The organism is Dyella nitratireducens, assembly GCF_014642835.1.
Taxonomy (GTDB): domain Bacteria; phylum Pseudomonadota; class Gammaproteobacteria; order Xanthomonadales; family Rhodanobacteraceae; genus Dyella_B; species Dyella_B nitratireducens.
The window spans coordinates 131025-188695 of record NZ_BMJA01000003.1 but is presented as its reverse complement, the minus strand read 5'-3'; the positions used below and the strand labels follow the sequence as shown (position 1 = coordinate 188695).

General features: G+C 61.8%; 18 protein-coding genes (1 of these 18 only partly in view). 6 read left to right on the top strand and 12 right to left on the bottom strand.

Annotation, left to right across the window (positions count from 1 at the left end; genetic code table 11):
- The first annotated feature begins 12 nt into the window (after positions 1-12).
- Complete coding sequence (locus tag IEX75_RS16915) at positions 13-1836, top strand: beta-1,3-glucanase family protein (RefSeq protein WP_229720917.1); 1824 nt, start codon at positions 13-15, stop codon at positions 1834-1836.
- Between the two features lie 68 nt (positions 1837-1904).
- Here the strand turns inward: IEX75_RS16915 and IEX75_RS16910 are convergent, their stop codons facing one another.
- The 7 genes from IEX75_RS16910 to IEX75_RS16880 form a co-directional block, all read right to left on the bottom strand.
- A complete protein-coding gene (locus IEX75_RS16910; RefSeq protein ID WP_188795926.1) occupies positions 1905-3668 on the bottom strand; it encodes a hypothetical protein in 1764 nt (587 codons plus the stop codon).
- Positions 3658-8157, bottom strand: a complete 4500-nt coding sequence (locus tag IEX75_RS16905) for a hypothetical protein (protein ID WP_188795924.1) — start codon at positions 8155-8157, stop codon at positions 3658-3660. The genes IEX75_RS16910 and IEX75_RS16905 overlap by 11 nt, the downstream gene beginning before the upstream one ends.
- Positions 8154-11420 (bottom strand): hypothetical protein, encoded by a 3267-nt coding sequence (locus IEX75_RS16900; RefSeq protein ID WP_188795922.1) that lies wholly within the window; start codon positions 11418-11420, stop codon positions 8154-8156. Before IEX75_RS16900 ends, IEX75_RS16905 begins: the two co-directional genes overlap by 4 nt.
- A complete protein-coding gene (locus tag IEX75_RS16895; RefSeq protein WP_188795920.1) occupies positions 11417-14863 on the bottom strand; it encodes a DUF6603 domain-containing protein in 3447 nt (1148 codons plus the stop codon). Before IEX75_RS16895 ends, IEX75_RS16900 begins: the two co-directional genes overlap by 4 nt.
- The gene (locus tag IEX75_RS16890) at positions 14860-16293 is read right to left on the bottom strand and encodes a chymotrypsin family serine protease (RefSeq protein ID WP_188795918.1); all 1434 of its coding nucleotides are present in this window, start codon (positions 16291-16293) and stop codon (positions 14860-14862) included. Before IEX75_RS16890 ends, IEX75_RS16895 begins: the two co-directional genes overlap by 4 nt.
- 393 nt (positions 16294-16686) lie before the next feature.
- Positions 16687-19122 carry a glycosyl hydrolase family 95 catalytic domain-containing protein gene (locus IEX75_RS16885; RefSeq protein ID WP_229720916.1) on the bottom strand — a complete coding sequence of 812 codons (2436 nt, stop codon included), beginning with the start codon at positions 19120-19122 and terminating at the stop codon, positions 16687-16689.
- 508 nt (positions 19123-19630) lie between these two features.
- On the bottom strand, positions 19631-19981 hold the full coding sequence (locus tag IEX75_RS16880) for a hypothetical protein (RefSeq protein WP_188795916.1): 351 nt from the start codon (positions 19979-19981) through the stop codon (positions 19631-19633).
- 48 nt (positions 19982-20029) lie between these two features.
- Here IEX75_RS16880 and IEX75_RS16875 point away from each other — a divergent pair, with 48 nt between their 5' ends.
- Positions 20030-22192 (top strand): alpha-galactosidase D, encoded by a 2163-nt coding sequence (locus tag IEX75_RS16875; protein ID WP_188795914.1) that lies wholly within the window; start codon positions 20030-20032, stop codon positions 22190-22192.
- Positions 22193-22398: 206 nt separating this feature from the next.
- Here the strand turns inward: IEX75_RS16875 and IEX75_RS16870 are convergent, their stop codons facing one another.
- The 3 genes from IEX75_RS16870 to IEX75_RS16860 are packed head-to-tail and all read right to left on the bottom strand — an operon-like array spanning position 22399 to position 26343.
- Positions 22399-23175 carry an SDR family oxidoreductase gene (locus IEX75_RS16870; protein WP_188795912.1) on the bottom strand — a complete coding sequence of 259 codons (777 nt, stop codon included), beginning with the start codon at positions 23173-23175 and terminating at the stop codon, positions 22399-22401.
- Positions 23159-24097 carry an aldose 1-epimerase gene (locus tag IEX75_RS16865; RefSeq protein ID WP_188795910.1) on the bottom strand — a complete coding sequence of 313 codons (939 nt, stop codon included), beginning with the start codon at positions 24095-24097 and terminating at the stop codon, positions 23159-23161. Before IEX75_RS16865 ends, IEX75_RS16870 begins: the two co-directional genes overlap by 17 nt.
- A 5-nt stretch (positions 24098-24102) precedes the next feature.
- Entirely contained in the window at positions 24103-26343 is a 2241-nt protein-coding gene (locus tag IEX75_RS16860) for an alpha-galactosidase (protein ID WP_188795908.1), read from the bottom strand.
- A gap of 240 nt (positions 26344-26583) precedes the next feature.
- Between IEX75_RS16860 and IEX75_RS16855 the strand changes: the two genes are divergently transcribed.
- Complete coding sequence (locus tag IEX75_RS16855; protein ID WP_188795906.1) at positions 26584-27006, top strand: YciI family protein; 423 nt, start codon at positions 26584-26586, stop codon at positions 27004-27006.
- Positions 27007-27068: 62 nt separating this feature from the next.
- On the top strand, positions 27069-27725 hold the full coding sequence (locus IEX75_RS16850) for a dihydrofolate reductase family protein (protein WP_229720915.1): 657 nt from the start codon (positions 27069-27071) through the stop codon (positions 27723-27725).
- 35 nt (positions 27726-27760) lie between these two features.
- Here the strand turns inward: IEX75_RS16850 and IEX75_RS16845 are convergent, their stop codons facing one another.
- Positions 27761-29524: a peptide-N4-asparagine amidase gene (locus tag IEX75_RS16845; protein ID WP_188795904.1), complete on the bottom strand. Its 1764-nt coding sequence runs from the start codon at positions 29522-29524 to the stop codon at positions 27761-27763.
- A gap of 56 nt (positions 29525-29580) precedes the next feature.
- Positions 29581-30048: a hypothetical protein gene (locus IEX75_RS16840; RefSeq protein ID WP_188795902.1), complete on the bottom strand. Its 468-nt coding sequence runs from the start codon at positions 30046-30048 to the stop codon at positions 29581-29583.
- A 924-nt stretch (positions 30049-30972) separates the two neighbouring features.
- Here IEX75_RS16840 and IEX75_RS16835 point away from each other — a divergent pair.
- Together IEX75_RS16835 and IEX75_RS16830 are read left to right on the top strand one after the other, a co-directional pair.
- Positions 30973-56730, top strand: coding sequence for a non-ribosomal peptide synthase/polyketide synthase (locus IEX75_RS16835; RefSeq protein ID WP_188795900.1), 25758 nt, complete (start codon positions 30973-30975; stop codon positions 56728-56730).
- On the top strand, positions 56723-57671 hold the 5' end (the start) of the coding sequence (locus tag IEX75_RS16830) for a non-ribosomal peptide synthetase (RefSeq protein ID WP_188795898.1). 13721 nt of this gene lie beyond the right edge of the window; 949 of the gene's 14670 nt are visible here — the first part of the coding sequence; it begins with the start codon at positions 56723-56725; its stop codon lies beyond the right edge, outside the window. The genes IEX75_RS16835 and IEX75_RS16830 overlap by 8 nt, the downstream gene beginning before the upstream one ends.

Sequence of the window (57671 nt, the reverse complement as noted above, 5' to 3'; positions counted from 1 at the left end):
AAGGAGACAGTCATGCAAAAGAGCAATGAATCGACGGCGTGGCCCACGCTGGCACTGAGTTCGCTGGGCAGTACGATCTGCGCTGCGCTCTCCACGACCGCGCTGACGGCCATGCCGATACAGTCGGTGCATGCACAGACAACCTGTGCGGCCGCCTGGAGCGCCTCGGCCGTGTATACACAAGGCCAAGTCGCAAGCGAGAGCGGCGTCAATTACGTCGCCAACTGGTGGACGCAAGGCAATGACCCGGCCACCAACAATGGTGGTGCCGGCAGCGGCCAGCCGTGGACGTCGCAGGGTAGTTGCGGCAGCTCGCCAGCGCCTACACCGACGCCCACTCCTACTCCCACGCCGACACCAACTCCCACACCGACGCCCACTCCTACTCCCACGCCGACACCAACTCCCACACCTTCGGCGAGTTACGGCGCCACCGCCGAGCCGGGTGGGGTGGAGCAGTTCTATGCCGACGGTGGCACGTGGGCCGATCTCCATTACACCCCTGCCGGCGGCAGCCAGCTCAATGTCCGTATGAGCAACAGCGGCACCGATAACAGTTACCAGGTGTCCGGCCTCACCAATGGCGAACAGGTGAGTTACTGGTTCACGATTGGCCAGAGCGACGGATCGGCGGTGAACACGCCCTCACAGACGTTGACGTATGCAGCGCCGACACCCACTCCAACGCCGACGCCTACACCTTCGCCATCAGGCCCGGTATTTCCAACGGCAGGCACCACCTTCAACCTGGTCAACGGCACCAACGGCACGTATGCGGACAGCCAGATCTACTGGACCATGGTCGGCCAGGATCCGGCGCACCCAGGCACCTTCGTGCACGTCGATTGCGCGGGCGACCTCATTCCCATGGCGCCAGGCGACAACGGCGCATTGAGCAAGAACGGCCAGAGCTACGCCGATTATTCGATCCCGTTTTCGCAGTGCAAATCGTTCACCGTGCCGCAGATCCTTTCCGCGCGCATCTACCTGAGCGTCGCCAGCCCGATGTACATCCAGGCGGTCGGCAATCCGGTATACGGCTACACCGGTCCGAACATCGACAACCCTAGCGATCCGAACATCAACGTGACCTTCGACTTCGTGGAAGTGAACATCAACGCCACGAACTTCTACGGCAACACCACACGCGTCGACCAATTCGGCATGCCGATTCGCCTGGAACTGCAAGACCCCAGCGGCTACGACCAGACCGTAGGCGAAACGGAAACCCGCGCCGCGCTGTTCCAGGAGTTCGTAGCGCAGGTGCCGCAGCCGTTCCAGTCGCTGGCCCAGGTACAAGCACCGTACCGCATCGTGGCGCCGGCGCATGGCAGCTTTGGCGCTGGCGGCGCACAGGCCACTTATCTGGACAGCTACATCCAGTCCATCTGGAACCAATATCGCAGCCAGTCGCTGGTATTCACCGATGCGCAAGGCACCTTCACCGGCAACGTCGTCGGCAACCAGTTCGTATTCACCGACGGGCAGGGCACGTACTACATCAACAACGTACCGACCACACAGGAGGTGCTGCTGGGCAATGGTGTGTTCAACGACGCCACCAACGCCGCCGCAGGCGTTCCGACGGCCAAGCAATTGCAAATCCAGGCGCAGTTAGATGCCGCATTGAATCGGCATGTGGCCGAAAACGCTGCCGAGTGGGATACGTCGGCGAACTTCTACAACAGCGCGCCGACCAACTCCTACGCTGCGTTCTGGCATGCGCACAGCATCAACGGGCTCACTTATGGGTTTCCGTATGACGACGTGCGTGGTTTCAGTTCTTCGCTGATCGGCACCAATCCTACGGTGGCTACTATCACGGTAGGCTGGTAAGGGTGCATGGAAAGGCCCCGCTTGGCGGGGCCTTTCCAATGTGACTTATAGGAACGCCATGCACTTCTTCATGGACTCGGTGCCGGCGTTTCCTGGCGCACGACGTCGAAACGCAATCCCGACCAGCCCGGACCTTTGCCTGGACCTGATTTGCGAGCAAGCCACACGAGCGTATTTCCGCTGGCCGATCGTGCGCGGCGAAAATAACGATCGGCGAGTACGCCCGATCGCGGCACCACATGATCGAGCAGGAAGAACGGCTGGCCGGGATCGAGCAACTCCGCGCGCCCGGTGACGGTGTACGGTCCGCTGGTGGTGGGAATGACCATCGTGCCGCGGCGCAGGTACAAAGCACCATTGGGGCCTTGCTCGGGCACCATCGGAATCCAATTGTTCGGTGCGGGGATTTCCAGCGTGTAGTAGATCTGCGGACCATCTGCCGTTGCCTGCGGCGGCGGGGGCACGGGATTGGACTGCAGCCATCGCACATAAGCCTCCTGGCCATCGACTGCTGCATCGAGATCGCCTTGCAGCTGATTTTCGACCGCCCACGCCATCGCTGCCATGTCGTCGCGCAGGAATTGCACTTCCTCGATCGCGTCGGCTTCCTCGACGACGCCAAGCGTGGAAGCGAGCACGATGAAATCGGATCGCACGCCGTTGCCGGATAGCTTGAACATCGACCACGGCGCTTCGCCGGCATTGACGGTGGTGTCTTCCGAAGGACGAATCAGCGTGCGTATGCCGAACGTATCGGTCACCACCAAGGTCGCGATGCGGCTCAAGTCGCCTTGCCCGGCAGGTACCGGCACGGAGAACCAATCGTTGCCGTAAATCAGCGCGAACTCCATCACCAGCAGCTTGGCCAGGTCGACCTGTTCGGCATTGAGCTGGCCGAAATCCGTCACGCTATCTTCGAACGTCCACCAGCGCGGGTCGTGCACGCCGCGGAACGTCACGTGGTTGGGGAGGAAATTCAACGTAAACGGCGTGATCTGCGCGGGGTTGGAAGACGCCAGCGGATTATTCGCGTCGGGTATCAGCGCGAACGAATACCAGTCCAGATGGCCGCCTGGAAAAGCGGGGGCATTCAACAGCAGGCTGCGGCCCGGCGCCGGCGATCCCAGCGCAAAGCTGTAATCCAGTTGCGTGTCTTGCCATGCCGCATCCGATTGGGGTTCGGAGAACAAGCTCTGGCGATACGCCACGAAGCTCGCGAGCACCGCGGGCATCCCCGGATCGCTGGCCGCTGCGGGGAGAGGAATGGCCGGCGTCTGGCCGGCGGCCACGGCGAGCGCCGACGCGTATAGCGCTTCGCCGTCGGTGACGCGGCCCGCCATCAAGGCGCGAAAACGTACGGCGTCGACCGGCGCATAAGTCGGGTCGGGTACGTTCGGTGAAATGGGAAACGCTAGTCGAAACGCCGCAATGATCGCGTCGGCGCCGACGATGCCGCTCTGCTGCACCAGCGATTCGAAATAAAACCCGAGTTGCACCGACCCACGCAATTTCAGCGCCACGCTTTCGCGTTCCACATGCACTTCCAGCGGCAGGCTGGCATCCAGCGCCATCGTCGTGCTCGCGTTCGAACCGGGCTGATACGTGGTGACGGTCTGCGTCTCGCCCGCCATGGTGGCTTGCACGGGCGAGCCGGCGTCGGCGCCGAGAAATTCGCCGACTTGCCACTGGCGCGCCAACATCCACAGCGGATCGCGCACTTGCGCCTGCAGGCTGCGCGTCATCGATGCATCGCGTGGCTGGGGTTCCAGCCGCGTCCACGTCGTGACGGATGGCTTTGCCATCATTCGCCGGATCGCTGCGTCAAGCTGCATGGATAGGCACCTCGATCGGCACGAAGCGAGTTGAAATGGTGGCGCCCTGCAAATTCAATGCGAAATACAGGGCAGGCAGAATTTGCCCAGCGGTGGTGACGCTGGCGAGATCGACCGTGCGAATCTTCGCCAGTTGCAAGGTTTCAGACAGCACTGCCTGCAGCATGGCGTCGTCCCAGTTTTCCTGCTGGGTGGGGCAGAGCGCGAGCAGAATGGCGTTGGGCGCTCGCGCGACCGGTTCTTCGAAATGGAAGGCGACGTAAGAGGCGCCCTGCGAACCAGGAATGCGCTCCAGCCACTGCTCGACCATCAGGCCGGCGTATGCGTTAGCCGTGGTGGGATCGCCGTGAGTGAGGCAGGCGAAAGCGATGCGCCCCTTGGGCGGTGGGTTGGACGGATCGATCGGCAGCGCAAGCCAGGTGTCGGGCGTGGCGGCGGGCGGCGGCATTTGTCCCAACAGCAGCGACGGCGGATAAAGCGCGCCACCCAGCAAGGCCTGCGCCGCGCTCAAGGCCATATCCATGCGGGATATGCCCTCATGCGTATACGTGAGCTGTCTTAGCCAACGCGTGGGCGCCTGTGCGTCGCTGGAAACCAGCGAAGCGGATTGCTGGAAGGCCGTTTGCAAGTCGGATAGATCAGGTGGTGCGAATTTGGGAAGCACCAGGAAATCGTTTCCGAAAATCGTATTGAACATGCCGAGCAGATCGGCGATGGATGCCGTGGCAATGGTCACTTTCGATGCTTGCGTCAATCGCGCCTGCAACACGCCTGCGACGCTTGTCTGCTGTGGCGCCAGCGTGGGGTCCGCACCGCTGGTGCTGTTGGGAATCGATCCCGTCACGTTGTAGAAACTGCATGTATACAATGCGGCGCGCATGGCGTCGGGTGTCGTGGCGGTGTTGAGCGCATTGAGATCGGAAGTAAGGCTGTTGATGAGGTTCTGCGCGCGTGTCTGCAGTTCGGCCAGATCGGGAGTGCCTGCGGCAGTCGAGGCATCCGTGTTCTGGGTAGCGAAATCCTGTGGTGCGAGCGCGCGGCAGGAGCCGATGAACGTGCGCAAGGTCTGCGCGAGATAGAGCACATCGGGAAAGCCGGTGGAGCCGGCGGGCAGCCCGGTCGTATCGAATACGATCTGCAGCTGCTGCGCGCCGGCAGGCACCGGGGCGGCGTAGATGATGCGGTTTTCCAGTTCAGAGCGTTGCGGCGTCTGCGCCGCATTGGACAGTGCAAGCACATCGAGCGGGCCGACTTTCAGGTCGCTCAAGGCCAGCACCAGCGAACCCGGATTGCCGCCCGAATCCTTATACGTCACCTGGCAACGTACGTGGGAGGGATCCGGCAGCAACGTGCTGAGCCACGCATTGAGCAGGGGCTCGGCGGCGGCGCGCGGATGTTGCGGCACGCTGCTCCATGCGGCGGCGATGGTCGAATCGATCAGTATCGCGGCGACGCGGTGCGTGAAGTCGATGCCGCCGGCCGGCGTGTCGACGACATCCGGGTCTGCCGGACGAGAGCCACGCGAGATCGCATCCATCAAGCCGCCGCCGCGGCCCGGATTGCCGCGCACGACTTGAAACACCGCTTCGGCCATCGACACATCGCCGAGCGCACTCGACGCATCGTCCAGCATCTGCAAGATCGTGATCACGGCGTTTTGATCGGCGCCCGGCGGAGGCAAACCGGTGCCCCAATTGCCGCCGGCAGGCAAGCTCCCCGCATCCCACGCCGTACGCAAGGCAAGCCCGTCCACGACGTTGGATGCGGCCACCGACTCGGCCGGCGCGCTCGATGGCGTGAGCTTGCTGCCGACCACCGGATAAGCATTGCGGAACGGCTGGATATATTTTTGCAGGCCGAGACTGCTCAAGCTGTCTTCGAACAGGTAACCGTAGAGTGCGTTGAGGCTCTGTCCTTCTTGCACGCCGCGCAAAAGCGTGAGTGCGCGCTGGACGCGTTCCGAAGAGAAGTCCATCGACAGCAAGCTTTCCTCGGCCGTGCTCTTGTGCGTCATGTAGCCGTTGCGCAACACCGCGGCGACGGCTGCCTGCGTCGCGGATGGCGCGTAAATGTAGCCGCCGTTGTCGCTCAACGGCTGGACGGGTACCGGCAGTGTTCCGATGCCTGGATATTGTTTCAACCGCGCACCGTCGAGCGCCTGCACAGCTTGCAACTCGCTGCCCACCACCGGTTCGCGCCGGGCTTCGGGTTGAACGTTTTCGACCCAGCCGTAGCAACCCAATCCGAAGGTGTTGTTCTGGCCCGCGCGCAACCGGTTGAACATGGCGTTGGCGATGCCGGTGGCCCACACGTCGAGGCGATGACTGCAGGCGTCGAGTGTCTCGGTCAGCAGTCGATCCAGTTCCGCGGAAGGAAGCGCGGCGAGGCGTGACAGACTGTTGCGAAAATCGTTGAGCTGCGCATACGGCGATGCGATCGGGAAATTCACGTTGAGCAGATACTCCGCCCAGCTCACATGGGGATTGGGAATGGAGGGCCGTGCGAGCAGCTGCCACGGCGTCAAGCTCGTGGTGGCCGGCTGCATCGCAACCAGTTCGGTTTCGTGGAGTTGCACGGTGCCGAGTCTTCCCGCGTTCACTTCTTCATTGCCCGCGAGATTGGCGTATTCCATCAGCACGGATTGACGGAGGATTTTGTAGAGCAGCGACGTCGGTGTGGTGCCCGGGTAATTTTCGGCCTGGATATCGGACACGCTCGCCGTCTGCAACCATTGGATGTAGTTGCCTTTTTGTCCGCCGCCGAGATTGGCATCCGCCGTGATCGGGTCGGTTTCGGAAAGCGGCGCGGTCTGCACGGTGGAAAAATTCACCGGAAAACTGTTTTCGTCCAGGCCGAACCCGATCAGGCGCGGATTCATGCTGGTGTAGCCGTACTGGTCGAGAAGCGCGCGTGCAGGCAATTGCAGATCTTCCCACCACTGTCCCTGGAACAAGGCGGGAACACCGAGGAAATTGAGGAAATTCCACAAGAACGTATCGCCCAGCACGGGCCGGCCGCGAAAATTCATGGAGCTCGCATCCATGCCGAGCAACGACATCAGATTCTGATCCGGATCGCCGCCTTGCTGCATATGCGGCGCGCCGGCCGAACTGGCGAGCCAGGTGGGCCACAGTTTGCGTACGAAATCCAGCAAGGCAGGCTCGACGTTGCCTGCCTTATCGCTGTCGGGCCGATAGTGGAACAGCGAGGTGACCGGCAGAACACCGTACGGCGTCGTGCCGGTGCGAAACGTGGGAGCCGGGCCGCGCGGACGCACGTTGGCGATCACATATTCGCGTGCCTGCTCGATCACCTCGGACGTAAAGACGTCCGCCATCATCTGGCCGAGAAAGTAGCACAGCGTCGCCGGCCACAAGGCGCGCAGCATGTCGCTGGCGTTGAGTTCGCCGGTTTCGTCCGCGTATCGAATGTGATCGAAGGTGGACAAGGGCGTGCCCGTGAGCATGCTGAACGCGGCGGCATCCGCGTTGGGATTGCCGGTCAGTGGAGCTTGCCGCTCCGTGGCGAAGCTGATGTCGTCATCGGGATCTTTGCGGCTGTACGCGGAGCTCGCATCGGGTGTGTTGTTGGTCGGCGAACCCTGCGGCACAAACGCCAGTCCGTCCGTGTAGTGATGGGCGTTGAGCAGATTCGTCCAGGTCTGCGACGGATTCGTGTCGTCGATGCGCAGGCCGTAGACGAAAATCTGATCGAAGCCGGCCGCGCGCTGTTCGCGCGTCAGCGGAATCTTCAAGGCCATGCCCGCTGCGACGGCCGTGTCGAAATCGACCATCCACTGCAAGCCTTGATCGACCACCGAGCCTGCAGGGAAACCGGTTCCATTGGGTGTCAGGCTGACGTTGAGCGGCGAGGCGATGGTGCTGCCGCGATAGATGCTCGTTTGGGTGCCTGATACGAGCACGACGGTCCACGCATCCGGCAAGGCATCTGCCACGGCCGGCTGTTCCCACGAACTCGCGCGAAGGGTTGGCGTCGGAAATACCGGAGCAGGTACGGGCGTCGAGCCGGCCGGCGTGGCGGCAACCGGTTGCGCGCTCACATTGGTAGGTGTTGTTTGCAGCGCGATCCATGCGGCACGCTGCGGCTGATACGTCGAGGCCAGCATTCGCCACGGTGCTTTGGCATCGTCGGGATTGGCGGGTGGATTTCCCGCCTGCCACACGGCGTTCCAATAAGCCTGGCCGTCGGCGAGTTCCTGCGCGGTCAGTGCCGTCTCGAATGCATCCACGGCGATCTGGTCGGGAAAAATGCGCACCCACAGTTCGGAGCTGCTGCGATCCTGATTCTGTCCATCGACGAACCGTGTCTGGATGTGGACCGGTAGCAGTAACAGCGGGGTGGCGGCGCTGATCGCACTCGGTGGCCCGACCGCTATCGGCCGACCTGGCTGAATGGGTGTTACCGGACGCACCGGATTAACCGGTGGTGTCGGCGAAGCGGGTGTCGGAGGAAGGCCTGGCGTATTCATGTGGGCAACATCAGGTCGGCATGAATCAACACGCGGAATGGCATGCGCAGCAAGATGTAAGCGGTCTGCGCGGCATCCACGCCCCATTTGTTCTTCGCATCGTCGGAGCCCGACGTAATCGCCACGTTGGAAGGATTGGCGTTCGCGGAAATGAAATCGGGCAACTGCGCGGCGCCCAGCACCAGCGAGAACAGACGCGACGCCCGGCGCCATGGACTGTTTTGCAAGATGTTCGATTCGCTCCAGTTGGCGGTAGGAAGCGCGACGACAGGCGAACCACCGCCCGCAGCGAATTGCGTCCAGGCAAGGTCGGCCCATTGCGTCACCGGATCATTGTCGGCATTCGGCTCCAGGCCGAAACGCGGTTCGGACGGCTGTTCCTGGAAAACGAAGAAGAATCCGTCGGGTGACGCGGTGGTGCCGCCGCGGGCGTCCGCGGCGGTGAGGTTGAAACCGAGGAAGGTCATGTCCGGTGTAAGCGTTCCGCGGAACAACGGATAGCGCTCGTCGGTATCGTCCAGCACGAGCTGACCCTTTGCGTTGCGCTTGGCCTTGCCGGCGTAGACGATGGCATTCGGGTACCGCTTGAACAGCTCGCTGCGCACCATCAGCACCAGGTTGTTCTGCACGATGTCGGTGCGATTGGGATGATCGCCGAGCGGAACGCTCAGCGGCCAGGTGTTGATCGGCGGGATATCCTTCAGTTCCTCGGCCAGTTGCGTGGGATCGGTGGGATCGCTCGGCAGCGGCACATAAGCACTTACATCCCAGAATTGGCGGAAATAGCTGCCGCGCTGATCGGTGGGATAGCCATTCCAGAGCAGTTGGCGCGACATTTCGTGGTTCAGGCCCACCATGTACGCTTCGATGAAGCGATGATTGGTTTGCAGCAAGCCGACACTGTTCGGCGGAATCTGGTCGACACCCGGCAGCAGGTACAACTCGGAAAGATCGCGCAACGGCACGTACATCGGCTGGGGAAATTGCGGCGCCGCCATGATCGGTTCGAGCGGATCCAGCGGCAGCCAGTTCAGCGATTGCGACAGGGTAATCAGCGATTGCACGCGCCTGGGCACCGTGGTGATCGGATCGATGCGCGTGATGATCGTGCTCGAAAGCGTGGGAATATCCAGCGGTGGCAACGGTGCCGAGTCCGTGGGCAACGATTGGAAATAGGAAAACAGATCGCCGGTTCCCGTGCGGAATCCTGCTGCTTGTGGTGAATCGGGGCCGCTCGTTGCGCCGGGCGAAGCGGGCGTGCCTGCCGTCGTAATCTGGAATCCCGGTCGCGGTACCACCGCGTTGACTGCCGCGAGTGTGAAACCGGAGAACTGCAGTGACGTGGCCGGCGACGGGGTTGGCGTCGGTGTGGGAGTCGGTGTTGGAGTTGGTGTGGGCGTAGGTGTTGGCGTCGGGCTTGACGATGTGCCGGACGCGTTTGCCCACATCACGATCGCGCCGATACCGATGATCGCAATCAGCAATCCCAGCCACCATCCCACCGTCAGCGCGGCGATCAGTGCCAACGCCAGCACCAGGATCAACAACACGATCAGCAGCCATGTAGGCAATGTCGGTGTGGGCGTTGGTGTTGGTGTCGGTGTGGGAGTCGGAGTGGGAGTCGGAGTGGGCGTTGGTGTAGGCGTAGGGGTGGGTGCCGGTGTGGGCGACGATGCCTCGCTGGTGACCTGATCGATCGACACCAGGCCACCCGGTGGCGATGGCGGCGGAACGATGGCGATCGCACCGCTGCTGACCTTGCTGAGCAAGGCCGGCGCGCCAGGCTGTGCCAGTTTCAAGCGCCACGGCAACCGCGCGATACGCCGGAAAGCACCCGACAGCATGCGCTCAGGTACGCGGCTCGCGCGAATGGCAGCGGTGATCGTCGTGGGGCTGGCCAGCAAGCGTGAGTGCAAGGGCGCCGTGAAGTGCATGACCGTTTCGGGTTGCGCGGCGACAAAACGAGCGCGGTAGATCTGCTGCATGGCGGCGCGCGCAAGCTGCGCCTGGATCAGCATTTGGTTCGCCTGCAGAATGCCGGCCACTTGTTGCCACGCCGACGCCATCAACTGCGTCCGCTCCTGCTGCACGATCTGCGTGCCCATGCCTGCGGCCGTGCGATTGCGTGGGTCCAGGCTCAGATCATTGACCCAGCCTGCAACCGTCATATCCACGCTTTGCACCGCTGCCTGCCAGCGGCCGTAAATCGGCGGCACGACCGTGGGGTCCGCCGCATTCGGGTGCGCAGGATCGTCCGTCGAAGGCGCCGTCTGGTTGATCAGTGCCTGCACGTCCGCCTGAAACGCTTGCTTGGCAGGGTTGTTCCACGGCGTCGGCTGCGTGCCGACACTTTCAATCGCGCCTTCGAGGCCGAGCGGCGTTCCGGCCGATGCGATGCCCGGATCTGGCTGGCTCACATCCATGGGGCGCGTTCCCACCGTGTCGGGAAGAACCGTGGGGGTCAACGCGCGCACCAGCGATTCGAAATCGCCGGCATCGCTGGTGCTGAACGTGTAGCTGTAATAGTAGGGAAGGCGTAGCGGCGATGGCGTGCGCGATGTCCAAGCCGGATCGGAACTGTTGATGCCACTGACGTTGCCGCCGTTCAAGCCTGCTTGCACGCCGTTGTGGAATGCCGGCACCAGAAATGCGGTGTATGAGGTTTCAGGATCGAGCCGGCGCGGACAAACCAGGCGAGAGATCGCGTTGCCCGGCGCGTTTGCGAGCGTGTCGGTCAACGTATCGGTGCCGGAGACTTGCACATGCGCCCAGTTCCAGGACTCGACCAGATCCTGCAGCGCCGCGATGTTGGCGATGTCGACCGCGGGCAGGGGATTGGGCGCGATGGAAGGTAGCGAAAATTCGGAATTTTTCAGCACGATCAGTGCGATCCATGGATGCAGGCGATCGCCGTTCGGTGCCGCGGGCGTGAACAGCCATGGGAAATCCGGCGTGTCGAATTCGATGCTGGACAGATAGTTCGGTTCGAAGTTGACGGTGAACGGACGGGGCTCAGTGCGTATCACGTAACGAGGATCGACGCCGATGACATCGCCCGGACCATAGATGTCGACATCGACCTCCGGTGCTTCGACCGGATTGGGCGCCGTTCCACCCTGTACTTGAAGTGCAATCTGCACCTTCAGCGTCGCGCGGTCCGGCAGCGAACCCGCATCGACATTCGCGATGCTCGTGCTGATGCCACGCCGCGCCCAGGCAAGAAACTGATATTGGCCGAGAGAAGGCGCAGGGCTCGGGCTCATGCGGCCACCTCGTACAACGGCTGGATTTGCAGGTTGGATGATTCTTCCGGGTGCGCGGTGAGGTAACTGTCGAGCGCCGCCTGTGCTTGGTAGAACGTCGAGCCCGTGCTGGAAACGATGTCCGTGCGCATGCTCAGATCCATGACACTGGTCACCACGTACGACGCATCCTGCACGCCGATGGACGGTTCATTGGCCGCCGCGCTGTATTTGCCCAGTCCAGTGTGCTTGGCTGGCGAATTGAAGCCGGCTCCCTGATTGCACAGGGCCAGGTGGATATGCGCCGGCATCTGATATACGCCGTTGAATCGCGAAAGGCTTTCCGCTGCATCGACGTAATACTCGTCATAGGTGACGGTGCGAGCGCTGTTGTGTCCGCTAAGCACCGTCGAAGAGCCGATGGTGACACCCGCATCGAAAGACTCGAAGCTGGGTTTCGAAAGCTTGTCGGCATCGCTCAGGGTCAGGAACTGCCCGGGGGCGAAATAGTCGGTAATCGTCTGGATGGTTTCGTTCTGCGCGTTGAGCGACACGCTGCCGATCGAAAACTCCGTTCCGTCGGATGGCGCGGCGTTGCCGTAGCGGGTAATCGCCAGATCCAGCGGCACGACCGTTTCCTTGACCGTGAGCGTACCCATCGGATGGACCAGCAAGGTCTGGCTGCCGCTTGCAGGTTTGGTCAGCGTGACCGTAGGCCCGGTGCCGGAGGGGAGGGCGGCGCTCCAGCTCGATGGCGCTTGCAAAGCCTTGAACAGATCGGGCAGCACGGGTTGTTGCGGAATGGTTGCCTGCGTGCTGCTGCCCCAGGTGAGATCGATCGATGCGCTCACCGTGAAGAACAGCAGGGTAATGGATGCATCGCCATGGAAATGCCATGGCGTAGGCCCGGAGATCAGGCCGTTGACACTGAGCCCGAGCAAGGTGACGCCTTCGAATGCGACGTCGAACGAGGCAGAGAAATCAAACTCGAACGAGAACGGCGAAATGATGACCAGCAGATCGAAGCCGAGATATCCCTGCACGCTGAACCCGGCTGCCTCGGCATAAGCCTGGACATTGGCACCGAACTGGATCGAGTTGGAGGTGATGGCGAAATAGCTGTTGCAACTGATGCACGGGTTGTTGCCCACGCCGATGCTGACCGACATGCGGTGCATGTTGGCGGGCACGTTGAGTCCGTCGGTATTGAAGTGCGGGTTGAACCCGCCCAGGGAAAAAACCATGTTCGGATTCGAGCCCCAGGCCAGGCGGAACGCCAGGTCGCCGGACATCGAATAAATCAGCAGCGATGAGTCGTACAGCGAGCCGTCGATCGACAAGGTCTCCGCGCCGAAATCGATCACGCCGAGCACGGCGATGTGCAGTTGGAGCAGCGCTTCGTCTTCGGTGGGAAGGCCGGCATCGATCAAGCCGAGAATCACGATGCGCACCGGATCGGGTACTTCCAGCAGCACACCGACATCGAGCGAGACCAGCGTCGGCGTGCCCCAGCCAATGGTGAGCATGGGGCCGAACAGATAGCGTCCCTCGGCGACGGGGAAGAAATTGCTGATGTCGCTGATGATCTGTGGTGCGTTGGCGATCGGGTCCGGCGGCGCCAATACCATGTCGAGCGTGTGCGCACGAAAGCCCGCCTGCAGTGCATCGATCGCCATCGTGCGGTTGATGCCGCCGACGCCGCCGACGCCGTCGAGCGTGAAACCGAAGCCGAGCTGGATTGGCGGCAAGTCGAAGGTGATCACCAGAATCAGCGAAAACCCGCTCGATCCATCCGGCATGATGGTGTCGAGCACGCCGATCACGGTGACCTGCACGATGTCGACCAGCGACACTTGCAGCACGCCGGCGTACTGGCCTTTCTTGGGATCGAACGTGATGTAGCCGCCGCCTGCAGCCAATCCCATATCCAGTTCAAGGCCAAGGCCATTCGGTGGCTTGAACGCCACCTGCAGATCCAGCGGGCCGAGATTGCCGTGGCCGCTCGACGGAAAATCGAAGGTGCCCAGCACGCCGACGCGATCCACGCTGGCTTGCAACGGTCCAAGCGTTACGCCTAGTGCCGCCGACAATTCGAGTGTGAGGTTGCCGTTGTCGATACCGCCGACGACATACACCGTCGGCAAGGTGACGGGACCCAAGGTGAGATGCAGCGGTAAATCGATCTCCAGCTGCGCACCGCCGGTGACGTGCAAACCCGCATCGGGAAGCCAGGTCAGTGCCAGGTCGAAGGTCGCCTGGATCGGCGTTCCGCTGGTGACGCTGGAAAGAAATCCATCCGCGTCAGACATGTCGATGACCAGCTTTCCCCCGCTTATCGATGCCGAAACGAGCGGTGCCGCACTGGCGGAACTTCCATTCCAGGTCACCGCGATACCGGCACCGAATGCCAGCGAATTCGCCTGCAGCACACTGCCACCGGTCTGGCCGATCAACACGATCGGCGTGCCGGGCGTCGACGGCTGCAGTGCGAACTGCGCTTGCAGTTGTCCGCTGACGGTGCCCGACGGCGGTGTCACGGACACTTTTGCCGGTGGCGCGACATGCGCGACAAGATCGGCGGCGAAGTTGCCGCTGCCTGTGATCGTCAACGTCCAGTTGGATGGCGACAGCGTGTTTACCGCGTTGACATTTTGCGCGAGCGACAGCAGCAGTTCCGCTTTTAATCCGGGCGGACTGACGCCCGAGTCAACCTGTAGCTCCGCCCCGAACAGGTCGAGCGTTATCGGCTGTCCGCCGCCCGCGGGTACGAGGGTGGCAGGCAAGCCGATGTAGCCGGCCAATTCCTGCAACTGGCCGAACAGAAACTGGCCGTCGAAGGTGGATGAGCCCCAGCCGTAAAGCGTTTGGAAGTACGTATTGGGTGATTGCAGGAACGTGGCAATGCGGTCGGGGCGCAGGCGGCGAACCTCGTAAGGAGGCTTGGCCGTATTGCCGGTGACGCCCGGTTCCAGGTGACGATCCACCAATCCCGTCATGGCGAGCGTATTGAGCACGCCTGGCGCATACAGTTCGAGTAGAGAGATGCTCGCTGCATCGAACAACGCTGCCGGCAACGCCGATGCAAATGCCGACACGTCGCTTGCGGCGATGCCTGGAAAGGCACTCGCATTCGCACTCAGCGCCTGCCCGACCTTTTCAAGGTTGTCGAGCAGCGTTCCCAGCTTGGCGATCGTATCGGCGCCGCTCGTAATAATGGTCGCCGCGTTGCCGCCGCTGATCGCCGTACCCAGTGCCGTGGCGCTTGTCGACAGGTTGGTCGCGCTGGTCGAAACCGCTTGCAGTGCTGATGCGATAGCGGGTTGCGTGGTAACGCTTGGTGTGAAACGCAAGCCGAGATCTGCGAAAAAATTGTCCACTTGATCGGCGGCAAGCCAGCGTCCCAGCGGCGTCAACGTATCTGCGATGACTTTGACGAGCGATTCAAGCGTGCCTGCGGCGCTCATGACGTATGTTCCTCGTGCGGCGAGGAATGGCTGGTATCGATGCCTGCCGTCAGCAGGAATCCGAGGACCTCCTGGTACGTTCGGCCGCCGAGGCGAAGCGCCATGTCCCGATACTTGCGCATGTTTACGCGTAGTTCGTCGCTCCCCACGCGAATCAACACTTGTTCGATGCGTTCAAGGCAGTCGGTCCAGGTTTGACCTTCGAAGGAAGTGGGCAGAGTACCGAGGCGATCATTCGCCAAATCAAACAGGGAACGGACGATCTTTGGACCATGATTGCGATGCCAGGCTACGAGGAATGGACGGCTGTCCTTCAGCAGTCGCCGAAATTCTTCGCTGTGATGGCCGTATAGACGAACGAATTCCTTTTGCCGTCCAACTGCGGAAAGATCCGTGTAGACACGGGCAAACGCGGGATGCAATTGAGGTTTGCCACCCACGTGATAAACCACTGCAGGCTCATTGGTGGCGATAGTGATGCTGAGTTTGTCCTGCACGTCACCGATATGGGACCCCACCGAGTTCCAGGGAGGAGGTATGTAATGCGGATCGGATTTCGGAAGAATCGGATCGCCTCCCCAGAGCAGTCCAATCACGTAACCGTTGTCGTCGTAGATCGCCGAGCCGGAATCCCCTGGTTTGCTGAAGTAGTCATTGCCGGAGTCTGGCTTGATTTGAAGCTGACCAGACATCGTGTCGGTGGTCGCGTTGATATCGATGATCACACCGCCCTTAAGGCTGGTCGTTGCACCGTATTTGTTGACGTGATACGTGTGGTTTGTGATCTGGTTTTGTACCGACGTCGGAAGATGTGAAAGATTGCTCTGACGAAAATCGAGGATTCCTTTGACGGCAACGCCGTGAATTTGTGCCTGCCAATCGGTTCCGGAGGCAAGGGTGGCGATTGCGGCGTCAACCAGGGGGTCGTTATTGCCTGCCGTCTTGAAGTTGAACGCAACCGTTTTCTGGACGCAGCCGGTAGAGCTTTCCACCAGGACGGGGTCGCCATCCTTGCGTCGCGGCGTTTCGCCATAGAGCACATGGTCGTTCGAGAGCAACACTACCTGCGGTGTGGCACCCGTTGTTCTCGCGAAACAACCGAGCGTACCCGAATCCATGGTGATCGTGCCGGCAGTGGAGGAATCTATGAATTCGATCTCGACGCCGCCGCTGAGCGTGCTGTACTTGACGGCTCTCGCCGATTGAATGACGTCCGTCTTGATGCCGTCGATCGTTTCGGGGATGCGCTCCTCGGCGGGAATCTCTGACAACGGTTTTTTCTGCGTCACCTGAACCCTGATGGCAACTTCACCCGTAGGCAGGCCCGCAGTGACCTTGCCACCAAGCCCAACGGTGTGCACACCCTGCAGCGCAAGCAGGCGGCGCTCGACACGCAGCTTGACTTCAAGAGCCTCGGCGAGCGTCGCCATCCTGGATACCTCTGCCCAACTTTTACCGCACGTGTAAAAGCATTCGCCCAAGCCAAGCTTGGACGCCTATGGCCATCACCCAGTTTCAGCTGCCTACCAAAATTCAGACTCGCGCCGTTGCCCCAAGGCAGCGCATGTCTTAAGCGTTATGAGAAGCAAACCCCGATGTATCGCTTCCGGCACGACAGCACGGTAGGTGCAATGTCTTTGACTCGTCGAGCCGGCGTGAAATTCCAGCAGAAGCACGATTCACAGAATGTCGATGAACAGTAATATGCGCGTTATTCAAACTCGCAAGGACACTTATTGCTCGTTGCCGAAGCACTGATATGAAGTGGATAAGATGACAGTAAATGCGCAAGCAGGTTGAGTCGCCGTTTCAGTTCGGAACAGCTAATCAGAACCTGGAGTAATCGTCACGGATTGCCCGGATTGCAGCGCAATGGTTCGAACATGTTTACCGAACTTCAATTGTGTCCGGGTGCCGCCGATGCTGTGCACTGTCACGCTTGTGATGTCGCCATCCCGCCAACGCATATCCACCACGAAGCCGTCGCGCGCACCTATGCCGGTGACCTCGCCGCTTGCCGCCCAGGCTTTTGGCAGGGCAGGGAGAAGTTCGATCGAACCTGGCCGGGAATACAGCAGCATTTCCAGCATGGCCGTCGGCGTACCGAAGTTGGCGTCGATCTGGAAGATGCCGGAATCAGAGGTCATTTGGTAAATATCGAACAGGTTCATGGCGGTGCCATTGCCGCGAATCCGCCAGGGCGCAAGGTTGTTGAGTATCAGCTGGTAGGCACGTTCGGCCTGCTTCAGGCGCGCCCAGCATATCGCCCGCCATGCACAAGCCCAGCCATAGCTGGTCATGCCGCGTGCATCGAGCAGGCGGATGACGCCATCGATCAAGGATGCCGGGCTGTTGTCCAAGGTGATGCGGTCGCCCGGGAAAAATCCGATCAGTGGCGATAGATGTCGATGCCTGGTTTCTCCCAGGTTCTTCGCTGACATCCATTCTTCCAGCCATCCGTTTTCGCTGCTTACCTGGGGCAGATAAAGCTTTGCCTGCAAGCCGCCGATGACCGAACTGTAGTGCGCATCCATGCCCAGGATGGCGGCCGCCTGCTGATAGTTGTTGAACAGATCCCACACCAGTTCCTGGGCGTAGCTTATGCCTTTCGCATTCTTTGGGCCTTGTTCTGGCGACCAATCGCTGTCGTCGATCAACACCTCGCGTTCCAGTCCGCTAGCGGGATCGGCGACGCGCCGCGTAAGCAAGCGTGCTTCCCAGAACTCGCATGCACTCTTGAGCAGGGGATAGATGCGCACGAGGTAATCGTGCTGGAGCGTGTATTGGTAATGCTGCCAGAGACTGTTGCATAACCAGGCGCTGCCGGCAGGATGCCACCACCAGCCATTGCCGCCGAAAATATTGGTGGAAATGGCTACCGTCCATCCGGCCAGTTTGCCGGAGCTATTGCGGAAACCGTTTCTTGGATCATTGAAATGCTGCCGGGTTATCGCGGTCCAGGATTCGTGTTGCGACAGGCAGTAGTTCGCCAGTGCATCGAAGCAGGCAGGCAATCCGGCGCGATCCGGCAACCAGTAGTTCATCTGGATGTTGACGTCGGTGTGATAGTCGCTCATCCAGTCGGGCGTATTGTCGCCAAGCCATAAGCCCTGCAAGCTGGTAGGCAGTCTGTCGCGTGATCCGGCAATGGTCAGGTAGCGTCCAAATTGCAGGTATGCCGCTTCCAGCTCAGGGTCTGCGACGGCATCAGGTTTTGCGCGCGCCTGCAGACGCGTCCACGTATCCCATCCGCGTTGTTCCCGCGTCGATGCACCGAGATTGACCTGCATGGTGTCATACAGTGCGGCATAGTCGGCTATATGGGTGTGCAGTAGAACGTCCGCAGTCAGCGAGGCCGCAGCTTCAAGCTTCTGCTCCACCAGCGTCAGCGGATCGCGTGAATGATCCAAGTAGTCTTTGGTGACATCAGGGGTGTAATTGGTGCCACCACAGCACAGAATGGTCAGCGCATCACAGTTGGCAAAACGTAACGTGCCGTTCTCGACCGATACGGAGCCGGATCTGTTCACCGCTTTTACGCTTGCTGCGTATGTCAAACCGTTAGGGAGCGCACCGTTGACATGGCTGCTTGCTGTCCGTGGCGAAAACTGGGTGGTCTCTCCATGTGTTCCTTGCAAGTCGATGGCACCTGACCAGGTGCCGCCGCCACTCTGTGAAAGGTGTACGACGATGACGTCGTCCGGATGGCTGGCAAATATCTCGCGCAGATAATGGACGCCGTCCTTGCGATAGGAAATCCGCACATAGCCATTGGCGAGATCCAATTCCCGTTTGTAATCGTCAATACCCGACAGCTCGTGGCCATTCACGCCAAGGTAAAGCTTGGCAAGCATGGTAAAGCTGCCGAAATCCTTCACTTCGTAACTGAATTGCCCATCCGCATCGAGGGCATTGTTCGGTCCGCCGAGCCACATGGAGCTATCGGTGAGGTACAGGAAATCCCTGGCCGGATCACCGCCAACCAAGGCACCCATGCACCCGTTGCCGACCGGCGTCGCTTCCTGGATGACATTCGATTCGGAGGCAGGGGCGGTGTACCACAGCGTGGGGCCGTGCATGGACGGTGCGCGTGTCTTTCGCGGATTTTGTACAGGGCTTGCCGCGGCAGCGAATGCAGGCGCGCTCAACAAAGGCAGCAACGCCGCCATCGTGCCAGTCATTTTCAGGAAGCGGCGGCGTGCTGCATGCTCAAGGTTGCCATGATCATTTTTTGCGCCAGGACCCTGTGATTTTTTCATCGGCGATTTTCTCTCTTGGCACTATTTTGTGAGCAGCTGCAGATCGATAGCCGATGGTGCTGCATGCGCGGCGCAAAAGACTGGCGCAGCCATCAACGCGATTGCCGCCAGCAACCTCACTCTATGTTTAGCCGTTGCTGTGCTTGTGATGACGCCCCACATTTTTACCCATCCGTGCTTGACAGGGTGGATGATATCGGTCTACGTTATATTATATGACAAATATGCAAGCCTAGCCGTATGTCGTTGCTTTAAGCGGGTGCACTGAGAGGGAGCCAGCAGGCTTCAGTCCACTCGATGCAGTGGGTGATATTCAGCGGTTGCTGTTCGATTCCGAGAGGGTGAGGGGGCTTGCTGAGGCGGCTGGCACCGGCGACTCGCAAGCCGTTATTCCATTTTCACTAATGAGGCCGCAGCTATCTGCTCGGACCCTGAGGTTTTCGCACGCTTTTTACCCACCATTCCAGCGAAATCCGGAATTGCTCCGATTCTATTTCGAAGCGAATCGTCATTCCGGCCTTCGCCCACTGCTGTCCGGGGAAGTTTCGTAGTACCTCACCGTCATTCCGGCGAAGGCCGGAATCCATGCTTCGTACTGGCGATGGATTCCGGCCTTCGCCGGAATGACGGTAAGGCAAGATTGAAGACTATGTTGAAAACAAGTTCCTTGCTGCACTCTTTTGCAAAAAGCGCTATAGAGCGGCAATTTTCTGAGTTTCGACAAAATCTTCCCCGGACAGCAATGGGCCTTCGCCGGAATGACGATTCGCTCTGAAACGTGATGGATCAGTACGTCCTCAATACTTTGAAGGGAGCGTTGACAGTCATGAATATCCTTGTATTTAACGGCAATGCGCATTCACGATCCCGTACTCAAGCAACAGAACATCGCTTATTGGCGCGAACTATGAAGTCGCTCCTCTTACACGGTGTTTTGGCGTGCGGCTTGCTCAGCCTCGCGACCAGCGTTGGTGCGCAGGTTAACGGTGTGGCGCAAAAACCATACCTCGGCTGGAGCAGCTTCAGTCAGCAGACGCTCGACGCCAACTTTCTTACCCAAGCCAATGTCATTGCACAATCCGATGCGCTGGACAGCTCAGGCCTGCAGGCGCATGGCTTCAACTACATCAATATGGATTCCGGCTGGCACGGCGGTTTCGACGCGAACGGCAGGCCGATTCCCGATCCCACGTTGTTTCCGGATATCAAATCGCTGATCGATCACATCCATAAGAATGGTCAGAAGGCGGGCATTTATTGGATTCCCGGTGTCGAAGAGCCGGCGGTGACGGCCAATTCGCCGATCCTTGGTACGCCGTATCACATCCAGGACATTCTCACCGTACCGTACACGGCGGGGAATGCTTTCGGCGGCCCGGGCACGTCGCCTTATCATTACAAGATCGATTTCAGCAAGCCTGGTGCACAGGCCTATATCGATTCCGTGGTCGCGCTGTTTGCGTCATGGGGTGTCGATTTCATCAAGCTCGATGCCGTAACACCCGGCTCGTACAACGACAATCTCAATATCGATAATCGGGCTGATGTGGCTGCCTGGTCCAAGGCCATCGCGAACAGCGGCCGGCCGATCTGGCTGACGATTTCATGGGAAATCGATCAGGATTATCTCGACGCGTGGCAGCCATTTTCCAATGCACGCCGCATCGACGATGACGTGGAATGCGAAGGCCGCTGCGCAACACTTACGGATTGGTCGCGTATCTACAAACGCTTCCGCGATCTACCCGGTTGGGAGAATGCGGCCGGCCCCACGCTGGGCTGGAATGACATGGACTCGCTCGATATCGGCGATGGCAAACTGGATGGCCTGTCGCATGCCGAGAAGCGCTCCGCCATCACCCTGTGGGCGTTGGCGAACGCGCCGATTTACCTGGGTGGCGATCTGACGAAGATCGACGATTTCGGCAAGCAGCTGGCGACGGCTGATGAAGTGCTTGCCGTCGATCAATCCGGCAAACCGGCGAAGCAGGTGCTTGGTGGCGATTTGCCGGTATGGGTTTCCGATCTCGGCGATGGCAACTACTACGTCGCACTGTTCAATATGAATGCGACACCGGCGGAGGTGCGGCTGCCGTGGCGGGAGATCGGGCTCGACGGCGTGCGGCAAGTGCGCGACCTGTGGGCACAGACGGATCTTGGCCCATCATTTGGCGCATTTTCGACGGTACTGGATGGGCATGGCGTGCGGCTGCTGAAAATCTCCACGCGGGTCGGCCATACGCCATCTGCATCTTCTACCAGCTACGAAGCCACCACGGCGACCTTGGCGGGCACGGCATCCATTGCCGACTGTCCAAGTTGTTCCGACGGCAAAAAAGTCGGCAGCCTCGGTCTTGGTAGCGGTAACACCGTGACCTTCCAGAATGTCTATGTGCGCAGGGCCGGCGTATATCTCATGCAGGTCGACTCGATGACTTTCGCCTTGCGTTCCTATCTATACGCGGTCAATGGTGGCCCCTACCAAACGCTCAATGCCGGCGGCGGCAGTTTTCTTATTCCTTCGAGCACGACGGTGCCGGTTTGTTTGAAGGCGGGATACAACAGCATCCAATTCGGCAATCCCACCAGTTATGCGCCCGACCTGGATCGCATCGTGATCAACGGGCAGGGGGATGCCGTCTTGCCTACGGCTACCACTTACGAAGCCGAGCAAGCCACCTTGAGCGGCACGGTAACAGCAGGTTTCAGCAACTACGCGTCGGGGCTTTCCAAGGCGGGCAACATCGGCAATGGCGCGGCCAATACGGTGGCTTTCTCTAACGTTACTGTGCCAAGATCGGGCACCTACCTGCTTGAAATCGACTATATGACGAGTGGCACGCGTACGCTCGTTGTCACGGTCAATAACGCTGCACCGGTTTCGTTGGATCTGGATGGAAGCACCTTCGATGATCCGCGGCCAACGCTGCTTCGCGTTCAACTGAAGGCTGGAACCAATACCATCCAGATGGGCAATCCCAACGGTTATGCGCCGGATCTTGATCGTATCGTGGTGGCGCCATGGGTTGATTCGCTCTCCGGTTCGACGACACGGATGTGCCCGCGATAATGGGTAAAGCCCTGAACTTGAGACGTTAGAGCGGTGTTGTCTTGCCCGACGTCATTCCGGCGAAGGCCGGAATCCAGTTAAGAATGATGTGCGCAGCACACGACATAGAGGTTTTGTGTGCTTCGCACGGCATATTCAAACTGGATTCCGGCCTTCGCCGGAATGACGGTCGGGCAGGCCAATACCTTCTGGCAAGCCTTAAGACATCAAGCGTGATACAGCTGACTGCGCCCACCATCGACCAGCAAATCCGTCGCGTTAATAAAGCGCGCCTCGTCGCTGGCCAAAAATAGCGCTGCATAAGCAACTTCTTCGGACGTGCCGATACGTTTGCAGGGCAGCAGCTCAGTCTGCCTGCGGCGCTCGGCTTCGGGGTCCGGGCATGACTCGAAATAGCGTTCGGCCGCTGGCGTCAGGATCAGTCCCGGCGAAATCGAGTTTACGCGGATACCGCGTGCCGCGTATTCCAATCCCAGTGCGCGAGTGAGTCCGATAAGCCCATGTTTGGCGACTGGGTAAGGGAAACTGCCCGGAATGATTTTGTGCCCATGCACGGATGCAATGTTCACGATATGCCCGTAGCTTGCCTCAAGCATCGACGGCAACACCGCACGCGCACAATGCCAGGCACCTTGCAGGTTGACGCCGAGGTTGCGTTGCCAGTCCGCTTCGCTCAACGTCAGCGGATCGCGGAAGACATTGATGCCGGCGCCGTTGATCAGGATGTCGATGCGGCCGAGTGCTTCTTGGGCCTGCGTTACGGCGTGTTGCACTTCGTCGGCATCCGACACGTCTGCTTGCACCGCGATGGCACGGTGACCTGAGTCTGCGAGCTCGCGGGCGAGCGTTTCGGCGGCGGCGATGTCCACGTCAAGCAAGGCCAGCGATGCGCCTTCGCGTGCGAACAGCTCGGCGATGGCGCTGCCGATACCACTGGCTGCACCGGTGATCAACGCGGTTTTGTTCTCAAGGCGTGGCTTCACGTGGGTCTCCTGTTCCGCAGGCTGCAGCTTCCACGCGGAACACAAAATGCCGGCAGAGACGCTCGCCGGATGCCAGCGCCGTCATGCCGTGCGCCAGTGGCCCGCCTGGCAAATGCACGGCATCGATCGGATGGTCGACCGGTTCAAAGCAAAAGAAATCGGCATCGCGTGGCGTGTAGAGCAGGAATGCATCGACATCCGCCGCCATGTGCAAGCACATGCCTTGCCCAGGCCAATGCACCGTGGCTTGGCCCGACCAAGGCAGGAAGCAATGATTGAGCACCTCGTTCGGCAATGCTTTCGGTTGTTGGAAATCCCAGCCGGTGGGCACGGGCACGTTCTCCAGCGGCAGTGGCGAGCGGCCGTCGTTCTGCCATACGCGCGCAGCGGGTGCGTGCAAGGTCACGCCGTCGTGCAGTGCAATGAACGGATGCAGGCCTAGCCCGAACGGTAATGTCGCGTTGCCCGTGTTGGTCACGCACAGCTCGATTTCCAGCGAGTCCTCGCGCAATGCATAAGTGAGCATGGCGCGGTAGCTGTAGGCATCCAGCGCCCGCTCGTCCAACACCAGTTGTATTTCATCGGCCGTATGCGATTGCGTCGTCCACGCGCGGCGCCAGCCGCTACCGTGGATGGGATACGGTTCGCCGGGACAGTTGGGCGACAACGCCACGGACGTGCCGGCAAAGTTGAATCCTCCGCATGAAATGCGGTTGCTCCACGGTACGAGTGGATAACACGCCAAACGGTTGGGATCGAACGCTGCGCTTTCCTCCGGGTGCGCCGATTCATATGGGCGCAGCAAGGGGAAGGCGGCGTCTCGCCCAAGCCAATCGAAACGGCCCAGGCCACCGCCTTGCGTTGGCCGCACCTGCACGCGCAAATGCGTGTTCTCGAGCCAGCAACGCCCATCCTCGATCATCGCGTCTACTCGCGATCGAACGTGATGGCTGTACCCTGGAAATCGCCACGCATCAAAATGTCGATGCCTACGTTCATCCAGTAGGCACCGCTCGCCACCGTTGGCGTACGCTCCGCCAACGTTCCCTGCAGCACACGCAAGCGGTAGCGCGCATCCGGATCAAGCCCTTGCAGCCGCACCGTTGGATACGGATAGCCTTCGGTGCTGGAATGCAGGAAGGCGAACAGCACGGCATGCGCCTTGTCGGGCGATACGCTCTCGGTGGCTGAGTGCTCGCTGCCGTTATCGGGCGACACCAGGCGATACAGATCGCCATGCTGCACGGTCTCGCGGATCGCTTTGTAGTCGGCGATCAGGCGTTTTGCCGTGGCCATGTCCTGCGCGGTCCACTTGGTCAGGTTCGCGCCGACACCGAGCGAGCCTTGCATGGCCGACAGGAAACGGTATTCCAACGACATGCTGCGTCCATTCATGGAGGAGGGCGAGTCGGTAACCCAGGCCATCATCACGCCCGGCGTATGCGCCTGGGTAAAGCCATCCTGGATGCGCAGACGGTCGTACGCATCCGTGTTGTCGGAAGGCCAGACTTCGTCGGTGAGGTGCATGATGCCAAGATCCACGCGACCACCGCCGCTGGAGCACGATTCAATCTCCACGTTCGGGTGCTTGTGGCGTAGTTCTTCAAGAATGCCGTAGACATTGCGCACGAAGTCGACGTAGACGTTTTTCTGCTGGTCGGGTGGCACCGCTGGCCAACCCGGTTCGGACCAGCTGCGGTTGTAGTCCCACTTGATGAAGGCGATCTGGTTTTCGCTCAGCAGTTTGTCCAGCGCATGGAACACGTACGCGCGCACGTCCGGGCGGGCGAGGTTGAGCACCATCTGGTTGCGACCCAGGGTACGCGGGCGGCCGGTCATGTTGAGCACCCAGTCCGGATGCGCGCGATATAGGTCGCTATCCGGATTGACCATCTCCGGTTCAACCCAGATGCCGAAGTCCATGCCCAGCGCGTGGACGCGATCGATCAAGGGTTTCAGCCCATGCGGGAATTTTTGCGGATTGACGGTCCAGTCGCCCAGTCCGGCCTTGTCGTTGTTGCGCGCGCCGAACCAGCCGTCATCCATCACGAAACGTTCGACGCCGATACTTGCCGCCCTCTCCGCGAGCGCGATCTGCCCGGCTTCGTTGACGTCGAAGCCGGTTGCCTCCCAGGAGTTGTAGAGCACAGGCCGTGCTCGTGGATGCGGCGCCTGCGGCAGGATGCGCGTAAGCTCCAGCCGATGCATCAGCCGTGACGCTTCGCCCATGCCGCCGCTGGTGAGGCCCGCATAGAAGCTGGGTGTTTGCAGACTTGCGCCGGGCGCCAGCTTGTAGCCGAAATCAAACGGATTGAAGCCGCCGGTGACGCGTACTTGCTCGGCCTGATCCTGCTCGATCGCAATCTGCCAGGAACCGCTCCAGGCCAGGGCGCCAAACCACACTTGCCCATGTGTTTCGTTGGCGTCGTTACGGCGGATGGCGAACCACGGTTCGTTCTGCATGCCGGTACTGCCGCGGCGGCTTTCAAGCACGGTCTTGCCCGGCTGCACCGGGCGTTCGTAGATGTCGTTCTCGCCAGCCCAGCGGCCAGCCAGATATCGCAGCGTGTAATCGTGGCTGCGCGGCAAGATCCATGTACCCGCGCTCGCCTGTTCCACGATCACCGGTGTCGCCGTCTGGTTCTCGACGACGGCGCTGCGTCGCACGATACCCGTGCCCGGGTCGATCTCGTACTGCAAGGTGACGACGATCGCGCGCTCGATATCCTTCATTACGATGGACAGCACGTTGTCATGCACGCTGTTCGACACGTAATGCAAAACGAGGTCGCGATTGCCGTCTGGGAACGTGACCTTGAGGTCCGGCTCGTAGTAGAGCCCTTCGCCCCAGCCGGTGTATTCCTGCGGGATCACGTTGACCACGCCATCGATCGCATCGCGGCCGGGCGGCGCAACAGGTGTCGGCAACGGGTCGTTCGGTGCCAATCGCGAGCCCCAATAAATCGACTGCAGCTGCCCTTTTTCATTGACCCCGAACGCATAGGTCACCTTGGCCGCATCCAGCCGGAAGACACGGCCCGATACATCGATATGTGCGGTGCCGTCATGGGTTGCGGCGCGCGCATCGTTCATCGCGCCACATACGATCAACGCCATAGTGCCAAGGATCGCCAGGCCATGGCGGACGCATGCTCTTGGAAATTTCATCACGCAGGGACCCCTTTAATCACCGTTGACGAGGAAGGGTAGTGCCGGCAAAGGTTTTATCATACGACAAATATGTTTGCGGGCACGGTTGTGCCCATCGTGCCTTCTGACGCAAGCCCAATAGCTGGCATCCCGCGCGTCGGCCGTTGAAAAAAAGCACAAGGCCATGTCGATTTTGGACAACGCTATTCGTCGCTCTCACAAAGGCCGGACAAGCCGGCCCTGAGCAGGAGACTGACCATGCGTGTGATGGTGATGGGGAAGGCGACTGAGGGCACCGAAAATGGCGCGAGCATTGATCCCTCGGCGCTCGAGGCGATGAGCAAATTCAATGAGGAGTTGATCGATGCCGGCGTCCTGGTTGCCCTCGGCGGTCTTACGCCCTCCTCAAACGGCAAACGTATCGTGTCGGATGGCAACAGCCGTACCGTCATTGACGGGCCTTTCGCCGAGACCAAGGAGCTGGTCGCCGGTTTCTTGATCCTGGAGGTCAAGGACATGGACGAGGCGATAGCGTGGATGATGCGCGCTCCGCATTGCGGGCAGGGACAAAGCGAGCTGGAGATTCGGCCACTCATGGGAATGGCTGAATTCGAGGCCGTCCAGACGCCGCAGACCAAGGAAATCCGTGACCGGATCCGCGCGAAACTCAACGGCGCCTGAGCCTGTTGGTCGCGGCTGTTTTGGCATCCTGGTTCTACGAACCATCGCAAGGTGAAGGAAGAATGATGACTACCTCAACAGCAACAAAAAGAAAGCTCGTGTTGAAGATGTCCATTTCCCTGGACGGCTTTGTTGCCGGACCGAACGGCGAGCTTGATTGGATATTCCGGTCGTCAAGCGCCGATTCCAGGGCGCAGCTTGTCCATACGCTTGACGAAGCTGGCGTGCACATCATGGGCAGCCGCAGCTATTACGACATGGCAGCATTCTGGCCCTTTTCGGACACACCGTTCACAGCAGCGATGAACGATATCCCCAAGATCGTTTTTTCAAGGACCGGGATCAAGGACGGCACACAAGTGGATCGGACCGCCGAGGCGGATGCAGGTCTCACCAAGGGACGGCCCAGCGTGACGCCGACCGCGGCGGTCCTGAAATCCTGGGCCGAACCGACCGTGGCACGCGGCGATCTCGCGGAGGAAATTCTCCGACTGAAGGAACAACCGGGCAAATTCATCCTTGCCCATGGCGGGACCCGTTTCGCCCAAAGCCTCGTTGCCGCCGGCCTCATTGACGAATATCGACTGGCTATCCATCCGGTTTTACTGGGCCGGGGCCAGCCGCTGTTCTCCGGGCCGTACAGCCCCGCTGATCTGCGCCTGATCAGCGCGACGCCTTACAGCGGCGGCATCGTGGGAGTCGTCTACCATCCGGCATGAAGCGTCGCGTGCGCAGAATAGAAAACCCGCAAAGATCAGCCGCCGCTCGGACAACCTTCACCTGACGCAACGGCGACAACAGCCTGGTCGCGCGTTTCCACGCGGCGTGCGTAGCAACTGCCCAACGAATCGCTGAAGCGGTATGACTGCTCGCCGTGTTGTCCACGCGAACCGGTGATACCCGTACCGCCAGCGTTGAAGTCGGTGTTGCTGTGGCTGACGAGATGATTGTCCAGCGTGGACCAGAAGCTCACGTGGCCATTCTCGGTGTGCTGTCTTTTGCTCACATAACCCTGCTGCATGGTGATGTCTGCGGTGAAGGCACCGTCCGCGTGAATCTGTTTGTGGATGTCGATGAGCAGTGGGTACTCGAGATGATGCGTGTGCTGCATCGTGCCGGCATCGGTGGTGGTGCGCACGTCATCGACTACTTGCGTATGCATGGCAATGCGCTGGTTGTAGATGTCTTTCGATGGATGATCGAAGCCCTGACGGTTGACAAAATCCGAGTGCTGTTCGACGCGGGTGACGACTTTGCCGTGCGAGGTTTGCAGTTCGCCGACGATGACGTAATCGCCGTTTTGCAGGGTGTCGACCTCGCCATGCAAGGTGCCGTCAGCACCATGTTTGAAGTGGCGCTGCACCTGCGGCGGCTGGCCATCCTGCTGTGCGACAAGCGTGTTTTGCGTGAGCTTGCCGGTGAGCACGTCGCGCCCGTGGTCGCGCCACGCCAGCAGGTTGGCGGCAAGGCTGAAGAAGTCGTGTGCACCCAGCACTCGTACCGCCACAGTGTGTGGCTTGCCGTCGTCCAGCAATGCGGCAAAGGGTGTCAGGTCCACGCGATACGGTGTGAAGTTGAGCGTCTGGATGTCCGTCGTGGGCCGCCACAGATTGGGGTCGACGCCGCCGGTGTAGGTCCATGGATAGACGGGCGCGCGGCCCGCCGGTTGGCCGTCGATGCTCACGGACACTTCGCGAAAGTTGCCACCAGGGCACTGCTCCAGCGGATCGCCCGCGTTCGGTGGACCAAGCGAGAATTCGCGCGTGGGGTCCATGTCGGCATCGTCGATGCACATGTACCACTGCTCGTCCACGGCCTGGCTTTGCGCGATCAGATCCAGCACCACACGTTCGATGTTGCGGGGCAGGGTGAGCGTACGTGAGAGCGTTTCATGGCCGTTCTGCACATCCACCGGATGCCCATCGTTGTCGCCGACTAGACCGATGGCGAGGTCGGCGGGCGACGCAGCCTTGCTCGTCGTCGTGGTTGGATAGAACACCAGTTTCGCGCTGCCATGGATCACGCCGGCACGCGTGGCATCTATCCAGTTGTTGAGGATGGTCTGGCCGTGTCCGCCGTCACGGAACAGGCCGGCGTAATCGGTCACGTCGCGTTCCACATGCCAGTGCGGGCTGACCTTGGCGCTCGGTTCCTGCGTGGTGCCGTAGAAGAGATTCACGCCCTTGAGCCATAGGCTGACGGTACGGTCGTATTGCCGGCCGGCAGTCACCGAGAAATCCGCCTCCAGCACCACTTTCGACCACGGCCCGGTGCATTGCGCAGGCGGCGCGTACGTCCACTCACGGGGTTTCGCCGCGCGCGAAGTGGCGTCGCCGTGATCGTCGAACGCAACATCGGTATACAGATTGGCGACGCAAGGCGTGCCGGCAGGGCGCGGTACCGGCGCATCGGCGATGGCGACGCCACGGTCGCCCACGGCGGGCGACGTTTGCGCAGCGGCGAGCGCACTCGGCAAGGCCAGTGCAAGGGCAAGGCTCGGGCGAATCAGGTGGTGCATGTGGATCATCCTGCGATGGCTTGGAACGTCATGGATAAGCATGCACGGGTTATCGGTCAGCGGCCAGGTACGTGACGACGAAATTCCCCTGACCAGTCCATCCGCGCCGATCGGAACTCCGCCACGACATCATTGGGTGAATGGGGATGGATCACGATTTCCCCGTCGACCAGTTCATCGCAGAAGCGTCCCCCGGTAGGCGGTTCGATGGCATAGCGGCTGCTGTGCGGATCCCCATGTACGAGATGGGCATGCAAAACGCATAGGTGCGCCTCATGTACTTGCGCGACCAGGCGATGAGGCTTGAACTGGATTTCCGTGTAGACCCCATGCGGACCTCTGGCATGGAGGACGCCGCCGAAGAGATGGCCCGGCGCCTGCGTGGCGCATAGTGCGCTGGAGCTGATCCCTAAAGGCAGGAAGGCGGCCCGCGCCTTGGGTTGAAACCACCTGGCGAGCACGAGGCCTGCGTGGTGGGCTGTCGGGGGAACATGGGTTGGGGTGATCTCGGATAGGGCGTCCATCGGTACATCTCGAAAGTCGGCTGACCATTAAAGCAGTTGCGGGTCGCACGCGCTGAGATAAGGACTGCATTGTTTTAATGGCCGGAATGCCGTCGAATTAGATAGAGCGCGTTTATTGAGATAGCGAAACGGTGTCTTCCGAAGGAAGGCGCCAAAGCTTCGAATGCCCCACCGATTTCGCGCATCGGGATGGGGATGTTTAGGTCAACGGCGCTTAGGCATGCGGAAAAAGCAATCCCCTGTCACGCGAGGCCATGGTTTGTCGGAAATGCCTGACGGGATGCGTCAGCGCTACAACGAAAAAGCCCCGGCAGGGCCGGGGCTTTTGACACATCCTGTGAATGATGCCCCACTTGTCGGATTGCAGCCGCCTTGCCGCACCTGACGTCCGTGTCACCAGCCGAACATCGGCGGGACTCACGGGGCATGGGCGCTATTCTCTGTGAGGACGCCGGACTTAAGCTATCAGGTGCCTTCTCTTTCTGTTGTAGGCGAATTCCTACAATAAGCCGTCCGTCGCCGGCACCGTATCCGGTCGCCCAAGCCCCTTCCTGTCAGGTTCCGGTGCCGGGAAACGGGGTGGTTCGACTTTCACGCACATGTCCTTGATTGTAAAAGTGAAGACATGCCCCGTGCGTCGTCACCAGGTTGGTGGCGCGCAGCAAGCAACGTTCCAGAGGGGGCGGACATTTGGCAGAACGTGAGTAATGCCACGGTTATCAAGCGTGGATTATTGGTAAATACCCCGTTTCACGTTCTATCGCGTCGCAATACGTGCGACACGGCGTCGCAATTATTCAAGTTGGCACGGCGCATCTATATCCTCGATTCGATATGTAACATTGATATGTAACACTGCCGTGCTTTTTGCCGCGATCTGGGCGCGTCTTTCTGCAAAAAGCAACCTGGGGACGAGGGGACAACATGAATTCGCAGTCGATACCGGATGTATTGACGTTATTTGACGTGGTTCGCTACAGGGCTTGTGCAGCATCCGCGACCGCAGATGCGCCTGCCTTCACCTATCTGGACGATGGTGACCACGTCAGCGGCACGCTCAGTTATGCCGAACTGGATCTGGCCGCGCGCAAACTTGCGGCACGCTTGCAACAAATAACGAAACCCGGCGATCGGGTGCTGCTGGTTTATCCGCCCAGCCTCGATTACATCGTCGCTTTTTATGGCTGTGTCTATGCCGGTGTCACGGCGGTGCCAGCATTGCCTCCGGCGAATCGCCGCACGCTGCCGCGCTTGCGCCTGATGGCAGCCGATTCACAGCCGGCTGCCGCGCTGACCCTGGCGCGCATTCGCGACAGCGTCATGAAAGTGGAAGAAGGCGATCCGAACGACGACATCTTGCGGAACATGTCGTGGTTGTCGACGGACGATGCCGAAGGCGACGAGTCGGCGTGGGTGCCGCCTGCGGCACAGGCTTCGGATATCGTGTTTCTGCAGTACACCTCCGGCTCCACCGGAGCGCCCAAGGGCGTGATGGTGGCGCACCACAACTTGCTGGCCAATCTGCGGCTTTTCCAGCAGATGTTCGATGTGCGCAGTGGTGAGACCTTCGTATTCTGGTTGCCGCCGCATCACGATTTCGGCTTGATCGGCGCCATCATCATGCCGGTGTTCGCCGGTGCGCACAGCGTACAGTTCCCGCCGGCCGCCTTCATGATGAGTCCGGTACGCTGGCTGCGGTTGATTTCCCGCTATCGTGCCCGTCTCACCGGCGCCCCGAATTTTGCGTTCCAGCTCTGCGTCGACAAGATTTCCGACGCCCAGATACAAGAGCTCGATCTGGGCTGCCTGGATGTCGCCATGAATGGCGCCGAGCGTATCCGCTTCGAGTCGGTGACGCAGTTCACCGAGAAATTCGCCCGATACGGCTTTCGTCGCGAGTCGATGATGCCGTCGTATGGCATGGCCGAGTTCGTATTGCTGGCCACCGCCAATATGCATCGTGCTGCTGGCGCATTGCCGGATGCCGTGTGCATCAGCAAAGCGGCGCTGGAAGATGGGCGGATCGTACCGAGCGATCGGCCGCATGATGCCGTGCACATCGTTTCGGTCGGCCGCACGCATGAAGATCGGCACGACATGGCGGTCGTCGATCCGGTCACGCTGGAACGGCAAGGCGAGCGCCAGGTCGGCGAGATATGGCTGTGCGGTCCTGCGGTCACGCAAGGGTACTGGCGGCAGGATGATGCTGCGCGCCAGGAGACGTTCCGCGCCAGGATGAAAGGCGACGAACGCGAATGGCTGCGCACCGGCGATGTCGGTTTTGTGTGTGAAGGCGAGCTGTTCATCACCGGGCGCAGCAAGGAAGTGATGATTTTCAGCGGGCGCAATATCTATCCGCAGGACGTGGAGATGACCGTCGAGCGCGCATCGCCGGCTTTTCGCGCCAACGGTTGCGCCGCTTTTTCGCTGGAAGAGGGCGATACGACACAACTGGTGATCGTGCAGGAAGTGGAAAGCCGGCGTCGGCTGGAAACCGAAAGCCTCATCGCGCGGCTGCGCGCCGATATCGCCGAACAGCACGAAATTTTCGATCTCGCCGCGGTGGTATTGGTCAGGCCGGGGCATTTGCCGCGCACGTCGAGCGGCAAAATCCAGCGTGTGCGCTGCCGCCAGATGTATCAGGCCGGTGAGTTCGACAGCATCTGGTCCTGGTGTGTCGAGCAGGAGGACACGGCGTCCGAGACTGCCGTGTCACCGCAGACATCCACCGAGATACGTCTGCTCGAGCTGTGGCGCGACGTATTCGGCAACCCGGCGTTGTCGACGTCGGACAATTTCTTTCGCCTTGGCGGGCACTCCCTGCTTGCGGCACAACTGGTAGCTGCCGTGGGCACGGCGTTTCGCGTGGACCTGCCGCTGCGCGCGTTGTTCGAAGCGCCGAGCGTTGCATCGCTGGCATCCGTCATCGATACGTTGCAGCCGCGCCAGCTTGTTGCCGATGAGCTGCTGGCTTCGTCGCAGCACGGCGACTTGCCGCTATCGTTCGTGCAGCAGCGCTTCTGGTTTCTGGATCAATACCAGCCGGCCAATGCGTTTTATGCCGTGCCGGTGGCCATGCGTTTGGCGGGGGAACTGGCGCTGCCTGCGCTGCAGCAGGCGCTGGACGCGATGCTGCAGCGGCATGCGGCGCTGCGTACGGTATTCCCGGTGGCCGATGGCGTGCCTAGCCAGCGGGTGTTGCCGGCATTGTCATGGCCGTTGCAGGTATCGGATGTCGGCGAGCTGGATGCCGATACGCAGATTCGTCAGGTCATGATGGAAGATGCGCGCAAGCCTTTCGACCTGATCCATGGGCCGCTGATCCGCGCGCACTTGCTGAAGATCGGCACAGGGCTGCATGTGCTGCTGCTGACCCTGCATCACATCGTTCACGACGGCTGGTCGGTCAGTGTGCTGATCGACGAGCTTACCCAAGCCTATGCCGCGTGCAAGGCGGATCAGCCACCTGCGCTGCCCGCGCTGCCGGTCAGCTACACCGATTACACGCAATGGGAGCGGCGCCGCTACGGCGAGCAAAACATCCAGGCGCATCTTGCTTATTGGGCGGAACACCTGCGCGGTGCTTCCCCGTTGCTGGCGCTTCCTACCGATCGTCCCAGGCCGGCGTTGATGTCGCACCGCGGCGCAACGCATACCATGCATCTTTCTGCCGACCTGGTCAGGCGCGTGGCCGAACAGGCCAGCCAGCGCAATGCGACCTTGTTCATGGCGCTGACGTCCGCCGTGCAGATCCTGCTGCATCGCTACTGCAGCCAGGACGACATCTGCATGAGCATGTTGTCGGCGAACCGTCCCGCGAAGACGGAGAACGTGATCGGCGCCTTCGTCAACGTCGTGCCCTTGCGTGCGCAATTCAGCGCCGGCCAGGCGTTTGCCGACGTGCTTGCAGCGACCACGCAGGAGGTGTTGTCGGCTTACGAGCAACAGCTGCCCTTCGAACTGATTCTCAACCGGCTGGTGCGTGAGCGGCATGCCGCCTACACGCCGTATGCGCAGGTCGTGCTGAATTTCCACAGCGAACTCGAAAACCAGGGCAGGGCACGCCAGCACGGGCTCGACCAGTCGCTGCAGTTCGACGGCCGCTGGGCTGCAGGTGTCGCGCATACAGCCTTCGACCTTCTGCTGGATGTGCGCGAGTCGCAGGGTGGCCTGGAGGTGGTGTTCGAATACAGCACCGACCTTTTCGATGCGGTGAGCATTCAACGCTGGGGAATGCATCTGCACCATGTGCTCGATGGCACGGCCGAATCGCCCGACACCTGCATCGACGACTTTGTGCTGCTGGATGCCGCGGAACGCGAACAGGTACTCGAGACCTTCAACGCCACCGCGCAGACCTGGCAAGCCGCGTCGCTGGTCCATCAGTTGTTCGAGACAAAGGTGGCGCAGCAACCGGATGCGATCGCCCTGGTCAGCGAGGACGAACAGCTCAGCTATCGCAGCTTGAACCAGCGCGCCAATCAACTCGCGCATGCATTGATCGCGCACGGTATCCGGCCGGACGATCGTGTTGCCCTCTGCGTCGAGCGCAGCAACGCCATGGTGGTGGCGTTGCTGGGCATTCTGAAGGCAGGTGGTGCGTACGTGCCGGTGGATCCAGACTACCCGCCTGAGCGTGTCAGCTACATGCTGGCCGATAGCCAGCCGCGGCTGTTGCTATCCACCCGTGCGTTGCGCGACCGACTGCCGGCCGTCGACGTGCCAGTGCTGTGGCTGGACGATGCCGCTTCGCTGCCGACGCAACCCGATCACAATCCCGACCCGCATGCCTTGGGCTTGCGTCCTGATCATCTGGCCTATGTGATCTATACATCCGGCTCGACTGGGCAGCCCAAAGGGGCCATGAACCAGCACGACGGTGTGGTGAATCGTCTGCTCTGGGCGCAGCAGCAATTCGCACTCGACGCCAGCGATCGCGTGCTGCAGAAAACGCCGTATGCCTTCGACGTATCGGTATGGGAATTCTTCCTGCCGCTGCGGGCCGGTGCGCAGCTGGTGTTGGCGCGGCCCGGCGGGCATCAGTCGCCGGCTTATCTGGCGCAACGGATCGCGCAGGCCGGCATCACCGTGGCGCACTTCGTGCCGTCCATGCTGCAGGTGTTCCTGGACCAGGACGATCTGTCCGGCTGCACGTGCATGCGCCACGTGTTGTGCAGCGGCGAAGCCTTGCCGCCGGCCTTGCAGAATCGTTTCCTGCAGAAGCTGCCGGGAGTAGCCCTGCACAATTTGTATGGCCCCACCGAAGCAGCGGTCGATGTCACGTATTGGCCGTGCACGGAACCCGGCGCGGTGGTGCCGATCGGCCGCCCCATCGCCAATACCCGGATGTATGTGCTCGATGCGCGCATGCAGCCGCTACCGATCGGGGTTGCCGGCGAGCTGTATATCGGCGGCGTACAGGTGGGGCGCGGCTATCTGCATCGCCCGGCCTTGACCGACGAGCGCTTTGTCGCCAACCCCTTCGGCAGTGGCCGCCTGTACAAGACCGGCGATCTCGGGCGCTGGCGGGCGGATGGCGCGATCGAATACCTGGGCCGCAACGACTTCCAGGTGAAGCTGCGCGGATTCCGCATCGAGCTGGGCGAAATCGAAGCGCGCCTGCTCGAACATCCGGCGATCCGCGAAGCGGTGGTGATTGCGCGGGAAGAAACATCCGGCGACAAACGCCTGGTCGCCTATGTCGTGCAAAACCAGCAAGACCAGGACGAAGAGGCCGGCTGGGACGACCGCCGCGTCGAGCAGTGGCGCCAGTTGTATCAGGCCGAATATGGCAAGGCGCTGGAGGTTTCGTTCGGCGAGGATTTCCGCACCTGGAACAGCAGCTACGACGGCCAGCCCATTCCCTTGGAGCAGATGCGCGAGTGGCGCGATGCCACCGTGGACCGCATCCTCGCTTTGCAGCCTCGGCACGTGCTGGAAATCGGCTGCGGCTCCGGCCTGATCCTGTCGCCGTTGGCGCCGCATTGCGAAAGCTATTGCGGCACCGATCTTTCCGCCGAGGCGGTGGCGCGGCTGCATGCACAGGTCGAGCAGCAAGCGGATCTCGCCGCCCGGGTCAGCCTGCACTGCCAGCCTGCCCACAGCAGTAGCAACCTGCCGCGGCAGCACTTTGATGTGATCGTCATCAACTCGGTGGCGCAGTACTTTCCCAGCGCCGACTACATGCTGGCCGTCGTGCAGCAGGCCATGGATCTGCTGGCGCCGGGTGGCGCGATGTTCCTCGGTGACATTCGCAACCTGCCGTTGTTGCCCTGCCTGACTACCGCCATCCAGTTGTCGCGGGCCGATGCCGGCGCGGATGCGGTCTCGCTCCGCTCGGTGATTGAGCGGGAGCTGCGGCTGGAACAGGAACTGGTGTTCGATCCCGACTTTTTTGCCAGCCTGCCCGAGCGCATCGAAGGCATTGCCGGCGTCGATATCCGCGTCAAGCGCGGGCATTTTTCCAACGAATTGAGCCGCTATCGCTACGACGTCGTATTGCACAAGGCGTCCCTGCACAAAGAAAGGGCCGGCGCGACATCGCTGGCCGCTTTGCCACGGCTTCGTTGGGGCGAAGACGTGGTCGACGTTGCGTCCTTGCCATCTCATCTGCAACACCCGGCGTTTGCCGGCCTGCGCCTTTGTGGCGTGCCCAACCACCATTTGGCGAACGAAGCCGAAGCGGTGCACGCCTTCGAGCAAGGGCGGTCCATGGATGAGGTGATGGCGACGCTGCAACGTCGGCCCGCTGCGTCCTTGCCGCACCCTGAAGCGCTGCACGCACTGGCCGCCAGCCTGGGGCTGGAGGCGATCATCACCTGGTCCGCGCAGCACGGCAAAGCGTTCCGGCGCGGTGATTTGGATGTGCTGTTCGTGCCGGCCGGCCGGCGCGCCTATACCGATATCTACGCAGCATCGCGCGAGCTGCGGCCGCTGGGCGAACTCACCACCCGGCCGGCGCAGCGGGAAACCACCAACCAGTTGCTCGCCGATCTGCGCGCCAGTCTGTCCGGCCACTTGCCCGAATACATGCTGCCATCGGCCTTCGTCGTGCTGGACGCGCTGCCGCTGACGCCGAACGGAAAGCTGGATCGCCAGGCGCTGCCGGCACCGGATCGCGATGCCGTCGTCACGCAGCAGTACGAGGCGCCGCAGGGCGAGGCGGAACAAGCCATCGCGGCGATCTGGAGCGGATTGCTCGGCTTGTCGCCGATTGGCCGGCACGATCATTTCTTCGAGCTGGGCGGGCATTCGCTGCTGGCAACCCAGGTGGCGGCGAAGTTGCGTGCGAGCTTGTCGGTGGATGTGCCGCTGAAGGCATTGTTCGAACACGCCACGCTGGCTGCGTTGGCGTCGCACATACAAAACCAGGCGTCCGTGGCGCCGCGCCATGCAGGCACGGAGCTGCCGCTGGTGCGCGTGCGGCGCCCATCTTCGACACCGGCCTCGTTTGCACAGCAGCGCCTGTGGTTTATCGAGCAGCTTGGCCGCGGGCAACCCGTCTACACCCTGGCGTATGTCGTGCGGCTTCGCGGCGAACTGGATATCCATGCCCTGCAGGCGAGCGTGACGGATCTCGTCGCCAGGCAGGAAAGCCTGCGTACGCATTTCGTCGAGTCGAGCGGCACCGTCATGCAGCAGGTGGCGGATGCATCGCCACTGATCCTGCAGGTGACCGATCTGTCCTGCGATGACAACGGTACGCTGCAAACCTGGATCGACGGCGCGGTACGCGAGAGTTTCGACTTGGGCACACAGCCGCTGATCCGGCTGATGCTCCTGCAGGAGCGTCCCGCGCAGCATGTATTGCTGATCACCGCGCACCACATCATCGCCGACGGCTGGTCGCTGGGTGTCTTCAATCGCGAGCTGAGCGCGCTCTACAACGCGCATCGACAGCGCCGGGCGTCGCCGCTGCGCGAGTTGCCGCTGCAGTATGCGGATTTCGCCCATTGGCAGCGCTTGCGCAGTGAGCAAGGCGCTTTCGCGCAGCAACTGACCTACTGGCAAAAGCGCCTGCAAGACGCGCCGGCCGTGCTGCCGTTGCCGACCGACCATCCGCGCCCGGCAATACCGAGCCATCGCGGCGGCATCGTGCGCTGTGTCGTTCCCGGCGCGATCACGCACGGCTTGAAGCTGCTGGTGCAGCGGGCCGAGGCAAGTCTGTTCATGAGCCTGGCGGCTGCCTTGGCCGCGTTGTTGTCGCGCTATGCCGGTCAGCGCGATATTTGCATCGGCACACCGGTTGCCAATCGCCAGCACGTGGCGCTGGATGACGTGATCGGATTTTTCGTCAACACCCTGGTGCTGCGCATCGATGCGGATGGCAATCAGCGTGTCGATGACCTGCTACGCCACGTGCGCGATGTCGCACTGGATGCTTATGCCAACCAGGACGTGCCGTTCAACCAGGTCGTCGCATCCCTGGACCGCGCCAGACACGATCTGCATTCGCCGCTGTTCCAGGTCATGCTGGTGCTGCAGAACGCGACCGCCGATGACTTGGCATTGGAACATGTCGAAGCGGAAGTTCTGCCGGTGCACAACGGCACGGCCAAGTTCGATCTGACCGTGGCGATTACCGAAACGGGCGATGAGCTGGCCTGCGAATTCGAATACAGCGCGGACCTGTTCGAACACGACACCATCGAGCGCATGGCGCGGTTGTTCGTTGAGGTGCTGCGTGGCATGGCGGCCGATCCGGCGCAGGCCGTCGATCGCCTGCCGCTGCTGAACGAAGCCGAACGCCATCAGGTGGTGGAAAACTTCAACGCCACGGATGTGACTTATCCCGCCGAAGCACTGATCCAGCAGCTATTCGAGCAGCAGGCGCTGGCTCATCCGGATGCCGTTGCCTTGCTGCACAACGGCGAGTCGTTGCGTTACGGCGAGTTGAACCAACGTGCCAACCGCGTAGCGCATGCGTTGATAGCGCAAGGTATCGGTCCGGACGATCGCGTGGCGATCGGGATGGAACGCGGCTTTGCCCTGGTCATCGGCTTGCTGGGCGTGCTCAAGGCCGGGGGTGCCTATGTGCCGCTGGATCCGGCGTATCCGGCCGAGCGTCTGGCTTACATGCTGCGCGACAGCGCACCGTCCGCCTTGCTCACGCAGTCGTCGCTGCAAGCGCGCTGGGCATCGAGTGGCGTGCCCGTGCTGGTATTGGACGACGATGGCTTGTCGCCGGAACTGGCCGCGCATCCTTCGCACAACCCCGTTGTACCTGGACTGGGTTCGAGAAACCTGGCCTACATGATGTACACGTCAGGCTCGACCGGTGAACCCAAGGGCGTGATGGTCGAGCATCGCAGCGTGCTGCGGCTGACGATCAACAACAGCTTCGCTCCGCTCACATCGCAGGACGTGGTGGTGCATGCGGCCAAGATCGCTTTCGATGCGGCCACCTGGGAAGTGTGGGGCGGTTTGCTCAACGGCGCCCGCGTGTTGCTGGTCGACGAAGCCGTACTGCTGGAGCCGGCGCAGTTTGTACAAGCCTTGCGAGACGCGCAGGCGACGGCTTTGTTCCTCACGACCGCCTTGTTCAATCAGTACGCCGACGTGTTGGCGCCGATTCTTCCGCAATTGCGCCATCTGCTGTTTGGCGGCGAAGTGGCCGACCTGCGCACGGTCCGTCGCGTACTCGCCGCGGCGCGGCCGCAACACTTGTCCAATATCTACGGCCCGACCGAAACCACGACGTTTGCAACCGTGCATCCGATTGAGGCCTTGGACGATGCCGTGACCTCGCTGCCGATCGGCGGTGCCATCGCCAACACGCGCGCCTACATCCTCGACCGGCATGGCGAGCCGGTACCGGTGGGGATCGCCGGCGAGATCCATATTGGCGGCCCTGGCGTCGCACGCGGCTACTGGAATCGTCCGCAACTGACGGCCGAACGCTTCCTGCGCGATCCCTTCGTCGAGGATCCCGATGCGCGCATGTACAAGACTGGCGATCTGGGCCGCTGGTTGCCCAACGGCGAGATCGAATACCTGGGCCGCAACGATTTCCAGGTGAAGATCCGCGGTTTCCGCATCGAGCTGGGCGAGATCGAGGCGCAGTTGTTGAAGCAGGCCAGCGTACGCGATGCGCTGGTGCTCGCGCGCGAGGACGTGCCCGGCGACAAACGCCTGGTGGCGTACGTGACATCGCAGGATGGACAGGCCCTGTCAGGCGCCGCGTTGCGCGATGCGCTGGCCAAGGAACTGGCCGACTACATGCTGCCCAGTGCCTTCATGCAGCTGGAACAGTTGCCGCTGACGCCGAATGGCAAGCTGGATCGGAAAGCGTTGCCGGCACCGGATCGAGAGGCGCTGATCACGCGCGAGTATCAACCGCCGCAAGGTGACGTAGAGCAGACGCTTGCGGACACCTGGCAGGAACTGCTCGGCCTTGAGCGTGTCGGACGCCACGATCATTTCTTCGAGCTCGGCGGCCACTCGCTCATGATCATCACGATGATCGAGCGTCTGCGTGGCGAGGGCCTGGTTGCGAACGTCAAGATGGTCTTCGCATCGCCAAGCCTGTCGGCGCTGGCGGCGGATATCGCAAGCCATGCATCGCAGCCAGGCGACGAGCCGCCCATTCCACCCAATCTCATTCCAGCCGATAGCGTTGCTATCACCCCGGCCATGCTGCCGCTGGTCGAGCTGACCCAGGAGGCGATCGACCGCGTCGTCGCCGCCACGCCCGGCGGCGCCGCCAATATCCAGGATATGTATCCGCTGTCGCCGTTGCAGGAAGGCATGCTGTTCCATCACCTGCTGGACACGGAAGGCGATGCGTATCTGTTGCGGACGGTACTCGCCTTTGAACAGCGCGACCGGCTGGACGCCTTCCTCGACGCCATGCAGCAAGTCATCGATCGCCATGACATCCTGCGCAGCGCCGTGCATTGGCAAGGACTGGCGCAGCCGGTGCAGGTTGTGCACCGGCACGTCACGCTTCCGGTGCAAGAGCTGCAACTGCAGGATGCCGAAGCGGACTTGCTCGCCCATACCGATCCGCGCCGCACGCGCCTGGATCTTTCGCGCTCCCCCTTGCTGCGTGCCGTGGTGGCACGAAACCCGCGCAATGGCGAATGGTTGTTGGCGTTGCTGCAGCATCACGTGATTGGCGACCATGTGGCGCTGGAGATCATGGTGCAGGAGATCCAGGTCATTCTGGAGCGGCAGTTCGAGCGGCTGACCACGCCGGCGCCTTATCGGAACTTTATCGCGCAGGTGCTGCGCGTTCCGTCTTCCGTGCACGAGGCTTACTTCCGCGAGCGCTTGGGCGACATCGAAGCGCCGACCTGTCTTTTCGGTGTCACGGACGTGCACGCCGATGGCAGTGCCGTGCGTGAGGCGCATATCAGCCTGGATGAAGGCCTGGCCCGGCGTGTACGCGAAAGCGCACGCAAGCACGGCGTGAGCACCGCGGTGCTGTTCCACGTCGCCTGGGCGCAAGTGCTGGCATGTTGCACGGGGCAGGATGACGTCGTGTTCGGCACCGTGCTGGCCGGGCGTTCGCAAGGGACCGAGGCGGCGGATCGCACGCTCGGTTTGTTCATCAACACCTTGCCCCTGCGCGTGACACTGGCCGGCCGCGGCGTGCGGCAGGTAGTGCAGGAAACCTATCAGCACCTGAGCGCGCTGCTGACACACGAACAAGCATCGCTCGCCCTGGCACAGCGATGCAGCGGTGTCGTGGCGAACGTGCCCTTGTTCAACGCGCTGTTGAACTACCGGCACACGCAGAGCGCCTTTTCTGCGGAAGCCGAACTCTGGCGCGGCGTGCGAACCGTGCATACCGAGGAACGCAGCAACTATCCGGTCATCCTGTCCGTGAACGATCTGGGCGATGGCTTTGAGGTGGTGGCGCATTGCGCGGGTACCATCGACCCGGTCCGGCTGGCTGGCTACATGCGCACGGTCATGCATGGGCTGATCGATGCCTTGCATGCGCCCGAAGACCGGCCGATGCACACGGTAAGCATGCTGGGTGCCGCCGAACGCCAGCAGGTGATCGGCAGCTTCAATGCCACGCATGTTCCGTATCCCGCTGAAGCCCTGATTCACCAGCTGTTCGAACAGCTGGCGCAGGCTCAGCCGGATGCGGTTGCTTTGCTGCACAACGGCGAAGCGTTGCGTTACGACACATTGAACCAGCGTGCCAACCGTGTGGCGCACGCACTGATAGCGCAAGGCGTGGGTCCGGACGATCGTGTGGCGATTGGCATGGAACGCGGTATTGCCTTGGTCGTCGGGTTACTTGGCATTCTCAAGGCCGGCGGTGCCTATGTGCCGCTGGACCCGGCGTATCCGCCTGAACGCCTGGCTTTCATGCTGCGTGACAGTGCGCCGTGCGCCTTGCTCACGCAGCCTTCGCTGCAGGCGCATTGGGCGTCTGGCGGCGTGCCTGTGCTGGTATTGGATGATGACGGAACATCCAAGGAACTGGCGACGCAGCCTTCGCACAACACCGTTGTGCGTGGACTGCATTCGAGCAATTTGGCCTACGTGATGTACACCTCCGGCTCCACCGGCACGCCCAAGGGCGTGATGGTGGAACATAGGCAGGTACTGCGGTTGGTGATGCAGGATTGTTATGTCCAGCTGGATGCGGCCGATGGCGTGGCGTTCTGTGCGAATCCGGCCTTCGATGCGGCCACGTGGGAAATCTGGGCAACGCTGTTGCATGGTGCCCGCTTGATTGTCATCACGCCGGCCTGCTTGCTGGATGCCGTCGCACTGGGTGAGACGCTGCAGTTGCACCAGGCGACGGTGCTGCATCTGACGGCGGGATTGTTCCACCAATATGCCGACGCGTTGGCGCCCGTATTCGCGCGTTTGAATTACCTGCTGTTCGGCGGCGACAAGATCGACGCGGACAAGGTGCGGCGCGTCTTGCAAGGCACGCCTCCGGCACATCTGGTGCAGTGCTACGGACCGACCGAAACCACCACGTTCGCCAGCACGCACGAGATCCGCGAGCTGGACGCGCAGGCACGCTCGGTGCCGATCGGCCGGCCGATCGGCAATACGCAGATCTATGTGCTGGATGCCCATGGCGAACCGGTGCCGATCGGCGTGACGGGCGAGATCCACATCGGCGGCGATGGCGTGGCGCGCGGTTATTTGAACCGCGACGAACTTACGCAAGAACGGTTCCTGCGTGATCCGTTCCGCGCCGACCCGCAAGCGCGGATGTACAAGACCGGCGATCTTGGCCGCTGGCTGCAGGATGGCACGCTGGAATTCCTGGGTCGCAACGATTTCCAGGTGAAGATTCGCGGCTTCCGCGTCGAGCTGGGCGAGATCGAGGCGAAACTGTTGCAGCAGCCCAACGTTCGCGACGCGGTGGTGATCGCACGCGAGGACGTGCCGGGTGACAAGCGCCTGGTGGCCTATCTCACCGCGCAGGATGGACAAGCGTTGCCGGCGGTTACGCTACGCGATGCGTTGGCGATGGAATTGGCGGAATACATGCTGCCCAGTGCCTTTGTGCAGTTGGAGCAGCTCCCGCTGACGGCGAACGGCAAGCTGGATCGGAAAGCCTTGCCGGTGCCGCACCAGCACGCGGCGATGGCGCGCGATTACGAAGCGCCGCAAGGCGAGGTGGAACAGGCCATTGCGATCATCTGGCAGGCGCTGCTGGGGGTTGAGCGAGTAGGGCGCCACGATCAGTTCTTCGAACTCGGCGGCCACTCGCTGATGATCATCACGATGATCGAGCGTCTGCGCAGCGAGGGTTTGGCTGCGAACGTCAAGATGGTTTTCGCATCGCCAAGCCTGTCGGCGCTGGCGGCCGATATCGCAAGCCATGCATCGCAGGCGGGTGACGAGCTCTCCGTTCCGCCCAATCTCATTCCTGTCGGTAGCACCGTCATCACGCCGGCCATGTTGCCGCTGGTCGACCTGCCCCAGGAAGCGATCGATCGCATCGTCGCCGCCACGCCTGGCGGTGCCGCTAACATCCAGGATATGTATCCGTTGTCGCCGTTGCAGGAAGGCATGCTGTTCCATCACCTGCTGGACACGGAAGGCGATGCCTATCTGCTGCAAACGGTACTCGCCTTCGAACAGCGCGACCGGCTGGATGCCTTTCTCGGTGCCATGCAGCAGGTCATCGATCGCCATGACATCCTGCGCAGCGCCGTGCATTGGCAAGACCTTGCCCGGCCGGTGCAGGTCGTACACCGGCACGTCACGCTTCCGGTGGAAGCGCGGGAGGGTAGTGAAGCGGACTTGCTTGCCTATACCGATCCGCGCCGCACGCGCCTGGACCTTTCGCGCGCGCCCTTGCTGCGCGCCGTGGTGGCACGAAACCCGCGCCATGGCGAGTGGCTGCTGGCGTTGCTGCAACATCACGTGATTGGCGACCATGTGACGCTGGAGATCATGGTGCAAGAGATCCAGGCCATCCTGGATCACCAACCTGAGCGGCTGACCGCGCCCGCGCCTTACCGGAATTTTATCGCCCAGGTATTGCGTGTTCCGCCGTCGGTGCACGAGGTGTACTTCCGTGAGCGCCTGGGCGACATCGAAGTGCCGACCTGTCTTTTCGGTGTCACGGACGTGCACGCCGACGGCAGTGCCGTGCGTGAGGCGAATGTCAGCCTTGACGAACACCTGGCCAAGCGTGTGCGAGCAAGCGCGCGCAAGCATGGCGTGAGCACCGCGGTGCTGTTCCACGTCGCCTGGGCGCAAGTGCTGGCACGTTGTACCGGACAAGACGACGTCGTGTTCGGCACCGTGCTGGCCGGACGCTCCCAAGGCACCGAGGCGGCGGATCGCACGCTCGGTTTGTTCATCAACACCTTGCCCCTGCGCGTGACACTCGCCGGCCGCGGCGTGCGGCAGGTGGTGCAGGAAACCTATCAGCACTTGAGCGCGCTGTTGACGCACGAACAGGCGCCGCTCGCCCTGGCGCAACGCTGCAGCGGTGTCGCGGTGAACGTGCCTTTGTTCAACACGTTGTTGAACTACCGGCACATGCATACCGCGCTTCCCACCGGCGCCGAGCTTTGGCGCGGTGTGCGGGCGATGCATGCTGAGGAGCGCACCAACTATCCGGTCGCCCTGGCCGTGAACGATCTGGGCGACGGCTTTGGCTTGATGGCGCACTGCGTGGGCACGATCGATCCGTTACGGCTGACCGGGTACCTGTGCACGGTCATGCACGAGCTGATCGACGCCTTGCATGCGCCCGAAGATCGGCCGATGCACGCGATAAACATGCTCGGCGCCGCCGAACGCCGCCAGGTGATCGGCAGCTTCAATGCCACGGATGCGCCGTATCCGGCCGAAAGCCTGATCCACCAGCTGTTTGAACAGCAGGCATTGGCTCAGCCGGACGCCATCGCGCTTGTCTATGAGGATCGGTCGCTTACCTATGCGCAACTCAACGCTCAGGCCAATCGCCTCGCGCATGCACTGATCGGCCACGGCGTCAAACCGGATGATCGCGTGGCGCTGTGCATGCCGCGTTCGCTCGAACTGGTGATTGGCCTGCTCGGCATCCTGAAGGCCGGCGGCACCTATGTGCCCTTGGATCCTGACTATCCGCAGCAGCGCCTTGCTTTCATGCTTGAAGACAGCCAACCAAAGTTGTTGCTGTCGCAGTCCTGCGTGGCGGATCGCTTGCCGAAGCTTGCCGCGCCATGCGTGATGCTCGACGAAGATGCTGCATGGCTGGCGTCGCAATCATCGCTTGATCCGGATGCCGCTGCGCTTGGCGTCACCGCACGCCATCTGGCGTATGTGATCTACACCTCCGGTTCCACTGGCATGCCCAAGGGCGTGATGGTGGAGCACCACTCCGTCGTGAATCTATGGTCTGCGCTTGAACGTACGGTATTCGCGGGCCTGGACGCCGATGCCAGGATCGGCTTGAACGCCTCATTGACGTTCGACGCCTCCGTGCAGTCGCTGACCCAGTTGCTGTCAGGGCGCACCGTGGTGGTGTTCGCACAGTCCCTGCGGCGTGATGCGGGCGCACTGCTGGAGTATGTGCGCGAGCAATCCCTGCAAGCTTTCGACTGCACCCCGGCACAGCTGGCATTGCTGCTGTCGGCTGGGCTGTCGGCGACCGGTCGCGATGCATCGTTGAAGGCGTTGCTGGTCGGTGGCGAGGCGATTTCCACCGCGTTGTGGCAGCGATTGCAGCAACTTGCCGGCATCGATGTCCACAATGTTTACGGACCCACCGAATGCACCGTGGATGCGACCCGTTGTCTGGTGCAGCAGACCGGTGAAACGCCGGTCATCGGCCGCCCGCTGGCGAATACACGCGTCTATATCCTGGATGCGCACGGCGAACCGGTGCCGGTGGGTGTGGCCGGCGAGATTTATATCGGCGGCGCCGGTGTGGCACGTGGCTATTTGAACCGTTCCGAGCTGACGGCGGAACGCTTTCTGCCCGATCCCTTCGCCGATGATCCGCAATCACGGATGTACAAGAGCGGCGATTTGGGCCGGTGGTTGCCCAACGGCGACATCGAATACCTGGGCCGCCATGATTCCCAGGTCAAGATTCGCGGCTTCCGCATCGAACTGGGCGAGATCGAAGCGCAGCTGATCAAGCAAACCAACGTAAAGGACGCGGTAGTCATCGCGCGCGAGGATGCATCCGGCGACAAGCGTCTGGTGGCCTACCTCACCGCGCAGGACGGGCAGGCATTGTCGACGGCGGCGCTGCGCGACGCCTTGGCCAAGGTGCTGGCCGACTACATGCTGCCCAGCGCCTTCGTGCAGTTGGAGCAATTTCCACTGACGCCGAATGGCAAGCTGGACTCGCGGGCGTTGCCGGCACCGGACGCAAGCGCGGTGGTAACGCGCACCTATGAAGCGCCGTCAGGCGACATGGAACGCGGCATCGCAACGATCTGGCAGGAGCTGCTGGGCCTGGAGCAAGTAGGGCGATACGACCACTTCTTCGAACTGGGTGGCCATTCGCTGATGGCCGTGCAGGTACTGGCACGCATGGGCGGCGAGTTGAGCGTGGAACTGCCCTTGCGCGACCTGTTTTCGTTCCCGACCTTGCAGGCACTTGCGCATGCGGCGGCCGGTGGCGCGCAGATCCAACTGGCGCCGATTCCACGTGCCGATCGCCGCGACGAACTGCCGTTGTCATGGGCGCAGCAGCGACTGTGGTTTATCCATCAGCTGGATCCGGCCGCAAGCCTGGCGTATCACATGCCCGGCAGCCTGCGTCTGCGCGGGCAGTTGGATATCGAAGCCTTGCAAGCGACATTCGAGCGGATCGTGGCGCGCCACGAGGTGCTGCGAACGCGCTTTGTTTCGATCGAAGGCCGGGCAGTCCAGGTGATCGATGCGCACGGCGATGTCCCGCTGCCGCTGCACGATTTGCGCGGGCATACCGATGCAGAGCGGGAAGCCGCGCACCTGGCGCTGGATGAAGCGCGCGCGCCATTCGACTTGTCGCAGGGTCCCTTGCTTCGCACGCGCTTGCTGCAACTGGCCGATGACGATCACATCCTGCTGGTGACCCAGCATCACATCGTTTCAGACGGCTGGTCGATCGACGTGCTGGTGCGTGAAATCAGCGCGCTGTACAGCGCTTACCGCCAGGGACGTGCGGATCCCTTGCCGGCCTTGGCGATCCAGTACGCGGACTACGCCGTGTGGCAGCGCGAAGAGGCACAGCGCGCATTGCTGCAAACGCAGGCGGCGTACTGGAGCGCGCAACTTGAGGGTGCACCCGCCTTGCTGGCCTTGCCCACCGATCGGCCAAGGCCGGCGGTGCAGAGTTACGTCGGCGATCAGCTGACGTGGACGTTTGCATCGCCTGCCGAGCACGCCTTGCGCACGCTCAGCCAGCAGCATGGCACGACGTTGTTCATGACGGCGCTGGCCGCGTGGTCGATCGTGCTGTCGCGCTGGAGTGGGCAGGGCGAGGTGGTGATCGGCACGCCGGTGGCCAACCGCCAGCGCCAGGAACTGGAGCCGCTGCTCGGCTTCTTCGTCAACACCTTGGCGCTGCGGATTCGACTGGACGACGCGCTTACCGTCGAGACGTTGCTCGCCCGCATCAAGTCGCAGTTGATCGAAGCCTATACCCATCAGGACTTGCCTTTTGAGCAACTGGTAGAAGCCCTGCAGCCATCGCGCAGCCTGAGCCACAGCCCGGTGTTCCAGGTCGTGCTGGTCATGAACAACACGCCGGGTGGCGTGCTGAACCTGCCAGGATTGCGCATGGAAGTGCTGGAGCAGGAACGCACCACGGCGCACTTCGACGTGACGTTGTCATTGCAGGAAACGGAAGGACGCCTGGTCGGCCAGCTGTCTTATGCCAGCGATCTGTTCGACCGCAGCACCATCGAGCGGATGGCCCGGCAATTCATGCAAGTGTTGCGGAGCATGTCGACCGACGTGCATCAGCCGATCGACCGGTTGTCGTTGTTGGACGAGCGGGAACACCGGCAACTGCTGGCCGATTTCAGTACGGCGAAACACACCACCACCGCGTCGCCGGTGTTGATCCACAGGCTGTTCGAGCAGCAGGTGCAACGCCAGCCCGATGCCGTGGCCCTGACTTGCGATGATCAATCGCTGACATATGCGCAGTTGAACGAGCGCGCCAACGGTGTCGCACACGCACTGATCGCGCACGGCATAAAACCCGATGATCGCGTGGCGCTCGGCGTGGAGCGCAGCCTGGCGATGGTGGTCGGCATCCTGGGCATTCTCAAGGCCGGTGCCGGCTACGTACCGCTGGATCCGGCTTATCCGGCCGACCGGCTGGCCTATCTGCTGGAGGACAGCGCGCCTGCGCTATTGCTCACGCAGACATCGCTGCAGGGTTGCTGGCCTGCCGATCTGAGCACGTTATACCTCGACGACGAATCCGTCTTCGCCACGCAGCTAACGCACGATCCGCTCATCGAGGGGCTCGATGCTTGCCACCTGGCCTATGTGATCTATACCTCCGGCTCCACGGGTCAGCCGAAGGGCGTGATGGTTGAGCACGCCCAGGTCGCGCGCCTGCTCGCCACCACCGAAGCGCTGTTCCGCTTCGGCTCCGAAGATGTATGGACGATGTTCCATTCCTACGCCTTCGACTTCTCGGTGTGGGAACTGTGGGGCGCGCTGGCCTATGGCGGCCGGCTGGTGATCGTGCCGTCGCTATGCGCACGTTCGCCGAAAGACTTCTACGCACTGCTATGCCGTGAACAGGTCACGGTATTGAATCAGACGCCAAGCGCGTTCCGCGCCCTGATTGCTGCACAGGACATGCAGCCGCATCGGTTGCGCTATGTGATCTTCGGTGGCGAGGCACTGGAACTGCATACGCTGCTGCCGTGGATCGAGCGCAACGATCCGGCGCAGACGCGCTTGATCAATATGTACGGCATCACCGAGACCACGGTGCACGTGACGTATCGAGCGTTGACGCGAACGGATATCGAAGCGGGCCGGGGCAGTCTGATCGGGCGCGGCTTGCCGGATCTGCGTGTGTATCTGCTGGATCGCCACGGTAAATCGGTGCCGGTCGGCGTGTCGGGCGAAATTTACGTCGGCGGTGCGGGTGTGGCGCGTGGCTATTTGAACCGTCCGCAGCTGACCGCTGAGCGCTTTCTACGTGATCCGTTCGCCAACGATCCGCAGGCACGCATGTACAAGAGTGGCGACCTGGGCCGATGGTTGCCGAATGGCGACATCGAATACCTGGGGCGCAACGATTTCCAGGTCAAGATTCGCGGCTTCCGCATCGAATTGGGCGAAATCGAGGCGAAGCTGGTCAAGCAGGCCGATGTGCGCGATGCCGTGGTGATCGCACGCGAAGACGTGCCGGGTGACAAGCGTCTGGTGGCCTATGTCACCGCACGGGATGGGCAGGCATTGTCGACGGCCAAGTTGCGTGACGCCTTGGCCAAGGAGCTGGCCGACTACATGTTGCCCAGCGCCTTCGTGCAGTTGCAACAGTTGCCCTTGACGACCAACGGCAAGCTGGATCGGCAAGCCTTGCCGGCACCGGACCAGCAAGCGGTGGTGACGCGCGCCTACGAAACACCGCGCGGCGACACGGAGCAGGCGATTGCGGCGATCTGGCAGGCCTTGCTGGGCCTGGAGCGAGTGGGGCGGCACGATCACTTCTTCGAACTGGGTGGCCATTCGCTGCTGGCCGTGCAGATGATGGCGCAGCTGCGCACCGCCTGCCGGGTGGAGCTGCCGCTGCGTATTCTGTTCGATGCGCCGACCGTGGCCATGCTCGCTGTCGAGGCCGAACAGGCACAGCCGCAAGCCGTGCAAGCCGGCGACGGCATCGTGCATGAAGCCCACGACGGCACGCTGCCGTTGTCGTTTGCGCAGCAACGCTTTTGGTTCCTCGACCAGTACCAGCTCGATAACACCTTCTACAACGTATCGCTGATGGTGAGCTTGCGCGGTGCGCTGGATTCCGGCGCACTCGAACAGGCCATGCAGTGGCTGATCGATCGCCACGGCATCCTGCGTACGGTGTTCGCCAGCAGTGCCGGCGTTCCACAGCAAATCATCCGGCCCGACCTGCAACTTGCCTGGCGTTGGGAAGATGTGGGGGAAGGAGCGGAAGGTGACGCACGCATCCGCGCCGTGGTGGCGGAAGAGGCACAGACACCGTTCGACGTCGCGAACGGTCCACTGCTGCGTACACGCCTGCTGCGCCGCCACGCACAAGACCACGTCTTGCTGCTGACCACCCATCACATCGTCTATGACGGTTGGTCCACTCGCATTCTGCTGGATGAACTGTCGTGCGCTTATGCGGCCTTCAAGAGCGGAACATCTGTCGCATTGCCTGCACTGTCGGTGGATTACGCCGATTACACGCGCTGGGAACAGCAAAGGTATTCGGGAAATCGCCTCGAAGCCGATGTTGGCTACTGGAAAGCGCAGCTGAAAGAGGCGCCATCCTTGCTGGCGTTGCCGACCGATCGGCCACGCCAGGCCCTGGTGACGCATCGTGGCGCAAGCCTGCGCATGCATTTGCCGGAAGCCCTGATTCAACGGCTGACCGAGCTGGCCAACGAACGCCACGCCACGCTGTTCATGGCGCTGACGGCCGTCACGCAGGCGTGGCTGCACCGTTACTGCGGGCAGCAGGACATTTGCCTGGGTGTGATATCGGCGGGCCGCCCGGCCGGTACCGAAGGGCTGATCGGCAACTTCTTCAACATCCTGCCGCTCACCACGCATATCGGCGAAACCGCATCCTTCACGGATCTGCTCGATATCGCCGCGAAAAACCTGCTTGCCGCCCATGACCGGCAAATGCCGTTCGAGCTGCTCCTGCAGCACGTGCTGCAGGAACACAGCAGTGCCTATATTCCGTATGCCCAGGTCGTGCTCAATTTCCACAACGAAATCCAGGGAATCAGCTCGGCATGGAGCACGGATGACGTACTGAACTGGCAGGTGCATACCGACGCTGCACGCGAAGTCACCCATGCCGCGTTCGATCTGAAGCTGGAAATGAATCAGCTCGGCGATGGCCTGGAGATGGTGCTGGAGTACAACACCGACTTGTTCGACCACAGCACCATTGCATGCTGGAGCGGGCATTACCGGATGCTGCTGGAATCGGTCTGCGCCGATCCGCGCGGCAACCTTCATCACCTCAACGTGCTGACACCTGCCGAGCAGCGGGCGTTCGCCGATGCATGGCGGGAAACGCGGGCCGACTATCCACGCGAGTCGACCATCGGCGAGCTATTGGACCTGCAAGCTTCACGCACACCGGATGCCGTGGCCGTGGTGCACCGGGATCGCTCGCTGAGCTATCGGGAGCTGCAGCGCCGCACCGATCAGCTGGCGACTTTCTTGCGTAACACGGGTATCGGTCCGGATGCACTGGTGGGCATTTATACCGAGCGCTCGATCGAGATGGTGCTGGCGGTCTTGGCGGTGGTGAAGGCGGGCGCCGCCTATGTGCCGCTGGATCCTGCTTATCCCCAGGCGCGCATCGCACACATGCTGAGCGATGCGTGTCCGGCGATGGTGCTGACCGAGGCGCGGCTTGCTGCGCGCCTGGCAGGCATGGCATCGCAAATCATCAGCGTGGATGCGCTGGATGTGGCATCCGTTGGCAACGACATCCCGGCCTTGCCTCCGCTGGGTGCACCCAGCGACCTGGCCTACGTCATCTATACCTCCGGTTCCACCGGCCGCCCGAAGGGGGCGATGGTGCATCGGCAGGGCTTCGTCAATCTGCTGCACTGGTACATCCGGCAGTTCGATATTCGCGCCGACGACAAAGTGCTGCTGTTGTCGTCCTTCAGTTTCGATCTGACGCAGAAGAATATTTTCTCGGTGCTGCTGGTCGGCGGCCAATTGCATCTGCCGGCCAGCGAGGATGCGCTCAGCGGAGCGGGCGACTATGTCGAGCGGCACGGCATCACCTATCTCAACTGCGCGCCCAGTGCTTTCTATCCGTTGCTGGCCGACGGCGGTGTGCGGCGGCTTTCGTCGCTGCGCCAGGTTTTCCTCGGCGGCGAGCCGATTCGTGTCGCGCTGATCCACGATGCCTATCGCGGCTTGCCGCAGGTGCCACTGATCCACAATACCTACGGCCCTACCGAGGCGTCGGATGTGGTGTCGTTCCACACCTGGGATCCGCGCATGGCCGTAAGCATGCTGCCGATCGGGTGCGCCATCGCCAATACCCGCCTGTACGTGCTGGATGCGCATCGACAGCTGCTGCCGCAAGGTGCAGTGGGCGAACTGTATGTAGGTGGCGATGGTGTCGGGCGCGGCTATCTGCATCTTGCTGCGCTGACGGAAGAGCGATTCCTGCCCGATCCCTATGCGGAGCAACCGAACGCGCGCATGTATCGCACCGGTGACGTGGTGCGGCAACTGCCCACGGGCGACATCGAATACCTGGGCCGCAACGATTTCCAGGTCAAGATTCGCGGCTTCCGCATCGAACTGGGCGAAATCGAGGCGAAGCTGGCCGCCTGTGCCGGCGTGCGCGAAGCGGTGGTGATCGATCGCGAAGATGTTCCGGGCGACAAGCGTCTGGTGGCCTATCTCACCGCGCATGACGGGCAAGCCTTGTCGAATGCCGCGCTGCGCGACAGCTTGGCCAAGGAACTGGCCGACTACATGCTGCCCAGCGCCTTCGTGCAGTTGGCGCAATTGCCGCTGACGCCGAACGGCAAGCTGGATCGGCAAGCCTTGCCGGCGCCGGATCAGCAAGCGGTAGTGACCCGCGAGTACGAGGCGCCGCAGGGCGAAATAGAACAAGCCATCGCCACGATCTGGCAACAGCTGTTGGGCCTTGAGCGGGTAGGGCGGCACGATCACTTCTTCGAGCTGGGCGGCCACTCCTTGCTGGCGACGCAATTGGTGTCGCGCATCGGCGCAGCCTTCGATATCGGCTTGCCATTGCGCGCGGTGTTCGAGGCACCCACTCTGACGGAACTGGCCGCATGCGCCAAGCAGAGCGGACGCAAGCAGGATGCCGCGCCGATACCGCGCATAGGGCGGGATCGGGCGCTGCCGCTGTCGTTCGCTCAGCAACGTCTATGGTTTCTCGACCAATTCGAATCCCAGCGCGGGGTCTACAACATTCCAGCGGCCGTTCGCTTGAGCGGCAATCTGGATGTGGATGCGCTGGAGCGAACGCTCAATGAGATCGTGCGTCGGCATGAAGCGTTGCGCACATCGTTCGTGCTGGCCGGCGATGCGCCTGTGCAAGTGATTGCGCCGACGCTGTCGCTGCCACTGGACGTCGTCGATGTGAGCGAAACGCAAGCCCGTTTGCTGATGCAAGACGAAGCAAGCCAACCGTTCGATCTGTCGACCGGTCCCTTGATCCGCTTCCGCCTGATCCGCTTGGCCGCGCAGGAACACATCCTGCTGTTTACCGTCCACCATATCGTTTCGGACGGCTGGTCCATGGGTGTGGTGGTGCGGGAAATGGCAGCCCTGTATCCAGCCTTCATGCAAGGGCGTCCGTCACCGCTGCCCGACTTGCCGATCCACTATGCGGATTTCGCGACTTGGCAGCGGCAATGGCTGAGCGGCGACGTACTTGAGCGGCAGCGCGATTACTGGAAGCGGCGCCTGGCCGGTAGCCCCGGCCTGCTCGCGTTGCCCACCGACCGGCCGCGTCCACCGAGCCCGAGTTACGCAGGATCGACCGTGCCGATGGCCGTGCCGGCAGCGCTGGTGTCCCGGTTGCAGACACTGGGCAGCGCCACGCAGAGCACGCTGTTCATGGTCCTGTGCGCGGCGTTCAACGTGCTGCTCGCCCGTTATGCCAACCAGACGGACATCTGCATCGGCACGCCGATCGCCAACCGCCATCGAGCCGATATCGAAGAGCTGATCGGCTTCTTCGTCAATACGCTGGTGCTGCGTACCCAGGTCGATCTGGCCGATGATTTCCACGCACTGTTGCGGCAGGTCCACCAGCACACGCTGGATGCGTATGCCCACCAGGACGTGCCGTTCGAGCAACTCGTCGAAGTGCTGCAGCCGGAACGCAATACCAGCTACGCGCCGCTGTTCCAGGTCATGCTCACCTTGCACAACACGCCGATGGACGAGCTGGCGTTACCCGGACTGTCGATGAGCGTGGTGGGGAGCGAAAGCGTCACCGCCAAGTTCGATCTCAGCTTGAGCCTGATGGAAAGCAAGGATGGCCTGCAGGGCTATTTCGAATACAGCACCGACCTGTTCGACCCGAGCACGATTGAACGCATGCGGAACCATCTCGTGCGTTTGCTGCAGATGATCGTGGCCGAGCCCAATACGGCCGTCGGCGACCTGGCGATGCTGAGCGAAGACGAGCGGCAGCAGTTGCTCCATCGCTTCAACGACAGCGCGACAGCGATCTCGCCCGATCCACGAGCCCTGCATCAGTTGTTCGAAGCGCAGGCCACGCGCACGCCGGAGCACGTGGCGTTGATGCATGAAGGCGTTGCACTCAGCTATGCCGAATTGAACCGGCGCGCCAACCAGCTGGCTCATCACCTGAGGGAACTCGGCGTAGGGCCGGAGAGGCTGGCCGGCATCTGCATGACCCGCACGCCGGACCTGATCGTATCGCTGCTTGGTGTATTGAAGGCCGGTGGTGCGTATGTCCCGCTCGATCCGGCCTATCCGCCGGAGCGCATCGTTGCGATGCTGACGGATGCACAACCGAGCGTGCTGTTGACCCAGCAAGCTTTGCGGGACGGTCTGCCGCCCGTGGCAGGAACGCAGGTGTTCTGCATCGACGCCGAAGCGGCGTTGCTGGCCGGCTGTCCCGGCGACAACCCCGTCCATGTCGCCTGCGGTGATGATCTGGCCTATGTGATCTACACCTCCGGTTCGACCGGCAAGCCCAAGGGCGTAGCGATCCAGCACCGGAATGCCACCACCTTCGTGCACTGGGCCTTGGCGGCATTCGATGGCGACAGTCTGGAGAAGGTGCTGGCATCCACCTCGATCTGCTTCGACCTTTCCATCTTTGAAATTTTCGTGCCTTTGAGCTGGGGTGGCTCGGTGTGGCTGGTCGACAACATCCTTGCGTTGGCGGAGAAGCCGGACGCGTTCCCCGTAACCTTGATCAACACCGTGCCGTCGGCGATGGCGGAAGTGCACAGAAGCATCCCGTTGCCGGCGTCGATCAAGGTGATCAACCTGGCCGGCGAGGCACTGAGCCATACGCTGGTGCAGTCGCTTTATCAGCAGTCGTCCGTCGAGCGGATCTACAACCTTTACGGTCCATCCGAAGACACCACGTACTCCACGTTCACCCTGGTGGCCAAGGATTCGCCGCCTCCGGTGACGATCGGCAGGCCGATTGCGAACACGCAGGCTTATATTCTCGATGCACGGCAGAATCCGGTACCGATCGGCGTGGCCGGCGAATTGTTCATCGCCGGTGATGGCCTCGCGCGCGGTTATCTCCATCGACCTGAGCTGACCGCCGAAAAATTCGTGCGCCATCCCTTCAGCACGGTGCCGGGTGCGCGCATGTATCGCACCGGTGACCTGGCCCGCTATCTGCCGGATGGCCAGATCGAATACCTGGGCCGCGTGGATTATCAGGTAAAGATCCGCGGCTTCCGCATCGAGCTGGGCGAAATAGAGACGGTGCTGTCCAAGCAGGCCAATGTGCGCGATGCGGTCGTGATCGCGCGCGAAGATGTGCCCGGTGACAAGCGTTTGGTGGCGTATATCACCGCGCACGATGGTCAGCCTTTGCCGACGACGGCGTTGCGCGATGCACTGGCCAAAGACCTGCCCGAATACATGCTGCCCGGCGCCTTCGTGCAGTTGGCGCAACTGCCGCTGACGCCGAATGGCAAATTGAACCGGCAAGCCTTGCCGGCGCCCGATCGGGAAGCGATGGCGACCCGCGACTACGAGGCACCGCAAGGTGATATCGAACAGACCATCGCCGCGGTCTGGCAGGAAGTGCTGGGCCTGGAACGCGTAGGGCGGCAGGATCACTTCTTCGAGCTGGGCGGCCACTCCTTGCTGGCCGTGCGCGTGATCGCGCGGCTGTGCCGCGCCTGCCACGTCGACATACCGCTGGCCGCCTTGTTCAAGGCGCCGGAACTGGCTGAGTTTGCCCAGGTGGTGCTGTCGCTGCAAGTCGAAACATTTCTCGGCGACGACATCGAGACCATCCAGCAGGAGCTGGATGCGCTTTCGGAAGAAGAGCTGCTCGCGATACTCGAAAAGGATGCCGGCCGTGAATAAATCCCCGTCGCTGGAAGAACTCAAGCAGGCCGTGTTGCTGAAGCGGCTGAACGAACGCATGCGCGCGCAACAGCCGGCGGCCGTCAAACAGACGATACCCGTCGCGGACCGCAGCCAGCCGCTGCCACTGTCGTGGGCACAGCAACGCTTGTGGTTCCTGGATCAACTCGATAGCGCGGCAGGCGCCGCCTATCATCTGCCGGCCGCTCTGCGCCTGCGCGGCCGACTGGATCGGCAGGCCCTGCAGGCAAGCCTGGATCGCATCGTCGAGCGGCATGAGGTGCTGCGCACCACCTTCGTCGCCATCGATGGCGAACCGGTGCAGCGCATCCACCCTGCGCAAGCATTCGAGCTGCCGTTGCTCGATCTGCGCGCACGGCCGGATGCCGAGAGATCTGCGCAAGCGCTGGCAGTGGAAGAGGCGCATGCGCCGTTCGATCTGTCGCGCGGCCCCTTGTTGCGCGGGCGCTTGCTGCAACTGGCCGATGACGAGCACATCTTGCTGCTCACCCAGCATCACATCGTGTCGGATGGCTGGTCGATCGGCGTGCTCGTGCGCGAGTTGAGTGCGCTGTATGGCGCATTTGCGCAGGGCCGATCCGATCCGCTGCCGCCGCTGCCGATTCAATATGCCGATTACGCCGTCTGGCAACGCCGGGCACTGGAGCCCGACCCGCTGCGGGCACAGGCCGAGTATTGGAAGCATCAACTCAGCGGTGCGCCTGAGCTGCTGGCCTTGCCGACCGATCGGCCACGTCCTGCCGTGCAGCGTTATGCCGGCGGCCAGGTGAGCCGCACGCTTTCACCTGCGCTGAGTGTCGCGTTACGGCAACTCTGCCAGCGTCATGGCGTTACCTTGTTCATGGCGGGATTGGCAGCATGGTCGGTGCTGCTGTCGCGCTGGTGCGGCCAGGATGACGTGGTGATCGGCATGCCGGCCG

Coding starts and splice junctions, on each gene's coding strand:
- IEX75_RS16840 (WP_188795902.1), bottom strand. CDS start 30,048: ATGGACGCCCTATCCGAGATCACCCCAACCCATGTTCCCCCGACAGCC.
- IEX75_RS16900 (WP_188795922.1), bottom strand. CDS start 11,420: ATGAGCCCGAGCCCTGCGCCTTCTCTCGGCCAATATCAGTTTCTTGCC.
- IEX75_RS16845 (WP_188795904.1), bottom strand. CDS start 29,524: ATGCACCACCTGATTCGCCCGAGCCTTGCCCTTGCACTGGCCTTGCCG.
- IEX75_RS16915 (WP_229720917.1), top strand. CDS start 13: ATGCAAAAGAGCAATGAATCGACGGCGTGGCCCACGCTGGCACTGAGT.
- IEX75_RS16835 (WP_188795900.1), top strand. CDS start 30,973: ATGAATTCGCAGTCGATACCGGATGTATTGACGTTATTTGACGTGGTT.
- IEX75_RS16890 (WP_188795918.1), bottom strand. CDS start 16,293: ATGGCGACGCTCGCCGAGGCTCTTGAAGTCAAGCTGCGTGTCGAGCGC.
- IEX75_RS16905 (WP_188795924.1), bottom strand. CDS start 8,157: ATGAATACGCCAGGCCTTCCTCCGACACCCGCTTCGCCGACACCACCG.
- IEX75_RS16875 (WP_188795914.1), top strand. CDS start 20,030: ATGAAGTCGCTCCTCTTACACGGTGTTTTGGCGTGCGGCTTGCTCAGC.
- IEX75_RS16885 (WP_229720916.1), bottom strand. CDS start 19,122: ATGAAAAAATCACAGGGTCCTGGCGCAAAAAATGATCATGGCAACCTT.
- IEX75_RS16910 (WP_188795926.1), bottom strand. CDS start 3,668: ATGCAGCTTGACGCAGCGATCCGGCGAATGATGGCAAAGCCATCCGTC.
- IEX75_RS16850 (WP_229720915.1), top strand. CDS start 27,069: ATGATGACTACCTCAACAGCAACAAAAAGAAAGCTCGTGTTGAAGATG.
- IEX75_RS16855 (WP_188795906.1), top strand. CDS start 26,584: ATGCGTGTGATGGTGATGGGGAAGGCGACTGAGGGCACCGAAAATGGC.
- IEX75_RS16860 (WP_188795908.1), bottom strand. CDS start 26,343: ATGAAATTTCCAAGAGCATGCGTCCGCCATGGCCTGGCGATCCTTGGC.
- IEX75_RS16880 (WP_188795916.1), bottom strand. CDS start 19,981: ATGCGCATTGCCGTTAAATACAAGGATATTCATGACTGTCAACGCTCC.
- IEX75_RS16865 (WP_188795910.1), bottom strand. CDS start 24,097: ATGATCGAGGATGGGCGTTGCTGGCTCGAGAACACGCATTTGCGCGTG.
- IEX75_RS16895 (WP_188795920.1), bottom strand. CDS start 14,863: ATGAGCGCCGCAGGCACGCTTGAATCGCTCGTCAAAGTCATCGCAGAT.